Consider the following 56540-nt stretch of genomic DNA (forward strand, 5'->3'; position numbering starts at 1 on the left):
GCCGAGGTGATCGAATTGCACACGGGCGCCTATTGCGATTTCCACGCCGAGGGCAAACTGGACGCTGCCGCTCGTGAACTGGAAGCCCTGCGCGAAATGTCCACCTATGCCCACTCTTTGGGCCTTGAGGTGCACGCGGGCCACGGTCTGAACTACGACACGGTGCAACCTGTCGCAGCCTTCCCGGAGGTGCGTGAACTCAATATCGGTCACTTCCTGATCGGCGAAGCCATCTTCCGCGGCCTCACCCCGGCGGTCCACGAAATGCGCCGCCTGATGGAGGAAGCGCGGGGAGAGGGTGGATGAACTTCGGCGACCGGTCTGAGGGTCAGCTGTTGTTCAATCGGGGTTGGTTCGTGCTTTGCTTTATAGTTGGCGTTTTTGTTTGGTCCAACTTTGCGACAGCAGACTATCTAAGCATATTGGGCTCTGAATACTTGTTCCCGGTAAAGATACTGCTGCTACCGATTCTTACGACCATCGTGCCCCTTTGCTATCCTGTTTCCCAAGATGCCGCTCGCGACGCTTCAGGGGCGACGCTTTGGTACAACGCTTTCTATATGGTTGGACTGGCAGTTGCCACGTTGTGGTTGGCGGTAGGTGCTACACTTTTGTACGGCGTCGTCCACGGAGCACAGATCGATTTTGCCCGGTTGGTGGAGCGAAACCTTGTTTTATTAGCATGGGGTGGCGTTGCAGTGGGCGCGTGCCGTTTTTTCCTATCGCGGATGTGTTCTATTGCCCTTCGAGAGAGTGCAAATAGTTGAACGCAAGAGGATGTTCTGGGGGCAGATGGCTTTGGCGGGCGGATCAGCAAAACAGGTTTGTACCCGATAGGAGTGTACGAATGTCGCACGAGATGAACGAGGGGCCTTTATGAAAGCCATAACATATCGCGGCTTTGGTCCCGCGTCGGACGTTATTGAAATCATCGACATGCCCACGCCCGACCCGGCTCCGGGTGAGGTGTTGGTGCGTGTTCATGCCAGCGGCATCAACCCGTCGGATGTCAAGCTGCGCGGTGGCGCCCGTCCGGGTGCGGTGATGCAGTACCCGATCATCATTCCCCACTCGGATGGGGCTGGTGTGATTGAGGCCGTCGGCGACGGTGTCGACCCGGCCCGCATTGGCGAACGGGTCTGGATCTGGAACGGCCAGTGGCAACGCGCCTTTGGAACGGGGGCGGAATACATCGCGCTACCCTCTGATCAGGCCGTTCGCTTACCGGGCACCACCAGCTTCGCCGCGGGTGCCTGTTTCGGCATCCCGGCCATGACTGCATGGTATGCTTTGTATTGCGACGGTCCGATCGCTGACCAGACTGTGCTTGTGACCGGTGGCGCAGGTACGGTGGGACGCTACGCCTGCCAGATGGCTGCGCTGGGTGGCGCGCGGGTGATCACCACCGTCAGTTCCGATGAAAAAGCCGCACATTCGGGCGCGGCCGAATGCATAAACTACCGCTCGCAGAACGTGACCGAAGCCGTGATGGATCTGACCAACGGCGAGGGCGTCGACCGTATTGTAGAGGTCGATTTTGCGGCCAATCAGTCTGACTCGCTGGCAATGATCCGCCCCTGCGGCACAATCGCCAGTTACGCCTCGGCCTCGCAAATGACGCCCACGCTGGACTTCTACGGTTTCATGTTCAAAAACATCCGCCTGCATATGTTGATCGTCTATCAGCTTGACGCCGCCGCGCGCCGCCGTGGTGAGGCGCAACTGGGCGCGTGGCTGGAGCAGGGCGCACTCACCCACGCCGTCGTCCCCGGCGGAGCGATGAAAGACGCGGTTTCCGCCCACGAAATGGTCGAGGCGGGGCAGAAGCTGGGCACCGTGGTGCTGGAGGTATGACATGATACTCGGCATCGGCACGGACCTTGCCAATATTGACCGCATTCAGGGCACGCTCGACCGGTTTGGCGATCGGTTCCGCAACCGCGTTTTTACCGATACCGAACAGGCAAAGGCTGAACGCAGGGCCGACACCGCGGGCACCTACGCCAAGCGATGGGCCGCGAAAGAGGCGTGTTCGAAAGCGCTGGGCACAGGTCTGCGCATGGGGATCGCGTGGAAGGATATGGCCGTCACAAATCTGCGCACGGGCCAACCCGTCATGCATGTCACCGGTTGGGCTGCCGAACGCTTGAAAGAGATGACACCCGAGGGACACGAGGCGATCATTCACGTTACCCTGACCGATGATCACCCCTGGGCACAGGCCTTTGTCTTGATCGAGGCGCGCCCGCTGCAAGAAGCGCCTGCGCAGCCTTGACTTGCCGCGACCTGACCCGCATGTAGCACCCCAACCACGCAGAGACTGGAGAGAGCAGTATGGCCGAGGAAGCCAAATCCGGAAACGCCATTTGGGAGACGATCAAAACCATCGTCTACGCCCTGCTGATCGCGGGCGTTTTCCGCACCCTGTTCTTTCAACCATTCTGGATTCCCTCGGGCTCGATGAAGCAGACGTTGCTGATCGGGGATTTCCTGTTCGTCAACAAAATGACCTATGGCTATTCCTACGCCTCTTGCCCCAGCCTGATCATCCCAAGTGTCGGCCTGAACATCGATGCCGAGGATATTTGCGGCTGGATGAAAGGCGACAACACCCGCCTGCTGGGCGGTGAGCCCGAACGCGGAGATGTCATCGTCTTCCGCCATCCGGTGACGGGTCGTGACTTCATCAAGCGCCTGATCGGGATGCCGGGCGACCGCGTACAGGTGCGTCAGGGCCAGATCATCCTGAACGGCACGCCGGTACCGCAGCAACCCGATGGCGTCTTCACCGAAAAGGCCGAGCCACAGGGCCCACAAGGCCTGCGTCCGCGTTGTTCCAACGGCCCTGTCGGGTTCGGCGGAGAATGTGAAAAGAACCGCCTGATCGAAACCCTGCCCAACGGCGTCTCCTATGATGTGCTGAATATCGGCAATCAAGGCTCGGACAATACCGGCATCTATACCGTACCCGAAGGCCACTATTTCTTTATGGGCGACAACCGCGACAACTCGGCCGACAGCCGACTGCCGCAATCCGCCGGAGGCGTGGGATTTGTGCCTTATGAGAACCTGATCGGGCGCGCAGACCGTATCATGTTCTCGTCGGCGGGGCGCTCGATGCTGTTCTTCTGGACGTGGCGTGGTGACCGTTTCTTCAAGGCGGTCAATTGAAGCTATCGGCTGAAATAAAAGCCTTTCAGCAGCGGTTGGGGTACACATTCTCCGACCAGGAACTGCTGTTGCGCGCATTGACCCACGGCTCGGTCTCCTCGCCCACGCGCCCCGACAACCAGCGGCTTGAGTTTCTTGGCGATCGTGTCCTCGGGCTTGTTATGGCCACCGCCCTTCTCGAGGCGGACAAACAGGCTTCCGAAGGTCAACTCGCCCCTCGGTTCAACGCGCTTGTCCGTAAAGAGGCCTGCGCCGATGTCGCGCGTCAGATCGACCTTGGCGCGGTGCTGAAACTGGGCCGATCCGAGATGCTCTCGGGCGGGCGCCGCAAACAGGCCCTGCTGGGCGACGCAATGGAAGCCGTGATCGCCGCCATCTACCGCGACGCTGGGTTCGAGGCCGCCCGCGACGTCATCCTCGCCCTATGGGGGGATCGCATTCATACGGTCGAGGCTGACGCCCGCGACGCCAAGACTGCGCTGCAGGAATGGGCCCAGGCCCGTGGCCAGAAACCACCGGCCTATGTCGAGGTCAAACGCACAGGTCCCGATCACGCGCCCGCATTTACAATTGCCGCCCGCTTGCAAGACGGTACCGAGGCGCAGGCCACCGCAGGCTCCAAACGGCAGGCCGAACAAATGGCTGCCAAGTCGTTGTTATCGTCGCTTCCCAAGTAAAGCCCGCGCGTGTCCTGTGTTCAGGATCCCCTGCTTCATCTGGCGATAAATATCCCGGGGGTCTGGGGGGCTGGCCCCCCATTTTGAAACGCCAGGCACGATCGACAAATCCCTCTGGCCCGCGCGTCCTTTCTGCTATAGGGGTGCGCACCTGCAACCAGGATCGCAACACACATGACCACACGCGCCGGATTCATCGCCCTGATCGGAGAGCCCAATGCAGGCAAATCCACCCTTCTGAACCGCATGGTCGGGGCCAAGGTCTCGATCGTGACCCATAAGGTGCAAACCACCCGTGCTCGCGTCCGTGGGGTAGCGATGGAGGGGGACGCGCAGCTGGTCTTTGTCGATACCCCGGGCCTCTTCAAACCACGCCGCCGGCTGGATCGCGCCATGGTCGCTGCGGCTTGGGGCGGCGCGGCTGATGCGGATGTGGTCGTTCTGATGGTCGAAGCGCATCGTGGTATCACCGAAGGGGTCGAACGCATCCTCGAAGGTCTGGAAGAGATCGGACAGGGGCGCACTATCGCACTGGCGATCAACAAGATCGATAAGGTCCCGTCCGAGAAGCTGCTTGCGCTCACCAGCGATCTGAACGCGCGCTATCCTTTCGCTGAAACCTTTATGATTTCCGCCGAAAAAGGCCACGGCGTCGACGACCTGCGTAAATGGCTGGCCGCTGAACTGCCCGAAGGTCCGTGGCTCTACCCCGAGGACCAGATCGCCGATTTGCCCCTGCGCATGATCGCGGCGGAAATGACTCGCGAGAAGCTGACCCTGCGTCTGCATCAGGAACTGCCCTATCAACTGACCGTCGAGACCGAGAACTGGGAAGAACGCAAGGACGGTTCTGCCAAGATCGATCAGGTGATCTATGTTATGCGTGACGGTCACAAGGGCATCGTTCTGGGCAAACGCGGCGAGACGATCAAGGCCGTCAGTCAGGCCGCGCGTGCCGAGTTGGAGGAATTCCTCGACCGTAAGGTTCACTTGTTTCTGCAGGTAAAAGTACGGCCGAACTGGTTGGAGGAATCCGAGCGCTATTCAGAAATGGGACTGGATTTCAAAGACGGTAACGCATGACACTGACCAAGAATTTTCGTCGAAAATTCTCATGTCGAACGTTGGGGCTTGCGCGATGGCGCGATTGACCGCCGAGTTCTGGGTGCACGCCTACCTTGCGCGGCTTCGGTTGCACGAGATTCCAGGTTTTGTTGTGGCACATGGGGATGACACCGCGGGTGCGGTGCTGATCAAACTCAATACGCTTGACGGCCAGGCGGTGGTATTCCAACGCAGCTTTGACCTGATGAGTGGCGAACGAAAATGGATCGAACTGTCCAGCGGACCTGAGGCGGATATTGACGCGGTCATCAGCAGACAGCGCGGCTTTGATCCCGACCTCTGGGTGATCGAGGTCGAGGACCGGCAAGGGCGGCACCTTCTGGGCGACGAGGGGCTTGAATAACTGCTGCTTCTTGGGCCTTTGACGCGCGGATCAAAGCTACTATTTTGGTGTTTGACCTGAATGGTCAGATCCGACCTGATTTTTTGAATGATTCAAGACGATGAGGTATTCGCGTGGCTGAGACGATTGCTGAAAAACTGGAAAAATCGGAACTTGGCCACTGGATGCAGCGGTTCGAGGGTTTCATGGTGTTTATCGGCGTTGTCGGTCCATTCGCCACGCTTCCGCAACTGGTCAAGCTCTACTTCACCCATTCTGAACATGCCACAGGCCAGTCATTGCTGTCGTGGTCGCTTTATGCGGCATTATCGTTTCTATGGTTTGCCTACGGGTTGGTGGTGGGCAAGTTGCCCATCTATGTGGGCAACGGGATATCGATGGTGCTGAACCTGCTGATGGTTGCAGGCATTTTGATCCATGCGGGCATAACGTTCTGAGCGGACGATCAACTCGCGTCGCCCAAATACACAAAACTCATCTTGTTGCCCTCTGGGTCACGCGCATAAGCGCCATAGAAGTTGGGCCCATATTGAGGCCGATCACCCGGATCGCCTTCATTCGACCCTCCGTTGGCAAGCGCCGCGGCATGTGCCTCGCGCACTTCCGCTTCGCTTGTGCACAATAGCCCGACCATATTGCCGTTTCCGACGGTCGCGGCTTGTTTGTCAAACGGCGTCGCAACCCAGATCGTGCCGCCACCGCGCAGTTCATAACAGACCGCGTGCGGCATGTATTCGGCGACAAGCTTCCCGCCAATCTTTGAAACCACAGCATCGTAGTAAGGGCGTGCTTTGGCGACGTCGTTTGAGCCAATCATGACGTAGTTAAGTGACATTCTCCAAATCCTGCACAATAAAGAACATAAAGCGAACATTAACGCTTGTACGGCTTTTTCGCAATACGTTTCCAGACACTCCGTACAACGCGACCGATCTGTTTGTACCTTGATCCTGTAATGGGCATAAGATTTCCTGCGGGCATATCGGGTGCATAACGGAGCCAAGATTGGACTGGCGTGATCACGGCATACTTCTGACCTCGCGTCGCCATGGTGAGACGGCGGCGATTATCGAAGTGTTCACCGAAGCCCACGGCTGTCATGCAGGTGTCGTGCGTGGCGGGACCAGCCGCAAGATTGCACCGATCCTGCAGCCCGGCGCGCAATTGGATGTGCTCTGGCGTGCGAGGCTTGAAGAGCATCTTGGTACTTTTCAGGTCGAGCCTCTGCGGTCGCGGGCTGCGGCGGCATTTTCGGGGCGGCTGGCGCTGTCAGGGTTGAATGCGGTGGTGGCTCTGTTGTCCTTCTGCTTGCCCGAACGCGAGCCGCATCCGGCGGTCTACAAACAGACCGAACAGCTATTGGACCTTTTGGGGCAAGATGAAATCTGGCCGCTTGCCTATCTGCGTTGGGAGCTGGCGCTGCTGGAAGAGCTGGGCTTTGGCCTTGACCTTTCCGTCTGTGCGGTGACCGGCGCGCGCGATGGGCTGGTCTATGTCTCGCCCAAAACCGGTCGAGCGGTGAGCGCGGACGGGGCAGGGGAATGGGCCGACAAGCTATTGCCTCTGCCACCTTGCCTGCGCGGTGACGGTCCTGCGCCAGATTCCGAGATCGTCGACGCCTTGCGAACGACCGGGTATTTTCTGGAAAACCATCTGGTCCCTTCGCTGGGTCATACTCCGTTGCCCGAGGCGCGCGCGCGCTTTGTCGCGCAGTTCAGTCGACGGCTTTGAAAATCATCTCGTGCCCGTCTTCGTTACGCAGGATCAGGACATCGCCCGAGACCTCGGACTGCGTCATGGCCATCAGCGCGGCGAAGTAAAGCCCCTCGGCCTCAAGTCCGGCACAGGCCGCGCGCGTGGCCGCCAGATCGGCGATCTCGAACCATGGGTAGGGCGCGTTCAGCTTGCCCGAATAGGTGTTGCAGGGGGCGTTGCCTTCGACCCGCCCGTCCTCGGGGAAGCGTAGAAGGGCGCTGGCGGCGAATGGTTGCCCGTCGATCTCTTGCAACGCCCATGTCTGATCCGCTGCCCCATAGGCGGCGACGGTTTCATCCTTGTCGCATTGAAACAGCGCCGCAAGAGGCAGGATCAGGGCAAGGCGTATCATCGTTCTATCCTGTCAGTAGGGGTTTGCGCCGCTGATGAGCTCTTCCCGGACTTCAAGGCGCGGCCGCCAGTTGTATCTGGTATCCTCGCGCACCTGATCCCAGTACAGCGCGCCGCTGTTCCGCCATGGGTCAAGTATGATGCCGTCGTACATCGAATCCCCTTTGGCGCTGATCAGGGCCGAATGATGAATGATCCGGAACGCAGTTGGCGGTGAGGTGGCCCAATGCAGGTCCAGCGTCTGAAAATTCTCTTGCTTCAAACGTGTGGTCATGGCCTGAGCCCAGTCATTGCACAGGCCTTTTTCGCGGAACCCGTTGATCACCTTGGCGTTGTGGATGATCGCGGGATCGGTGACATTCCACTGCTGTTTCAGTTGGCTGGAGTACGCGTACGAAATCTCGGCCGCGCGCCGCGCCTCGGCCGCGTCAACCTCGGGGCCAAGCTGCTGAATCGCCTGTGCCAGCTGCTCGACATTGTTGTCGGGCGCGGTGCTTGGGGCCATGGCGCATCCGGCAAGGGCGATGCAGGCTGCCAGAACGATGATGATGGATTTCACGCGCAAGACTCCTTTGGCCGATATGCCGGACGGTTCCGTTCGCTGTCACTTAGCCGATTTCCGCGCCCGATCCGAGGGGGAAGTTTCGCGTGTGCGCAAGCAAACCGCTGTGGTGCAGCAATGACGCTTTAAGACGGCAAGGCTGCCTGCCGCCACGGCAAAAGAAAACCCGGCGCAAAGCCGGGTTCAGTTGGGGAAACCGCATCGGGCCGGGTATCAGCCCAGCAACCGACGCGCGATCACTTGTGCCTGAATTTCTGCGGCACCTTCAAAGATGTTCAGGATGCGTGCGTCACACAGCACGCGGCTGATCTTGTACTCCAAGGCGAATCCGTTGCCGCCATGGATTTGCAATCCATTATCCGCCGCAGCCCAAGCCACACGTGCGCCCAGCAGCTTGGCCATCCCGGCTTCAAGGTCGCAGCGCTGGCCGTGATCTTTCTCCCAAGCCGAAAAATAGGTCAGTTGACGTGCGATCATGATCTCGACCGCCATCATGGCCAGCTTGCCGGATACCCGCGGGAAGTCGATCAGAGATTTGCCGAACTGTTTGCGGTCTTGTGCATATTGCATGGCGATGTCCAAAGCGCTTTGCGCCACGCCGATGGCGCGGGCGGCAGTCTGGATGCGCGCGCTCTCGAAGGTTTCCATCAACTGCTTGAAACCTTTGCCTTCTTCGCCGCCCAGAAGGTTCTCGCCCTTAACCTCGAAGCCGTCAAAGCCCAGCTCGTATTCTTTCATGCCACGATAGCCGAGCACCTCAATTTCACCCCCGGTCATGCCGGGCGTGGGGAAGGGGTTTTCATCGGTTCCGGGTGTCTTTTCTGCAAGGAACATGGACAAGCCCCGATGATCCGTGCTGTCGGGGTTGGTGCGCGCCAACAGGGTCATGACATGGGTCCGCGCAGCGTGCGTGATCCATGTTTTGTTCCCTGTGATCTTATAGTTTCCATCCTCGCCCTTGATCGCCCGCGTCCGCAGGCTGCCCAAATCGGATCCGGTGTTTGGCTCGGTGAAGACGGCGGTCGGCAGGATTTCCGCGCTGGCCAATCTGGGCAGCCAGTTGGCCTTTTGCTCATCCGTGCCGCCAGCGATGATCAGCTCTGCTGCGATTTCGGACCGCGTTCCCAGAGATCCTACGCCGATATAGCCACGCGACAATTCCTCGGACACGACACACATCGAGGCTTTGGACAACCCGAACCCGCCGAACTCTTCGGGGATCGTAAGGCCAAAAACGCCCATTTCGGCCAGTTCTTCGATGATCTCGATCGGGATCAACTCGTCCTTGAGGTGCCACTCATGGGCGTTGGGCTCGACCTTTTCCTGCGCATAGCGGCGGAACTGATCGCGGATCATCTCCAGCTCTTCGTCCAGGCCGGAGGCACCGAACATGGTCGCGCCGGACTGATCTTGCATCAGCGCGACCAGACGGGTCCGAGCCGCCTGCGAATTGGCCTGCGCCATCAGAGTCTGTACTTCGGGACATTGGAAACCCGACAGAGCGTCCCAACCAAGGCCAAGGTCCTGCAGGCGCACGACCTCACCCTGGTTCATCGGGATGCCGCCCGCGATCTGATGCAGGTATTCACCAAAGGCGATCTGATGCAGCAGTTGTTCCATCTCACCGAATTTGCCGTCGGCCTCAAGCGCTTCGGCCCAGCGCTGCATCTGCTGCAGCGACTGGTGATAGGTGGCCAGCCACGCCAAACCATGCGCTGCGGTCTGATGCGCCTCAATCAGCGCACCCGAGACGCGGTCTCCGCTTGTTACCATCGTACGCACTGATGCGCGCGCCTTGTCGAACACAGCCTCGACGGCGGGCAAAGCGGCTGCACTGAGTGTCAGGAGATCCGGCAAAACCGCGGGTTGCGTCATGTTCGTCATATCCTGTCCGTCATGGGCCATGAATCACGTCCTTTACTGGGTTGTCTGGTCATATCATGCTGCACGTGCAGCGCAACAAAAATACGCCAGATGACCAAGAAAAGTTCAAAAATTGCTTGGTCGATTTTGCGCTGCAGAATTTATCCGGGGTGATATGTAGGGCCAATGGACCTGTTTTCATTGATGTCACCGCAAGAGTTTTACCTGTCACTGATCGTTGCTTTCGTCGCAGGCTGGGTCAAAGGTATGGTTGGTTTTGCGATGCCAATGGTGCTGGTATCGGGCCTGAGCATGATGCTTCCGCCGAACCTGGCGCTGGCGGGTCTGATTCTGCCCACGTTGGTTACCAATGGCGTGCAGGCGCTGCGCGAGGGGGCGCCGGCGGCTGTTGCCTCGATCCGACAGTTCCGGGTGTTTTTGGGGGTCGGGCTGTTATGCTTGCTGGCCAGTGCGCAGTTGATCAACCTGCTGTCACCAAAGACCTTTCTTCTGATGCTGGGTGTGCCTGTTTCATTCTTCGCGCTGGTTCAGCTATTGGGGCTTAAGCTGGTGATGCGCGCACCCTCACTGAGGGTTGAGGCGATGGTGGGTGCCGTAGCCGGTGCCGTTGGCGGTATCTCGGGCGTATGGGGGCCGCCGACTGTGGCTTACCTGACGGCGCTGAATACTCCGAAGAAAGATCAGATGCGCGTGCAGGGCGTGATCTATGGTCTGGGGGCCGGGGCGCTGGTTGTGGCACATCTGGGTTCGGGCATATTGCGTGCCGAGACGGCGGTGTTTTCTGCGTTGCTGATCCTGCCTGCGCTGGCCGGAATGAGAGGCGGCCAGTTCTTGCAGGACCGCATCGATCAGGCGCAGTTCCGCAAGCTTACCTTGTTTGTGCTGCTGATTGCCGGGCTGAACCTTCTCAGGCGCGGCCTGACTGGCTAGCTGCGCCGCTCGGCTAAGCGGAACGCAAAGTGCAGGCCGAGCATCAGGAAGAACAGGCCTGAGATATCTCCGATCAGATAGGCGATGTATTCGGCCGTCGCGCTGCCGAATGCCATGTTGGTCAGGCCCGACACAAGGAACGAGGTGACGATGCCAACGCCCATGATGCACAGCCAGCAGGGGCTGCGGTCGGGCCGGGGAAACAGATCCCAACCCAATGCCTTGCAGGCGTAAAACACGGCCGGAACGGTGGTGACCGCAATTGCGATGGCCAGCAACCGACTTGGCAGGAACACATCCCACCCGCCGATCATGGCAAATACGATGAAGACGCCTGGCAAAAGCGCAAATATCGCGCGCCAGCCCAGCAACCACGCTGTCAGAACGCGCACGCCATGGGGCAGAAACAGCAGGCTGGCCCGGCTGGGGTATTCAGGGAAAAACACGTTCTGCAGCGGCATCAGAACCTCGAACGTGAGAAGCGATGCCGCCACATAGGCCAAAGAGGCAAAGAATGTATCAGAGACCCATCTGCGCACCGGCGTCAGCCCATGCGCATCGAGGGACGCGGATCACCTGGGGGCATGAACGACATACCGCCCGCGGTTTGCGCTGCCGCTTTGCGAAAGATAGCCCTTTTGCACCAGCGATTTCAGCGCTCGAAAGAATGTCGGGCGCGAGACGCTTTGAACCAGCGTGTGTTCGATCAGGCCGAACGTGCGCACTTCGCGATCGGCTTTCGACAACTCTTCGGCGGCATAGTAGATGTCACGCTCGACCGGGCTCAGTTCTTCGAGGCCCAGAGTGCGTTCCATGCTTTGCATCAGTTTGCGCAATTCGGCGAGTTTTGAAATTTCAGTCATGGTCTACCTGTTCTTATTCGCGTCCGACCGAGCCGCGTCGAAAGGCAAAATCCCTTGCAACACATCAATCCGACACCCATCCCCATGTGGAATCAATCATTACTTCAGGCAGGCGTTCCGAAGCGCGGGTGTGAGTAGATCGCCCGGATCGCCCAGTTTCTTTCGGTATGCTGAATTAGCTTAATTCTGATGTTTTCGCAACGCGCCTGACAGCGTGGGCAAGGTTTCCGCAACGTAAGCCTGCAGGGGATGGGGGCTGTTTCAGCCCCCATTTTTCGGTCAGCTTATCGCGACCGCTTTGATGTCTTCGTCGATGAAGGGCAGATACTGTTCGAAGTTTTCCGCGAACATCTTCACCAGTTTTTCGGCCTGTTTGTCGAACGCTGTCTGGTCATCCCAGGTGCGGCGCGGGTCAAGCAGGACTTCGGGTACTCCGGGCACCGAGACGGGCACGTCAAATCCGAAATTCGCGTCCTTGCGGTATTCCGCATCGGCCAGCGACCCTTCCAGCGCGGCGGTCAGCAGCGCGCGGGTGGCCTTGATCGGCATACGGCTGCCCACCCCATAAGCGCCGCCTGTCCAGCCGGTGTTAACCAGCCAGCAGGTCGCGCCATGCTGGGCGATCTTGTCGCGCAGAAGGTTGCCATAGGCCTCGGGGCGGCGCGGCATGAAGGGCGCCCCAAAGCAGGTCGAGAAGGTCGGCTGAGGCTCGGTCACGCCGCGCTCGGTCCCGGCCACTTTGGACGTAAAGCCCGACAGGAAGTGATACATCGCCTGCGCCGGTGTCAGCCGCGCAATCGGAGGGAGCACGCCAAAAGCATCGCAGGTCAGCATGATGATGTTCTTCGGGTGCCCGCCCAAGGCCGACTTCGACGCGTTCGAGATGTATTCCAGCGGATAGGCGCAACGCATGTTGGCCGTCAGCGAGTCATCCTTGAAATCCAGCTCTTTCGTTTCTGGGTCAAAGACCATGTTTTCGATGACGGTCCCGAACTTCGAGGTGGTCGCATAGATTTCCGGCTCGGCCTCGGCGTTCAGGTTGATGGTCTTCGCGTAGCAACCGCCTTCAAAGTTGAAGGTGCCACGTTTGGACCAGCCATGTTCGTCATCTCCGATCAGAATACGCGCGGGATCGGCGGACAGCGTTGTCTTGCCGGTGCCCGACAGGCCGAAGAACACGGCGGTGTCGACAGGGTTGCCGACGGCATGGTTGGCCGAGCAATGCATCGGCATAACGCCTTTTTCCGGCAGCATGTAGTTCAGAAGCGTGAACACAGATTTCTTGTTCTCGCCCGCATATTCGGTGCCACCGATCAGGATCAGCTTGCGGTCGAAGTTCAGCGCAATCACCGTCTCGCTGCGGCAGCCATGTTTGGCCGGGTCGGCCAGAAAGCTGGGGCAGTTTATGATGGTGAAATCTGCGGTGAAATCGTCCAGATCCTCGCGATCCGGGCGGCGCAGAAGGTGGCGAATGAACAGGTTATGCCACGCCAGCTCGGTCACCATGCGTACATTGATCGAATAGCTGGGATCGGCCCCGCCCACGAGGTCCTGCACGAAATAGTCGCGGCCTTTCATATGGGCTAGCATATCCTCGTACAGCGCGTCAAAGCCCTCGGGGCTCATGGCGGCGTTGTTCTCCCACCAGATGCTGTCGGCGACGCTGTCGGTTTTGACGACATGCTTGTCCTTGGGCGACCGGCCCGTGAACTTGCCGGTGGTCACCAGAAAGGCCCCGCCGTTGCCAAGGGTGCCTTCGCCGCGCTTCAGCGCCTCTTCGATCAGCGCCGGTTCCATGAAGTTGTAATAGACATTGCCCAGACCCTCGATGCCCTGATCCTCGAGGCGGAATTGCGGGTTAACCCGTCCAGATGTCATGTGTGTCTTCTCCTGTGGTGGCGCGCGGGCGATTTTGCCGGGCGGCCTAAGATTGGGGCAGATGCCGGAAACAGCCAGCGGTTGGTCGCGTCTTAACATGCAGCTTTAGGGCATGAACAGGCGGGTGCAGAAGGTTTAGCGCAACCAGCCATCAGTTTAGCGCAACCAATTTGGGGTCGCCGAAAAAGCAGGCCCCGTTCGCGCGACGATAGGGCTTTTTTGCCGCAACTGTGTGGCAACATTCTCACGGATTTCAGATACAGTTTGATTCGCGGCCTTAAAAAAGACAAAAATACCCTACTAATAAGCGGAATACCGCGTATGTGAGCAGGAATGAGGGGCCAACCCGATGTCAAAGATTGCACTGGTGGATGATGACAGAAATATTCTGACGTCCGTATCCATGACTCTCGAAGCCGAGGGCTTTGAGGTTGAGACTTATAACGATGGTCAGGCTGCGCTGGACGCTTTCAACAAAAAGCTTCCCGATATGGCCGTTCTGGATATCAAGATGCCGCGCATGGATGGCATGGACCTGCTGCAGCGTCTGCGGCAGAAGACCCAGATGCCGGTGATTTTCCTGACTTCCAAGGATGACGAGATCGACGAGGTTCTGGGCCTGCGCATGGGTGCGGATGACTATGTCAAAAAGCCGTTCTCGCAGCGTCTGCTGGTTGAACGCATCCGCGCGCTGTTGCGCCGCCAAGAGGCGGTCGACGGTGATGCAGGCAGCGTCGCGACCGGTGATACCAAAGTGATGGAGCGCGGCGATCTGCGGATGGACCCGCTGCGCCATGCGGTCAGCTGGAAGGGCAACGATGTGTCGCTGACCGTGACGGAATTTTTGTTGCTGCAGGCACTGGCGCAGCGCCCCGGCTTTGTAAAAAGCCGTGATCAACTGATGGATGTGGCTTATGATGATCAGGTCTATGTGGATGACCGGACCATCGACAGCCATATCAAGCGTTTGCGCAAAAAGATGCGCGCCGCTGATCCCGAGTTCTCGGCCATCGAAACGCTTTATGGCATCGGGTACCGGTATAACGAAGAATAGGCGCGGCCGTTTTTAAGGGGTAAAAGGGTCTCGTGCGCGATACTGAACACGCCAATCAAGTGCGCGACGCCGATGTCGTGCTTGGGGATGACTGGGTTATCCCCCAAGACCCCGAGGCTGCGGAGCTGAGTGCCAAACGCTCGCGCCGCAACCTTTTTACTTTGCGCCATTCGCCCTTGGCGCGTCGGATCATCACGTTCAATCTGATCGCTTTGGTCATTCTGGTTGCGGGACTTCTGTATCTGGACGATTCCCGCAAACAAAGGGTGCAGCAGACGGCCCTCAATCTGGTCGGTGACGCGCAGCTTGTCAGCAACGTTTTCGAAACCCAGTTGCGCCAGCCCGTGCCGGGCGGTGCCGCGGTGCTGGATGTACGCGATACGCTGGCTGGCCTGAGCCTTCCCGAAGGCGGCGAGGTATTTGTCTATGACGGATCAGGTACGCTGATCGGCTGGACACGCGGCGCATCGGCCAGCGCGGAACTTCCCAATCTCCTGCGCCAAAACGCAGACAGTTCGACCGGTAGCACGCTGATCAGCGACGCGCTGAATGCGGTCTGGACCGGTATTTCTTCAGTGTTCAGCGGCACAGCCGAGGTCGATCCGCCCACCCTGGCGCAGCGGGTTCAAGAGATGATCCCGCAAGCGCTTGATGGCGGGATGCAGGTTCAGGCGGTTAAGGACGCTATGGGGCAGACCGTGATCGTCGCTGTGGCTCCGATCTTGCTCGACAATGCGCCGGTGGGTGCTGTCGCGATGGCCGGTCCGGCGGGTGAAGTCGATGCGTTGGCTCGCAAAGAGCAGGAGCGCATTCTGCAGATGTTCGTCGTTGCCCTTCTGGTTTCCATCGGTCTGAGCCTTGTTCTGGCGTCGACCATCGCCAACCCTCTGGCCGATCTGGCCTCAGCGGCCGAAATGGGCAAGGACCGCGGCGCCGGGGTCAATCCGGGCCGCATTCGCATCCCCGACCTCAGTGCTCGACCGGACGAGATCGGCCGCCTCAGCCAGGCTTTGCGAGGAATGGTGAGCGCTCTCTATAACCGCATCGACGCCAATGAACAGTTCGCCGCAGATGTGGCGCATGAGATCAAGAACCCTCTGGCCAGCCTGCAATCTGCTGTCGGTACCATGCGCATGGTAAAGCGCGACGATCAGCGGGAAAAGCTGCTTGGTGTGATCGAACATGACGTCCGGCGGCTTGATCGGCTGGTCAGCGATATCTCGAATGCCTCACGTCTGGATGCGGAGCTTGTCAAAGAGGAAGAGCAACCCTTCGATCTGCTGAATCTGCTGAACAATATTGGTCAGTACCTGGGGGAAGAGGCCCGATCCAAAGGCGTTGATTACATCACCGATCTGCCTTCCGACCCAATCGTGGTCAACGGGCTTGAGGCGCGTCTGGCGCAAGTGTTTGTCAATCTGATCACCAACGCGATCTCTTTCTGCGAAGACAAGGATGCGATCCGCGTCTGGGTGCGCCGCCGCGACAATCGTGTGCTTATTGTGGTCGAAGATACAGGCCCAGGTATCCCGGATCAGGCGCTGACCAAGATCTTCAAACGCTTCTATTCGGAACGCCCCGAGGAGCATTTCGGCAATAACTCGGGTCTTGGTCTGGCGATCTCGAAACAAATCGTCGAGGCCCACGGCGGTGTGATCTGGGCCGAGAACATCCGCCCGACCGAAGCGGACATCACCTCGGAGCCGTTGGGCGCGCGGTTTGTGGTCGGGTTGCCAGTCTAGGTTATGGGCGGGGCGCTTTTTTCGGACATTGCAGAAAAGGACAAGGCGACTGTCCACGCATCCTGCGTGGCAGTCTGTGATGCGGGCCTGCTGATCGCCGGGGCCTCCGGAGCCGGAAAATCTGCGCTGGCGCTTCAGATGATGGCGCTGGGTGCGCAGCTGGTGGCAGACGACAGGGTCGAGCTTGCCACCCATGACGCACAGGTCTTCGCGACACCGGCCCTACATCTGCAGGGTCTGATCGAAGCACGGGGTATCGGCCTCTTGCAAGCCGAGGCGGCCGGGGCCGTGAGACTGTCCTATGTGGTGGATCTGGATCATGCCGAACCCTCCCGCCTGCCGGAACCCGTGAATGTGAGAATGCTGGGGCAAACTGTTCCCTTGCTTCGCGCCGCCAACGTGCCCAACTTACCCGCAGCACTGCTGCAACTTCTGAAACTGGGACGCGTGAGCCCCGAATGGCCGAACACATGACTGCGCAACGTCGCACCGTATTGGTAACCGGGCCTTCGGGCGCGGGCCGGTCCACCGCGATCCACGTTCTCGAAGATCTTGGGTTCGAGGCCATCGACAACCTGCCAATGGGTCTGCTGTCGCGGCTTATGGACAGCTCTGCACCGGGCAGCCCGATGGCATTGGGAATCGATGCGCGCAACCGCGATTTCTCGACCATCGGGTTCATCGAATTGGCGGCGAAACTGGGACGGATGGAGCAGGTTGATCTGACAGTCCTTTATCTGGACTGCAGTGATGAAGTCTTGCTGCGCCGGTTCTCTGAAACCCGCCGCCGCCATCCGGTTGCCGCCGACGCAAGCCCGGAAACAGGCGTCACGCAGGAAAAAGAGCTGTTGGCACCGATCCGGGAAATCGCTGACACGCTGATCGACACCACCGCGCTGAACGTTCACCAGTTGCGCGAAGAGGTAGAGCGCTGGTTCGCCCCCGAAGGTGGGCGGCATTTGGCCGTGTCTATCGAGTCGTTCTCGTACAAACGCGGCCTGCCGCGAGGTTTGGACATGGTGTTTGACTGCCGGTTTCTGGCCAACCCCTACTGGCGGCCCGAATTGCGCGCCGCGGACGGTCGAAACGCTGACGTTGCGGCCTATGTACAGTCAGATATGAACTATCGCGCCTTCTTTGATCGGGTCGTGGACCTGCTGGTTGAACTGCTTCCGGCCTTTCAGGCCGAAGGCAAGGCGCATCTGTCCGTCGCCTTCGGCTGCACCGGAGGCCAGCATCGGTCGGTCGCTGTGTCCGAAGCGGTTGCGAAGGCCCTTGCGGAGGCGGGCCAGCAGGTGTCAATTAGGCACCGCGAAATGGAACGTCGTTCGTTGAATGTGAGGCCGGGTTGATCGGGATCGTAATTGTTGCACATGGCGGGTTGGCACAGGAATATCTGGCCGCCACGCAGCATGTGGTTGGAACGCAGCCCGGGCTGATCGCCATCCCGATTGAGGCCGATCACGACCGTGAAGCAAAGCAGAATGAAATCTGCAGCGCCGCAGACGAGGTTGATCAGGGTGATGGCGTGGTCGTCGTGACCGACCTGTTTGGCGGGAGCCCGTCGAATCTCAGTCTGCGGGCCTGCGCGCCGCAGGATCGGCGAATCCTTTATGGGGCCAACCTGCCTATGCTGATCAAACTGGCCAAAAGTCGCCACCTGCCACTGGCCGAGGCCGTTCGTTTGGCGCTGGAAGCTGGACGAAAATACATCAATGCGCAAAATGTGACGCTGGATTGATACCGGATAGATTCATATGACTACCAAGAGTTTGAAAATCATAAATGAAAAGGGCCTGCACGCCCGCGCCTCGGCCAAGCTGGTCGAGGTGGTCGAAGGCTTCGACGCCCGGGCCGAAGTATCGCGCGACGGACTTTCTGCCTCGGGTGATAGCATCATGGGTCTTTTGATGTTGGCAGCGTCGCGCGGAACCACTATTGACGTCGAGACGTCCGGCCCGGATGCTGAGGCGTTGGCAGAAGCGTTGGAGACTTTGGTGAACGACAAGTTCGGTGAAGGGTTCTGACGACCGCGACACCAAGGACAGAAAGACCAGGCAATTGGCGGAAACCACGCACGATACCAAGACCGGTCCGGTGGTGGATCACGACACCGATCACGGCGAGATCTATGATCGCAGGACACTGACCTACGCCAACTCGTTCGACGATGCCTGGACCTCGACCGCGATCCGCGCCATCGAATGGTGCACCGGCAAGCTGACCATCCTGCGCATGGTCAACAAGTTCGAGAAGCAGAACGAACATTATCGCGGCCAGAAATTCTGGGGCGGTGCGCTCAAGACCATGGGCATCGACCTGACAACCCCGGCCGAGCAGATCGCGCGTATTCCAAAAGACGGCCCGGTGGTCGTGGTTGCCAACCATCCACATGGCATGGTCGATGGCATGATCTTCGCCGAGCTTATCGGCCGGGTCCGCAGCGACTATCGCATTCTGACCCGCTCGGTCCTGACCGGCCTGGATGAGGCCGCGACCTCGTTCATGATCCCCGTGCCCTTCCCGCATGACCCAGAAGCGCAAGCCAAAATGCTGGAAATGCGCAGCAAAGCGATGAAACATCTCGCCGATGGCGGCGTCGTGGCCCTGTTCCCTTCGGGCGTGGTGATGTCCTCGGACAGTTGGTTCGGCCCGGCAATCGAGCGGGAATGGAACGTCTTCACGGCCAAGATGATCCGTCGCTCGGGTGCCAAAGTCGTGCCGATCTTCTTCCCGGGCCGCAATTCGCGCTGGTACCAGATCGCCAATCAGATTTCGCCAATCCTGCGTCAGGGTCTGCTGCTGCACGAAATCGTTCGCTCCTGCAACAAACCACAATCTCCGGTAATCGGAGACCCGATATCGGACGAGGATATGGCGCTGCTGGAACGCGACCCCCGCGGGTTCATGGCCTGGCTCCGCGACCACACCATGGCCCTGGGCAAAACCTGATCCAGATCTTCATCTGGCCATAAATATCCCGGGAGTGAATTGAGCCAAAGGCTCAAGAGAGGGCTGGCCCTCTCAATTTACTACCGTGTCGGCACCGGAACCTCGCCCCGATAATCGTAAAACCCGCGCTCGGTCTTACGCCCCAGCCATCCGGCCTCGACATATTTCGTCAACAGGGGGCAGGGGCGGTACTTGGTGTCTGCCAAACCGTCATGCAGCACGTTCATGATCGCCAGACACGTATCCAGGCCGATGAAGTCCGCCAGTTCCAGCGGCCCCATGGGATGATTAGCCCCCAGCTTCATCGACTGGTCGATCGATTGCACATTCCCGACGCCTTCATACAGCGTATAAACCGCCTCATTGATCATCGGCATCAGTATGCGGTTGACGATAAAGGCCGGGAAATCTTCCGCACTGGCCGCCGTCTTGCCCAAGCGATCCACAACCGCCTTGCAGGCGTTGAACGTCGGTTCGTCGGTGGCGATGCCACGGATCAGTTCTACCAGTTGCATCACCGGCACCGGGTTCATGAAGTGGAACCCCATGAACCGCTCGGGCCGGTCGGTGCGGCTGGCCAGACGGGTGATCGAAATCGACGAGGTGTTCGAGGTCAGAATCGTGTGTGGCTGCAGGTGCGGTAGAAGGTCTTCGAAAATCGCCTGCTTGACAGTTTCCCGCTCGGTCGCGGCCTCGATCACCAGATCTGTCTGACCAATGTCCGGCAGGTTCAGTGTCGTCGTGATCCGCCCCAGCGCGGCCTGCAATGCCGCATCGGAAATCTTCCCGCGCGAAGCCTGCCGGGCAAGATTGGCCTCAATCGTTGCCATCGCGCCATCCAGAGCCTCCTGGCTGACGTCATTGAGCAGGACATCATAGTCCGCCAAGGCCATGACATGAGCGATCCCGTTGCCCATCTGTCCGGCGCCGATCACTCCGACTGATTTTACATCCATGTTCTGGTGCCTTTGCTCGCAGGTTATGGGCGACATTATCGGCAGTTGCGGGTGGGCGGCAAGGGGATCGGACCGGTCAAATTCGCTTCAAATGCGCGCATTAGGGTTTTCTCAAGACCTGCGGCACCAAGATGGCAGCGGGTGAAAATTTGGGTGAGTGTGATGAGCTATCAATCGAGCAGCGGGGGTGATGCCGCTGAATTGACGTGCAGCTATGGTGCGTCGAAACTGCGTTTCCGGGGGCCAGAGCGGGCGTTGACCCGGCCTTACATTGCCTGCGTCGGGGGCGCTGAGACCTTTGGCCGATTCGTCGAACGTCCTTTTCCCGCGATCCTGCAGGGGCGGATTGGCCGTCGATGCATCAACTTTGGCGACCTCTTTTGTGGGGCAGAGGCGTTGGTGCAGGACGAAGGCCTGATCGACCTTGTCAACAGGGCTGCGCTCTGCGTTTTGCAATTGCCGGATCTGGGTGGGCAGTCCAACCGCTTCTATCGCGTCCACCCCCGCCGCAATGACCGTTTCGTGGCCCCGACGCCCGAGCTGACAGCGCTCTATGACGACGAGGACTTCACTGATATCCACTTCGTCGGCCATCTTCTGGCGCGTCTGCAGGCGCATTCGGATGGTCGTTTTGATGAAATCCGGCGCGCGTTGCAGCAAAGCTGGATCGAGCATCTTCAGACAGTTCTATCGCGGATAACATGCCCCGTGGTGGTTCTGGCGCTTGATCTGGACGCCCGATTGACCATTGAGCCATTCATGCTCAGCGCGCTGAAACCCTTTTGCGCTAAGATTGTCCCCCTGCAGGCGCACGTTTCGGGCATGTCTGATGATCTGGAGGATGTGCTGTTTGGGACGCTGCAACAGCCCATGGCCGAGCATATGATTGGTCCCGCCACACACCGCCGGATTGCGGAAGTTTTGTCCGGCACAATTCAGGATCTTGACCTGTAATGGATAAGGCCCGCCAATGGCGGGCCTTGCAAGATTTTTCGACGAAAAATCTCGGCCTCGGATCAGCCGAGTTTCTCGGTCAGTTCCGGCACGGCCTGGAACAGGTCGGCGACCAGACCGAAATCGGCAACCTGGAAGATCGGCGCTTCTTCGTCTTTGTTGATTGCCACGATGACCTTCGAGTCTTTCATACCCGCGAGGTGCTGGATCGCGCCCGAGATGCCTACAGCGACATACAGGTCCGGCGCAACAACCTTACCGGTCTGACCCACCTGCCAGTCGTTCGGGGCGTAGCCCGAGTCAACGGCGGCACGCGACGCGCCAACGGCAGCGCCCAGCTTGTCGGCGAGGGTTTCGATCAGCTTGAAGTCTTCTTCCGAACCGACACCACGGCCGCCCGAAACAACAACGCCAGCCGAGGTCAGCTCGGGACGATCGCTTTCGGCCACCTTGTCCTCGACCCATTCCGACAGGCCTTCGGACCCCGGAACTGAGATGGTTTCGACCGGGGCCGAGCCGCCTTCGCCCGCTGCATCGAAGCTGGCGGTCCGCAGGGTGACAACCTTCTTGGCGTCATTCGATTTCACGGTCTGGATCGCGTTGCCCGCATAGATCGGACGCTCGAAGGTCGAACCGTCAACCACGCCGGACGCATCCGAGATCACCATGACGTCCAGCAGCGCGGCCACGCGCGGCATGACGTTCTTGGCGTCGGTGGTGGCGGGGGCAACGATATGCTCGTACCCGTCAGCCAGCGACACGATCAGGGCCGCTGTCGATTCCGCCAGACGATGACCCAGCGAGGCATCCTCAGCCACCAGAACCTTGGACACACCGTCGATCTTGGCGGCGGCCTCACCGGCAGCAGCGGCCGAACCACCTGCGGCCAGAACGGTCACGTCGCCCAGAGCTTTTGCAGCGTTGACAGCCTTGGCGGTGGCGTCCAGCGACAGCTCGCCATTGTTGACTTCAGCCAGAAGAAGAACAGCCATTACACAGCCCCCGCTTCTTTGAGTTTCCCGACCAGCTCGTCGACCGAGCCTACGATGATACCGGCAGCGCGTGCGGGCGGTTCGTCGGTTTTGACGATTTCCAGACGCGGGGTGACGTCGACGCCATAATCGGCGGCGGTTTTCTCATCCAGCGGCTTTTTCTTCGCCTTCATGATGTTGGGCAGCGACGCATAGCGCGGCTCGTTCAGGCGCAGGTCAACGGTCACGATGGTTGGCATCTTGACGTTGATGGTCTGCAGACCGCCGTCAACCTCACGGGTGATCTTGGCGGTGTCGCCTTCAATGTCCAGCTCGGACGCGAAGGTGCCTTGCGACCAGCCCAGCAGGGCCGACAGCATCTGGCCGGTGGCGTTCATGTCGTTGTCGATCGCCTGCTTGCCCGCCAGAACGATGCCCGGCTGCTCTTCCTCGACCACTTTGGCGAGGATTTTGGCAACGGCCAGAGGCTCGATATCAGTGTGGACGTCATCGGCGGCGACGACCAGAATGGCGCGATCTGCACCCATGGCCAGCGCGGTGCGCAGCGTTTCCTGCGACTGCTTCACGCCGATGGAAACGGCAACGACTTCGTCAGCTTTGCCTGCTTCTTTCAGGCGGATCGCCTCTTCAACCGCAATCTCGTCGAACGGGTTCATCGACATCTTTACATTGGCGAGATCAACACCGCTGCCGTCCGCTTTGACGCGAACTTTCACGTTGTAGTCGATCACGCGCTTGACAGGCACAAGTACCTTCATTTTTGCGTAAGCTCCTTACAAAAACGGCAAGCCGCGAGGCGACTCCACCAATGCTCTCGCTGGCCTAGATAGCGAGTCGTGATGCCCGGCAACAGAGCAAAATCGTCACGTCATGGTTTCGGGACGTCGCGTTTTGTCATTTTTTCGACAGGAAACGAAATTTTATTTCCGCCGGGCGCGCAGATCAGCGGTTCGCGCCCGGAATCCACAGGACATCGTCACGCCCGTCGTTGTTGGCGCAGCGCGCGGCGACAAAGAACCAGTCGCTGAGACGATTGAGGTATTTCACCGCAACATCGTTCACCGGCTCCATGTTGGTCAACTCGACCGCCAGCCGCTCGGCCCGGCGCGAGACGGTACGGCACACGTGCAAATGCGCCGCCAGTCGAGAGCCCCCGGGCAGGATGAAACTGCGCAGCGGTTCCAGTGTTTCGTTCATGGCGTCGATCTCGGCCTCAAGTCGGTCAATCTGGGCAGGCACGATGCGCAAAGGGGTGTATTCCGCTTCGGCATCCTTATCCATGTCGGGGCGGCAGAAATCTGCGCCCAGATCGAACAGGTCATTCTGGATGCGCGAGAGGGCGGCTTCGACCTCACCCTCGGCCTCGGTACGCGCAACGCCGACGAACGAGTTCAGCTCGTCCACGGTGCCATAGGCTGCTACGCGACCCGAGTATTTGGCGACGCGTTCACCATTGCCGAGCGCGGTTTTGCCATCATCGCCGGTGCGCGTGTAAATCTTGTTGAGAACGACCATCTGTTAAACTCCCTGTCCGCGCAGATAGACGTAGAGCACGATCAGCAGTACGGCAATAAACTGAAACAGGATGCGCAGGCGCATCATCTTGTTGCTTCTCATCGCGGCGTCTTTGCCGGGTTTTCCGAAATTGGCAATGCCCATTACCAGCACAGCGACGACCGCCGCCATGGCCAGAAGCAATACGACCATCAACAGGTCCATAACGTCACCGTCCGTCTTTTGTTTCGTTGCGCCTGATGTAGCCCTAAACCAAGCAAAAGCGAACGGGTAATTTCGCCTCAGATATCCGAGAGGATGCGGTCGATGGCGCGGGTCGGAAGAATGCGGCGCAGATAACCGGCGATATAGGTCGGGGTCGTGACATAGTACCGGGCGCGGGGCCGGCGGGATTCGACCGCATGGGCCAGCTTTGCGGTTACAGCCGAGGCGGGGAGTTCGTACTTGTCGGGGCCAGAGGATTCGTACAAGCGCTTCAGCAGCGCGCTTTCATACCGCTGACGCAGGGCCGAGTTTTGCCAATCCACAAAGCGTTCGAAAACAGGGATGGAGTTTTCGCGGATTTTCGAGGTGATCGGGCCGGGTTCGATCAGAATGACCTTGATATTGGTTTCTCGCAGTTCCAGCCGTAGCGTATCAGACAGCCCCTCGATTGCGTATTTGGTGGCCACATAGGCACCGCGCCATGGAAACGCGACCAGCCCCAGAACCGAAGAATTCTGCACGATCCGCCCGTGCCCTTGTGCCCGCATCACCGGAATCACCTGACGGGTCAGTTCGTGCCAGCCAAAGACATTGGTTTCAAAGATAAGCCGCAAGCCGTCTGTGGGAACATCCTCGACCGCGCCGGGCAGGCCGTGGGCACCGTTGTTGAATAGGGCGTCCAGTGTGCCGCCTGTCGCTTCAAGCACCTGTTGCAGGCCTGACGTGATGCTGTCTGCATCGGTGTAGTCGATCAGCGGGCTGTCAAACCCCTGTGCGCGCAATCGATCACAGTCGCGCTGCTGACGGCAGGACGCAAAGACACGCCAACCGCGCGCCCGCATTCCATGCGCCGCGTCCAGACCGATGCCGGATGAGCAGCCTGTGATCAGAATCGATTTCTGCATATCGTCCCCACCTGTGTGCCTCGCCCATAGCTATGGCGTGGTTCTGGTCAGGACAATGACACAGTTGCGTCAGTTTGTTGGCTTTCGAACCAGGGATGAGGCGATCCAGCCCACTCTCTGTTCAGGGAAAAGGCGAAGGCGCAGCCAGCCTGTGCCGGACTCGCCCAGAACCTCGACCCGCTGGCCGATCACCGCCTTGGCAATGATGGGATAGATCGTGCCGGGACCATCGCGCATGTTCACGCGGGTGCCGGCAATCTCGCGGACGTCCTTTTCCGGCTCGATCACCTGCTGCACGGGCGTGGCGTCATCCTGAACATCGGGCGCCACCTGGCTGAGCCCGGCAAGTCCTTCCTCGAGTGAGGCCAGCGTAAAACTTGCGCCTTGATCGTCGAAGGCGGTCGGCTGCGACAGCGTATCAGCCGCGGCCTGAGTCAAGACAACCACTGCCTCACTCTCTTCGGTTTGGGCTTCCGGCTGAACGCGCGCCTGCACCGGGCGCGCGGCGACGTTGGTCACAAGCTCTTGGGCCTGCGAGGTCTGAATCGGATCAGGTGTTGCGGCAACGCGCATGGGTTGCTCTGCGCGGGTGCCGCGTGGTTCGAAATCCGGCCCCCGCTCATGACATAAAAGCTCCAACCGAGCATGGCAAAAGTGATGATAATAACGCGCGTCATGGCGCACCCCCTGGCAATCGTAACAACAATAAAAGGCAGCAGACTTAATGATTGAGAGCTTACCATAATTCCGGGCCCGAGTCGAAAACATGGGGGAAAACCGGTACTTGCCTCCCCCTGTTGCAAAAAGCCCGACTTGTCCCCAGCAAAATATGCGCCGATTGCTTTACCCGCGCGCGGTTGCGTTGTACCACATCATGTATGAACGACACGATCGACGACCCCAACATGGAGGCCCCCGAGAACGGGGGCGAGGTAGCCGAACCGCTGCGCCGCGCGATTGGTGAGCGCTATCTGACCTATGCGCTGTCTACCATCATGCACCGCGCTTTGCCCGATGCGCGCGACGGGCTGAAGCCGGTTCACCGGCGAATCCTCTATGCGATGCGTGAGCTGCGACTCAGTGCGACGGGGGGATTCCGTAAGTCGGCGAAAATCTCGGGTGACGTGATGGGCAACTATCACCCGCATGGTGATGCCGCGATTTACGACGCGATGGCGCGTCTGGCGCAGGACTTCAACGTGCGCTACCCGCTGGTCGACGGGCAGGGGAATTTCGGCAATATCGACGGCGATAACCCGGCGGCCTCGCGCTACACCGAGGCGCGGATGACCATCGTGGCCGAGGCGCTGCTGGAAGGTCTGAACGAAGACGCCGTCGATTTCCGCGACAACTATGATGGCACTCTGACCGAACCGGTCGTGTTGCCTGCGCAGTTTCCAAACCTTTTGGCGAATGGGGCCAGCGGTATTGCGGTGGGCATGGCGACGAATATCCCGCCGCACAACATCTCGGAACTATGTGATGCCTGTCTGCATCTGATCAAAACGCCGGATGCGCGCGACGACACGCTGTTGAACTATGTGCCCGGCCCGGATTTCCCGACCGGCGGCGTGATCGTCGAGCCGCCCGAGAATATCGCGCAGGCCTATCGCACCGGGCGTGGCTCGTTCCGTCTGCGCTGCAAGTTCGAGGTCGAAGACCTCGGTCGCGGCCAGTGGCAGATCGTGGTCACCGAGATCCCCTATCAGGTTCAGAAATCCAAGCTGATCGAAAAGATCGCGGAACTGATCCAGACCAAGAAAATCCCGATCCTAGCGGATGTGCGCGACGAATCCGCTGACGACATCCGCCTGATCCTCGAACCGCGCTCCAAGAATGTGGACCCCGAGGTGCTGATGGGCATGCTCTATCGCAACTCGGACCTTGAGGTGCGGTTCAGCCTGAACATGAACGTGCTGATCGATGGTGTAACGCCGAAAGTGTGTTCGATGAAGGAAGTGCTGCGCGCCTTTCTCGATCACCGGCAAGAGGTTCTGATCCGCCGCTCGCGTCACCGTCTGGGCAAGATCGACCACCGGCTTGAGGTGTTGGAGGGATTTATTGTCGCCTTCCTCAACCTCGACCGCGTGATCGACATCATCCGCTATGACGACGACCCCAAAGCCGCGCTGATGCGCGAGGATTGGGGCATCGATCACGTCCGCGCGACCAGCGAGGCCGACTACGTCTCGCCCAAGCCGGGTGAGGGCGAACTGTCCGAGGTTCAGGTCGATGCTATCCTCAACATGCGCCTGCGCAGTTTGCGCCGTCTGGAAGAGATGGAGCTGGTACGCGAGCGCGACGCGTTGATGGAGGAGCGCGCCAACCTCGAAGACCTGCTGGCTGACCCGGCCTTGCAATGGGCCAAGATTGCCGAGCAGTTGAGAGAGACCAAAAAGACCTTCGGCAAAGATTATGAAGGCGGCGCGCGCCGGACGCGGTTTGCTGAGGCCGGGCAGGTCGAGGAAGTCCCGCTTGAGGCGATGATCGACAAGGAACCGATCACGGTGGTCTGTTCTAAGATGGGCTGGATTCGCGCCATGACGGGCCATATCGACCTGAAGCGTGAGCTGAAGTTCAAGGACGGCGACGGCCCGCGTTTCATCTTCCACGCTGAAACCACGGATCGGTTGCTGGTCTTTGCCTCAAACGGCCGCTTCTACACCGTCAGCGCCGCCAACCTGCCCGGTGGGCGTGGGATGGGTGAACCGCTGCGTCTGATGGTCGACCTGCCGAATGAGGCGCAGATCGTCGACATCCTGATCCACAAGCCGGGGCGCAAGCTGCTGGTGGCCTCGGATGCCGGCAACGGTTTCATGGTGCCCGAGGATGAGGTGCTGGCCCAAACCCGTAACGGCAAGCAGGTGCTGAACGTCAAGGGCGACGAAACAGCGATGATCTGTAAGCCGGTCGAGGGCGACCACGTGGCCGTTGTCTCGCAGAACGGCAAGTTCCTTGTCTTCCCGACCAAGGAACTGCCCGAGATGACCCGCGGTAAAGGCGTCCGCCTACAGAAATACAATATGGCTAGGGGCCGTCAGGGCACGTTGGAACTGGATGGCGGCCTGTCCGACATCACCACCTTCAACTGGGAAGAGGGTCTGAAATGGTCCATGGGTGGCGATAAAACCCGGCACGAGGCGGATATGTCCCAATGGCTGGCCAAGCGCGCAGGCGTTGGCAAAAAGGCCCCCTATGGCTTCCCGCGCGACTATAAGTTTTCGTGATCAAGCGGCCCGTTTGGTGAAAATCTGCCGATACCGCTTGGCACACCCCATATCGGTGCGCTACATCCAAAGAAAACAGGCCTATCGAGAACAAGAGACATGCTGCGCATTCTGACATTGATCACCGGGTTGGCCCTTTTGGGCGCATGTAGCCAGACGCAAGTATACGAAGAACCCGAGTCGCTGGGTGAATTCAAGCTGCGCGTGAATTATGCCTTCGCCGATAAGGCGGTACAGGGGCCGGTCTCGCGGGATGCTACTCCGGACGAATGGACCGAAGCGATCCAGAACGCGGTGGATATCCGGCTTGGTCGCTACGAAGGTACGCAGGAATATGACATCGGCATCAGTCTGGAAGGCTATATGCTGGCCCCTCCGGGTATTCCGGTGATTTACAATCCCAAAAGCACTGCGATTGTTCTGGTCAATGTCTATGACGTCGAAAAGAAAGAGTTCCTGGCCAAGGGCAAGCAGTTCCAGGTGCTGGAAGACACCACCGGAGAAAGTGCGCTGGCCGGATCGGGAAATGCACGGACCAAAGAAGAGCAGATGAGCGGTTTGGCCCTGAAGGTTGCCGACCGGGTCGAGGAATGGCTTGCCGAAGAACATCAGGATGATGGCTGGTTCGACAAGCGTCCCAGCCTGATCCAGCCGCTTGAGACCAACGAGGTCACGCAAAATCCGACCTAAGGTCGTATTTCCCGCAGGATGTGCTTGATTTTCCCCTTTGAACCAAATATCTCGCGCGCGCAGATGTAACCACGGGACCAAGGGTCCCCCAAATCGCAAAAGGGCGCCTGAGGAATGGCAAAGGAAAAGTTTGAGCGTACAAAACCGCACGTCAACATCGGCACGATTGGCCACGTTGACCACGGCAAGACCACGCTGACCGCAGCAATCACCAAGTATTTCGGTGACTTCAAAGCGTATGACCAGATTGACGGTGCGCCGGAAGAGAAAGCGCGCGGCATCACCATCTCGACCGCCCACGTGGAATACGAGACCGAGAACCGCCACTACGCGCACGTTGACTGCCCCGGCCACGCCGACTACGTCAAGAACATGATCACCGGTGCCGCTCAGATGGACGGCGCGATCCTGGTTGTGAACGCCGCTGACGGCCCGATGCCGCAGACGCGTGAGCACATCCTGCTGGGCCGCCAGGTTGGCATCCCGAAGATGGTCGTGTTCATGAACAAAGTGGATCAGGTTGACGACGAAGAGCTGCTGGAACTGGTTGAGATGGAAGTGCGCGAACTGCTGTCCAGCTACGACTACCCCGGCGACGATATTCCGATCATCGCAGGTTCGGCTCTGGCCGCGATGGAAGGCAACAACCCGGAAATCGGCGAAGAGAAAATCAAGGAACTTATGGCGGCTGTTGATGACTACATCGACACCCCTGAGCGCGCTGTTGACCAGCCGTTCCTGATGCCGATCGAAGACGTGTTCTCGATCTCGGGCCGTGGTACTGTTGTGACCGGCCGTGTTGAGCGTGGCGTGATCAACGTTGGCGACGAGATTGAAATCGTCGGCATCCGCGACACTTCGAAAACCACCTGCACCGGCGTTGAAATGTTCCGCAAGCTGCTGGACCGCGGTGAAGCAGGCGACAACATCGGCGCCCTGCTGCGTGGTGTTGACCGTGACGGCGTTGAGCGTGGCCAGGTTCTGTGTAAGCCGGGTTCGGTTACACCGCACACCAAGTTCGAAGCCGAAGCCTACATCCTGACCAAGGAAGAAGGCGGTCGTCACACTCCGTTCTTCGCGAACTACCGTCCTCAGTTCTACTTCCGTACAACTGACGTGACCGGCACTGTGACCCTGGCGGAAGGCACCGAGATGGTCATGCCCGGCGACAACGTGTCGTTCGGCGTTGAGCTGATCGCACCGATCGCGATGGAAAACGGCCTGCGCTTCGCCATCCGCGAAGGCGGCCGCACCGTCGGTGCTGGCGTTGTGTCGAAGATTATTGAATAATTCGCGCAAGCGAATGATCAGACGGAAAGGGCGTCCCTCGGGACGCCCTTTTTGTTTGAATTCAATAATCCCGAGACGCACCAGAAAAGCGTGTCGAAGATCATCGAGTAAGTCGGCTCTGCCGACTGGTGGGCGGCAGTTGCTCTGAAAGAGCAATGAGAGCCCACACCACCGAACCAAAGAAGGCCGTCCCAAACGGGGGCGGCCTTTTTCTTTAGCGATACTGGCGATTGCACTTCGCTTTCTGACTGCCGATTGAGCAATCTTAATCTTGCCTCCATCCTATCCAAAAGCCGACCCCCCACCTGTGATCCGTAACAGCAAACGCGGAGCGCGCGAGGCGACCGCCGAGATCAAGGGGAGAAAGTTATGTTTGGTTATGAATTCCTGAACTACGGAGCACAAATTCTGCATAGCAAGGATCTGGACGACATGCGCGCCGCTGTTCTGAGCGACGGCGAGCAGGAAGTCGATTGCACGGTCAGCGACTTTCGACGCGAACGGTTGCGCGCCGCTTCAGCGCAGACCGAGTCAGCCTGTCGCGTCGCAGAGTGATCCAAGGGCGGGCGTGATCACGCCTTTGGCTGCCAGGGGGCACGCCCGACCATCCGATCAGCCTCGGCTGTGATGTCGTTCATATGCTGCTCGAGGCTTTGCCTCAGCGCTTCGATCTGATCCTCACTTGCCTTGCGGGGCACCGGATCAGTCCATTCGCGGCACAGGAACACACCTTCGTTGCGCCAGGGGCGGGGCATCAGCAGCCGATCCCACGTGCCAGCCTCGCGCCCGTGCCGCGCAGAGTAGGTGATGCCGAACACCCGTTTGCCCGATGTGCGTGCCCAGACCAGCGGCACGGTTGAAGACACCCGCTCGGGCCCGCGCGGACCATCGGCGGCGATGCCGATCGAGATGCCCTGTTTCATCTTACCCAGCACTTCGCGAGACAGCGCAACATGGCGTTTTCGACTGGACATCGCGATTGTGTCCATCCCGAACAGCTTCTGAACCCGCCCAACCATACTGCCTGCCCGGGCGGCAGAGGTGATCGAACAGATGCGCGCTTTGTCCAGCGGGAAAAAATACGGCGACTGGGCCAATCGCTGGTGCCATAGAACCACGATCACCGGTTCGCCCTGCTCGGCCAGTTGGTCCAGTTCCTCGTAACCGATGCGTTGCCAGCGCGTGGTGCGGTGGACCAGCCGGATGTAACTGGCGATCCGACGCGCGACCCAGTTCAGCACAGCTTCGCTGTCAGCGATTTTCTTGCGGAGGCTCAAGGCTGCGGTCCTTCTGGCTGGTCGAGCCTTGTCTTAAAGAACTGCGCGCCGGGCGCAACTTTTTTGTCGGCGGGCAAACTGACAGCAAAAGTAAAAAGCCTCTTGAGTCCTCTGCTGCACTGGAATATCTGAAGGCCCAGCCTAGGGGTATAGCTCAGTTGGTAGAGCGACGGTCTCCAAAACCGTAGGTCGCGGGTTCGAACCCTGCTGCCCCTGCCATTTCCTTCGAAATCGTCAAAAAATTGCCATAACCGCACGAGATACCATCGCGCGAGGTCGGCAATGCACTTGACGTATCGGGAAAGAAAGAAAAAGCTTGAACAAGGCTGCCGGACACGCCATCAGAGCAGTCCAGATAACGTGCTAGAGTTGCTGGTTTTTTTGAAGGCGCAGGAGCCTGACCGGGTTGGGGGACTCGGGATGAAGCGGGGACTCGGGGGATAATGACTGACATCGATGCATATCTTGAAGAACTCGGGCTGTCGAAATATGCGCCCGTTTTTGCGTCGAACGAAGTTACGCGCGCCGATCTGGCGCATTTGTCGGAACATGACCTGATTGATCTTGGCCTGCCGTTGGGGCCGCGCCGCAGGCTGATGGCGGCGCTGGGGCAAGCGCGCGATGCGGCCCCGGCACCGGTGCAGGGTGGGGGCAAGATCGTGGCCGAACGGCGGCAGTTGACGGTGATGTTCGTCGATCTGGTGGGCTCGACCGCGCTGTCCGAACGTCTGGATCCAGAAGATCTGGGCGAGCTGCTGCGTCGTTTCAAAGAAATCTGTTCGACGTCAGTGGCGCGCTTTGGCGGGCATATCGCCAGCTTCATGGGCGATGGGGCCATGATCTATTTCGGCTATCCGCACGCGCTTGAGGATGCGGCGGCGCGTTCGGTGCATGCCGGGTTGGACATACTAGACGAGTTGCGCCGTATTGACGGGGAAGAACAGCTTAAGGCGCGGATCGGGGTGTCGACCGGCCTTGTCGTGGTGGGCGAAATTCACGGAGAGGGGCTGAAGGAACATGATGTGGTCATGGGCCGCACGCCCAATCTGGCCGCGCGACTGCAGGGGTTGGCCGAGCCCAATACGCTGATCATCAGCCCATCGACCCGGCGTCTGATCGGGAATGCCTTTGAGTTACGGGATCAGGGCGCGTTCGCCCTGAAGGGGTTTTCCGAGAAGGTTCAGGCCTGGACTGTCACAGGGCAGGCACGGATAGAAAGACGCTTTGACATCATGCCGGATGCCGGTGCCGGGCGACTGGTCGGACGTCAGTCTGAGTTCCGCAAGCTCAGTGAGAAATGGCATGAGGCATGTACAGGCGCTGGCCAATCTGTGCTGATCACGGGTGAGGCAGGTATTGGCAAGTCGCGTCTGATCGAGGGTCTCAGTCAACTCGTGCAAGAGCAAGAGGCGCTGCGCCTGAACTTCCAGTGCTCGCCTTTCCATGCCAACTCGGCGCTGTACCCGGTGATTCAGCATCTGGAGCGTGCGGCAGGGTTCGCAACGACAGACGACGATAGCGAGAAGCTCAGGAAGCTATCACATCTGCTGCGCCATCATCCGCCCGAGCATCAGCGCCTGATTGCGGATTTGCTGAGCATCGACGCGGACGAAGAACTTGGCCCTCTGGATTTACCGCCGCAAGTCAAACTGGAACGCACGCTTGATGCGGTGATCGAGCAGCTTGTTGCTTTAGCCCAAGAAAAACCTGTTCTGGTGTTGTTTGAAGATGCGCATTGGGTGGATCCGACAACAGTATCGCTGACCGAGCGTGTGATTGAACGGATCAGCGAACTACCGGTTCTTATGGTTGTCACCGCCCGTCCCGGATTTGATCCCGGTTGGGGGCATCATCAAAACACTTTGCATTTGCCGCTCAAGCGTCTGGCCAATCGCGATGTGGCCGAGATTGTGACTGAAGTGGCTGGCGGGCATACGGTGCCTGCCGAAGTTTGTGACCTGATCGCGGCCAAGACGGATGGAATTCCGCTTTATGTGCAAGAGGTTACGAGGGGTCTTCTGGAATCGGGCCAGCTGCGGCTGACGGAGCAGGGTTATGCACTGCGTGGTCCGCTGCCATCGCTTTCTGTGCCCAGTACGCTGAAGGACTCGCTGATGGAGCGTCTGGACCGGCTGGGCATGGCCAAAGAGGTGGCGCAGACCGGTGCTGTGTTTGGGCGGCAGTTCTCGATCGCGCTGCTGGCCTCGGTCTCGATCCTGTCGCCGGCGGTGTTACAGGCTGGTCTGGATCAGTTGTCTTCGGCGGGCATCATATTGCAAGCACCCGACGCGACCGAAGACGAGTTCATCTTCCGCCACGCCCTGATCCGCGACATGGCTTATGACAGCCTGCTGCGGACCGAGCGGCAGGTCTTGCATGACCGCGCAGCCGGTGCACTTCTGGAAAGCCAGCCTCAGTTGGCGCAAACCCAGCCCGAGGTTCTGGCGCAGCACTATACGCTGGCTCATCGAACCGGCGAGGCCGTGATGCATTGGCAAAGCGCCGGGCGTCGCGCCATCGAACGTTCGGCCCTGACCGAAGCGCTTACTCATCTGTCCACGGCACTGGAACAGCTTGCCGATCTGCCCAAAAGCCGCGAACGCGATGTGCAGGAGATCGACATTCAGATCTTGCGCGCGGGCGTACTGCGCTCGACCAGCGGCATTTCCGGGGATGCGACAGGCGAGGCCTATGGCCGTCTGCGCGACCTTTGCCATCGCGCCGAGCAAACCGAGCGCCTGTTCCCGGTGCTCAACGGTCTTTATGCTTTTCATCTGGTGCGCGCCGAATACCGGATGGCACAGGATGTGGCGGCACAGATTCTGGACCTTGCTGCCGAAAGCGGCAAGACCGAGCACCGTATGGTCGGCCACCGCGCCATGGGTGCGGTGCAATTGCATCTGGGACATTTGCCCGACGCGCAAAGCCATCTAGAGCAGGCCTGGTCGCTTTACGATTTCGAACAGCACGGCCAACTGGCATATGTTTATGGCACCGACCATGCTGCGATCACTTCGGCGTTTCTGGGGACCTGCTATTGCCTGATGGGGCGTCGTCAAGAGGCTCTGAATGTGCAACGTAAGGCTTTGGCGTGGGCCAAGGACCTCAAGCATGCCCACAGTGTGGCGCAGATTCTGGTCTATATGTGCAAGGTGCACCTGTTGGCGCGCGATTTGCCTGCTTTGCGACAGGATGTTGAGGCCCTGTCCGAGATTGCCGAACAGCACTCGCTGCCGTTCATGGCGACAATTGCGCGGTTATGGGGCAGTTGGGCCGAGGCGACCGAAACCGGTGACCTTGAGCAGATCGAGAACCTGCGTCAGGCCTCCAAGGACTGGTGGGCGATTGGGGCTGGCAACTACAAGAGCTTCTTCCCTTCGTTGATTGCGGAACTTGAAATTGCCGCAGGCGATTATGAAGGCGCGCAAGACACCCTGAGGCAATCCGCGCAGGTGCGGCGCGAGTCAGAAGAGAAATGGGCCGAGGCCGAGCAAATCCGGATCGAGGCTGAACTGATTGCAAGAACCGGCGGCGATCCCGAACCAGTTTTTTTACGCGCGATCGAGACGGCGCAAAAGCAGGGTGCATGGCTTTACGAACTGCGCGCGGCGGTTGCGCTGGCCGAATGGCGGCAACGTCGCGGGGAACCCTCGGGCGAGGTGTTGCACACCGCCCTGTCGCATTTTCAACAGGATGCCGAACTACCGGACCTCAAGGACGCGCAGGCGTTAATGGAAACGACCACTTGACCGAAGGGGCCTGTTGCTGCCAGCTTGGGCACGGGCACATAGGGGTTGATACCTAAAATTCGACACTTAGGCGCTGAGACATCGGTCCGGCGCCCCCGCTTGTGTGGTGTGAGGAGACCCGATGAAAAAGATCAGCAAAACCCTTCTGGCCAAGGATATCGTGGCGCAAAGCCGCACCGATCTGGCATTGCAGCAATATCACTCGATCCCGGGCGAGGAGATACGCGCGTTTGTGAAGAAGCTGATTGGCACGGTCACACTGCCCGCAGACCTTGAATACAACCGGGACCGGCAGGTCTGGAACCCGGCGTTTCAGGATTATCCCGAGATCATTGTCTATTGCGAAACCATTCAGGACGTGCGCAACAGCCTCGCCTTCGCGCGTGAACATGACCTGTGGGTCGTGGCGCGATCCGGTCGGCACAGCACGGCAGGGTATTCGGTCAACAACCAGATGGTGCTGGACACCAGCAAGATGCGCTACGTGACCGTCGACCCCGATGTGCCGATGGCCTATGTGGGGCCCGGCACACCGTTCAAGATGCTGAATGCTGAGCTGAACGCGTATCACCTGCATGTGCCGGGCGGGGCCTGTCAGGATGTCTGCGTGGCCGGTTTCATGATGGGTGGCGGCTATGGCTTTACCTCGCGCCGCTACGGCATGGCCTGTGACAATGTGCTGGGCGTCACGGTGATGCTGTGGGATGGCAGTATCGTGATTGCCGACAAGGATACCAACCCCGATCTGTTCTGGGCGATCCGGGGCGGGACCGGCAACAATTTCGGTATCCTGTTGGAAATCCGCTTTCAGCTGCACCCGCTGTACAAGGTCTGGGGCTGTCACATCACCTGGCCGCTGGAAAAGGCCGCCAAGGCGCTGGAGTTTCTTCAGGCCAACTACATGAGCACCTGCGAAGATGACCGTTTCGGAGCCTATATCTTTTTGGCCTATCAAGGGGACAGGAAGGTGCTGCTGCTGTCTGCGCTTTATGATGGGACGCCCGACGAGGGGAAGGCCTGCGTCCAACCACTGCTGAGCGATGAAATCGGCGGCGAGATGGGTGAGGATGACGCAAACTACGGCACCTATCAGGAAATCAACTCCTGGCTTTATGACGACAAGTACGACATCCCTGTCGTGCCTGATCAGGCCCGCGAGGATAAACAGGCGGGATATATCAAACGCCAGCTCTCCGAGGCTGAATGGCAGCGCGTTGTGGATTACCTGGACAGCACGCCCAATGCCTATGGTGCGGTTGCGATCGAACCCTATGGCGGAACGATCAACCGGGTGCCGCTGGGCAAAGAGGGCAATGCCTTTATCCATCGCGACGTATCGCTGAATTTCTATGTCGATGTGTTCTGGCTGTCGGAAGAGGAAAAAGAAACCGTGGTGCCGTGGCTCGACGGGTTCATGGAGCTGATGACCGAAGAAGGCTATTTCATCGATCGCGTCTATCAGAATTACCCGCGCCGGACCCAGAAGAACTATCGCTGGCAATACTGGGGCGAATACTTCAACTCGCTGCTGTTCGTGAAGCAGAAATTCGATCCGCATGATTTCTTCCACTATCAGCAGAGCATTTCGCCGGTGCCGGATGACGCGCCGCCCGAGATTATCCGGGACCCGTCCGAGTCGATCTTTGACGACCCGACCATCACCTATGAGGACTATTCGAACCCCTGAAAGCGGGGGCAGCCACGGCCAAACGGGGGAGAGCCCAGCATGGACACGATCCAAGAGATTTTCTTTCTACCGCCTATCGCGGTTGCCCGCTTGGGGCCGGGCGAAACACCGCTTGAAAGCTATGAATGGCAGCAGGATATGGATGCCCATGGCAACAACAAGACGGTCATCCGGTCGAACATAACCCTGCGCGAGGTTGAGGATGGCAGCGTCACCGCATATCTGCCCGACCCCGACACGATCCGCTTTCGTGATGAAGGCGGCGCGCTGCGCCCGGTTGCCCCGTTTTTTGAGCTTTGGGCGCGTATGCACGATGCCGAGACCGGCAAGGAGTACGAAGTGCCGGTCACGCTGGACCTTTTGGACGAACAGGGTCTGTCGCTGGAAAATGTGCGCTATACGGTCACCGTGGGAAACACCAAGGCTGAACGGCGAACCGGCGATGCGGCCTGCGGTTTCCGCGCACGGGTCGAGATTGCGGGGCAGGATTTCACGCCGAAACCTCTGCTGGCCTTCAGCCCTTATACCTCTGAACAGCAGCCGATGGTTTATGAGCATAACCCGATCCCGCTGGGCTCGGTCCGCGCGATCCATCCGGTGCAGGGTCATGATGAACCGGTCGAGGGCGAATTCGTTGACCGCAGCATCCTGCGCCTGCGTTTTATGCCGCCCAAGGGCGAGGTCTATGGCCCGCCTGACGCGGCCTATGGTCCGGCGACGCTGGCCGTGCCCGGATATCAGAACGACCCGGCGAAATCGGAATATGGCCGCATCCACGAAATTGTGCCCGAACAGAACCGCATTCTGAACCCCGACACCCCGTGGTCGAAATGGATCATGATGTCCGGCACTTCGGACGACCCCGAGCCGCATGACAGCTACGACGGTGCCCGCGTCGGCAATGACCAGTCCTGGGGTGTGGCCGATGACACCAGCGATGGCGTGATCGAGGCGACTTTGGCGGTGCGTGGCGAGCGTCTGACCGCGCGTGCGCAAATCATGACCGGCCCGCCCGATTTCGCGCCGGACGCAAGACCGTTCTACAGTCTCGAAGATGATCTGGCTGATCGTGATCTGTCGCTGATCTCGGTGACCGAAGACAATTTTCAGCAGGCCAAGGCCGAGGTGGTCGACATCTTCCGCCGCGCGTTCGAGACCAACAGCCTGATCAATCTCGACGATATCCGCGCGCAGGGTCTGAAAGACAATGCCAAGTTGCAGGCCAAGACCGGGATTTCCCCGACGCCGGGCCTGCCCTCGACCAACGCGAAATCCATGACGGCAGAAGACGCAAGGCCGCCGGACAAGATTGATGAACTGATCCGTCCGCAGCCCGCCTCGGTCTTTTCGAACTCGGTGCCCAACGACCGTCTGCCCTATACGGTCGCCACGAAATTCGTGCATGAGCAGTTGATTGACGAGGCCAACCTGCTGGATTTCCTGCGCCGCCGTCCGGATTTCGTGAAGACCTTGCTGCGCCCGCCCTATGGCATCCTGCAAGAGCTTGAAACCGACCCCAACCCGGATCAGGCCCCGAACCCCGAATTCCGGGACCCGCGCAACATCCGCGATTCAATGCATGACGCGCGGATGCCGCCTTATATGCGCGATTCCAACTACTATCCGCTGTCCCTGTCGCGCAGGCAGTACCATCTGGTGATCTCGTTTATCGACTATCTGGTCGCCATGGGCGATGAACCCGCAAAGCCGGTACAGACCGAGATCACGCCCCGGAACCTGACCGCGCGCGCGGCCTTCAAGGTGCCGGGAAACCCTGACAATACGCGACTGGACGGATCGGTGGGCAATTGTTTCCCCGGTCTGGAAATGGACGTACGCAACCTCGACCGGCGTTTCTTCCCCGGTCTGGTGTTCAATGCCGTGCGCGTGCCGCTGAGCCCCGTGCCCGAGGCACCCAAGAACACGCAGGGCTTCCATCTGGTCTTTGTCGACTACTTCTACGATCCGATGTTGCCCGACAACAGCCCCGAGGAATGGGTGCAGACCCTGCTTGAGGGCTATAGCGGCGATGTGGGCACGAAGCTCAGCCAAGGGCGCTGGTTCCTGTCCTGGGTCGAACAGAGCGGCAAGCGTATCACGTTCCAAGAGAAAGACGGCACGCCCTACGACGGATTGATGGTCTGGCGCTTTATCCGCAGTCTGGAATGCGGCGATGATAAACCGATCAGCATCGCGCTGGAGCGGCGCAACCACGAAGGCATCGTGGACACCAAACAGGTTGTTCTGCACGGCTATCGCCGCCAATACCGTACTGAGGCCGGCGCATTCAGCGAGGCTTATGATCCCGGCGAGCTGACGCAAAGCCTGTGCAACCCGTGGTCCCATGATTTCCGCGATTGCGGCTGCCATTACTGGCCTTCGAACCACCCCGACGTGGTGATGGCCGAGGTTGCGCATGACGATCAGCTGCCCTCGGGGCAGTCGAAGAACCCCATTGAGGCCGAGACGTATCTGGACTGGCTGCGCTCGGACAAGTCGCCATCCGGCAATGTGGCGGCGCTGAATACGGTGGAACAAAACCGCCCCTATCAGATCGACCACTATCAGGTGAACCAGATGTGGAGCGAGCTGCCAATCGTGGTCGAAGGCCGCGAAACCGGCGAGGTTTATGAGGTCGATCCGGAATTGCCCGGTGTCGAACCCTATGACTCGCCCGAGGATATGGTCAAAGACCTCAGGACCCGTCTGGCCCCGATGGAGATGACGCTGAGCCTGCAGTATCTCTATGCCTATTTCTCGCTGACGGACCCTGAGACGGTGGATACCAATAAGTGGCCGACACTGAAGGATGACCTGATCTTTGCCCGCCGCTCGGTGTTGGAGGTCGCGATAGGCGAGATGACCCATATCCGCTGGGCGAACCAGTTGCTGTGGGAGTTGGAGCCCGAGGGATATGAACCCGTACTGACGCCCTCGGAAACCCTGCCATCGGGCGAAGGCAAGGGTAAGACGCAACCCCGCGAACTGCGGCCGTTGACCGCTGAGGCACTGACCGATTTCATCGAGATCGAGCGCCCCGGCGGCTATATCGACCGGGCCTACGCGCAATGCGTGGCGACGCTGAAGCAAGAAGAGCTGTTCCCCGAACGTCGCCTCTATGCGCTGGCGGTGCGGATCGACACCGACGGGGACGAGCATTTCCTGCGCTTTAGCCAGATGAAGGACGTTTTGGCCAAGTACGACACCGGCGAGGGCACGCCCGCCTATCTGCGCAAGATTGACGTGGGAACCGAAGCAGAAGCCAAGACCGCGCTGGACCTGTATGCCAAGGTCAAGGACGGGCTTGCCAAGGCCTATGCGCTTGAGGCCGAAGGAAAGCTTGAAGAGTCTCAGACCTATATTCAGCAGGTCCGCGACGACATGAAGCTGTTCCGGATCGAGGGCGAGGCGCTGGCTGCAAAAGGGATCGGCATTCCCTTCTGGAAAGGGGGCAAGGCGTGATCCCACCCGCCGCGCAGGTACATTTCTTTGAGACCGAGCATGGGGGTCATATGCTGGCTGTCGACGGCTCGCGCGTGTTCGATGTGCCGGAGGGCACGGCGGGCCGGTTTGAGGCGATGGACACCAAGGGCCAGGATGATTTTCTCAGCTCGATGGGGTTGGATGGAACGCCGTTCATCGATGACACGCCGCCGCAGGACATGCCGGTGCGGTCGCTGTCGCTGGCTGTGGCGCAGAAATGCAATCTGGCCTGCACCTATTGCTATGCGGCGGGCGGCGAGTTTGGTGGCCCGGCGCGGAATATGGAATGGGGGGTTGCCAAAGCCTCGGTCGACCGGCTGGTGACCGAGGCAGAGCCCGGCGTGCGCATAAACCTCGCTTTTCTGGGCGGTGAGCCTCTGATCAACCGCGATCTGGTGCAGCGAACCACCGACTATGCGGTGGAGCAAGCGCAGGCCAACGGGTTGAGCGTTGGATTCTCGATTACCACCAATGGCACCTTGCTGCGCCCCGAGGATGCAGCGTTTTTCGAGGCCCATGGTTTTGCGGTCACCATCAGTCTTGACGGGGTGGGCGAGGTCCATGACAAACTGCGCCCCAATCGCGGTGGCCGGGGTAGTTTCGACACGATCCTGAAACGGGTCGAGCCTTTGCTGGCTGCGCAACATCGCATGCAGGTTGGCGCGCGCGTGACTGTGACGCCGCAGAACATGAACCTGCCCGAAACGCTGGACCAGTTCGTGGGGATGGGCTTCCATTCGATAGGGTTCTCGCCAATGCTGGCCTCGCCCAACGGTCAGCATGAGCTGGACCAAAACGATCTACACGAGATGCTGACCCAGATGATCCGCTGCGGTGAGGTGTTCGAGGCGGCGGTGATCGATGGTCAGCGCTATCCGTTTTCGAACATGGCGGCGGCGATGCAGGAAATCCATCGTGGTACGCACCGCCCCTATGCCTGCGGGGCAGGGGGCGGCTATTTCGGCGTGTCCGCCGATGGCGGCCTGTTCGCCTGCCACCGGTTTGTTGAAGACGACGCGGGGGCCATGGGAAATGTCTATGATGGCCCCGACCTGCGGCGCGAGAGCTGGCTGGCGGATCGTCACGTCCACACCCAATCCCCCTGCACCACCTGCTGGGCGCGTTACCTGTGCGGCGGCGGATGTCATCACGAGGTGATCCATCGTGGACGCCCCGCCTGCGACTATATTCGCGGTTGGCTGCATTACTGCCTGCAGGCCTATGTCCGCCTGTCCGAAGCGCGCCCGGATTATTTCGGTGCGCCGGTACAGGCGGCCTCTGCCTGAGCGTATGACGATCGAAACCGAAATCTGCGTGATCGGTGGCGGCCCGGCAGGCAGCGCTGCAGCGCTGAGGCTGGTGCAACTCGGTCGCCGTGTCTGCCTGATCGAACGCCAATCTTTCCCGCGTCCGCATGTCGGTGAGTCTCTGCCCCCGTCAATCTGGCCGATCCTGAACCTGCTGGGGTTGGGTGATGCCGTCGCGCAGGCCGGGTTTCTGCGTGCAAACGGCTCGATCCTGCATTGGGCCGGGGCGTTCGAGCGGCGCGGGACGGATGGTGATCAGCCGGGTCTTCTGGTGGACCGTGGCCAATTCGATGCGGCGCTGCTGCATGCTGCGCAGGCCGCAGGCGTTCACGTCATCCAGCCCGCGCGGGTCTACCGCCCGGCGCGGGTGCGGGCCGGATGGAACATACCCATCCGCACCGAGACCGACACCTATAAGGTTCGGGCGCAGATTCTTCTGGACGCAGCAGGGCGGCAGGCGGGGCTAGGCCGTCGGTTCCGCCCGGCCTCGCAGCCCCTGATAGCGCTTTATGCCTATTGGCGGGTGCCACCGGGCTTTGGCCCCCAGGCCCGGGTCGAGGCAGGTGCCTCGCATTGGTACTGGGGCGCGGTGTTGCCCGGCGGCGTGATCAATGCGATGGTCTTTGTCGATCCCGACACGTGCACCGGGCTCTCGCCTGCAGGGCGGCGTGATCTCTATCTGAACCTGCTGGCGCAATCGACCCTGCTGTCACCTTGTCTGGAACAGCGCCGCATCGGGCCGGTGCGGCGTGTCGATGCGACCAGCCGGGTCGAGACGACGCCCCCATCGCGCGATCTGTTGCGGGTGGGCGAGGCCAGCTTTTCTGTCGATGCGCTGTCCTCGCAAGGGGTTCAACTGGCGATGGCGCAAGCCGTGCAGGCGGCGGCTGTGGTCAACACCCTGCTAGAGGCACCCGAGCATCACGATTTGGCCCTGTCCTTCTACGCAGACAGGCGGGCCGAGCGTGTGCAGGCCCATGCTGCCCTGTCCGCAGATTTCTACGCGCGACAGCAGGCGGTGACGCCCTCCGCCTTCTGGGCGGCGCGGGCGCAACCCGTCGATTGGCTCAAACTCTTGGAATCGGACGCTAACCCGGACCCGATGCACCCCGAGCAGGCGTTGAAACTGTCGCCTGAGGCAAATCTGATCACCTCTGGCGTGCAGGGCGCGCGCGTGATTGAACCCGGCCTGGTCCTGAGCCACCCCAATCTGCCGCGCCCGGTGGCCAATCTGGAGGGTGTCGCACTGGGGCCGCTGTTGCAACGATTGCAGGGCGCTGCGACCGCTGCAGAAATCACAGCGCTATGGGCGGGCGTTCTGGATCCGGCCCGGGCCGCGCGCATTCAACGCTGGCTGTGGCATCATCGTATCCTGATCGCCGACACGGACCGGGCGTAATCGCGGTTTCCTCGGCCCGCCGAATGGCTTAAGGTCCGCCCACGATGCCAACTGCCAACAAAGAGGTCGCATGTCGCGTTTTGATGGGTATTTCCTGCGGCAGTTGCTGGTGCTGTTTGGGTTTTTCACCCTCGTACTTGTCGGGGTCTTCTGGATCACGCGCTCGGTCAGCCTGTTTGATCGGGTGATCAGCGGCGGCCAATCGGCGTTGGTTTTTCTGGAATTCACCGCTTTGACGCTGCCCACCTTGATCCGGACGGTGATGCCGATGGCGGTATTTGCCGCAGCGGTCTATGCGACCAACCGGTTAAGCCGCGAAAGTGAGATGATGGTGATGCTGGCGACGGGCTCCAGCCCTTGGCGGTTGGCGCGCGCTGTCCTGATGTTTGGTCTGTGCGCGGGCTTGATGATGGCTGTCATCAGCGTGTTCTTGCGCCCTGCCTCGGTCGAGCAGCTTGAGCAGCGGCAGGCCGAGGTGGCGGGTGACGTGACAGCGCAGTTGCTTAACGAGGGGGAATTTCTACATCCGGCCAAAGGTGTGACCGTTTACATCGGCGATATCGATCTGGATGGCACCCTGCACGAGGTCTTTGTCTCGGATCGGCGGGATGAGATCAATCCTGTGAGTTATTCGAGCACCACGGCGTATCTGGTCAACCAAACCTCGGGCATTCATCTGGTGATGTTGGACGGAGTGGCGCTCAGGTACGATCAGCAGGGAAACACGTTGTCTTCGACCCTGTTCGAGGATGCCTCATACGACATTTCGGAGTTGACCCGCGATACGGATATCGGCCTGCGCAGCCGCGAAGCCATTCCGACCATCGAGTTGTTGCAGGATATCGAGGCGGTCGCCGAGTCGGATGAGCATTCCGTTGGGCAGTTGGTTGAGGAGTTGCACCAGCGCTTCTCATGGGTCGCGATTTGTATCGCCGTTGCACTGGTGGGCTATTCGGCGCTGATGCTGGGCAGCTTCTCGCGCTTTGGACTCTGGCCGCAGATATTTGGAGCATTCACCATTCTGGTGCTTCTGGAGGGCGTCCGGGGGTTTGTGGCCCCCGTTGTGATTGATGCTCCACGGCTATGGTTTCTGCTGTATATGCCGGCGGCGATCGGGGTTGCGTTATCTGTTGTGTTTCTGTCTCTCGCCGGGCGCCCGCTGTTCCGACGCAGGCCACGCGGCGACGCGATCGGGCTGACGGCTGCCGAGTCTTAGCAAGCGGCCATCAGCCGATAGACGATTTGTGCCGCCGTGAAATCCCAGGCTGCGTTGCCGTCGGGCGCCAGTTCAACCACATCGAAACCCACGCATGTCCTGCCTTTAAGCGCGTGTTCGACAAGTCTTAGGGCCTGATAGTAACCCAACCCCCCGGGCACGGGCGTTCCGGTGGCGGGCATTTGTGACGGATCCAGACCGTCAACATCGAAACTGACATAGACCAGTTCGGGGAAATCCTCTGGCAGATCGACGGCGTGGATATTGCCGGTGACCAGTTCTTCGGCGTCGATGTGGAAGACATGGTTCTTGAGGCGACTTTGGGCCTCTTCCACCGAGAAGGCGCGGACGCCGAACTGAGCAAGCCGGACACCTTCTTCGGCCAACAGATGCATCACAGAGGCATGCGAGTGCTTCTCGCCCTGATACGCGTTGCGCAAATCGGCGTGCGCATCGATTTGCACGATCCCAACGGGCTGGTTGAGCGCGCGCGCCACGCCCATCACCGCGCCATAGCTGAGTGAGTGTTCTCCGCCCAAAGTTACGGGCACTTTGCCCGCGCGAATGGCGGCCTCGGTCCGTTGGGCGAGGCGTTCCATGACCTCGGGCAAAGGGCCTTCGCAGTCCAACGGGTCTTCGGTGAAAATGCCTTCGACACAGGGCTCGGCATGACCGGTGATGCGCTCCAGCTCATTGCTGGCTTCGATGATGGCCTCAGGGCCTTTGGCTGTACCAGAACCATAAGACACCGTGCGTTCCAGCGGCACCGGGATCACGCGAAAGCGCGCGTCTTCCGAGCGCTCAGCTTCGGTCAGTTCACTGTCGAGGAAAATGCTCATGAAAGGCGGTCCTTAAAGTCGTCATAACCGAACTGTTTGATGATCTTCAACTCGTCCGTTTCGCTGTTCCATAGGGCGATGGTCGGTAGGGGAACACCGTTGAACGTGTTGGTTTTGACCATCGAGTAATGTGCCTGATCGAGGAAGGCAAAGCGTTGCCCGATCTCCAGCGGTTTGTCCCATGTATAATCACCGATCACGTCGCCCGCTAGACAGGATGGGCCGCCGAGGCGATAGGTGTGGCCCGCCTCGGCCTCGTCCATCAGGGCGGGGCGATAAGGGGCCTCGATCACGTCGGGCATGTGGCAGGTGGCCGAGATATCGGTGATGGCAAGGGTCATGCCGTTGGTGGGCAAGTCGAGGATTTCTCCGACCAGAATGCCCGCGTCCAGCGCAACGGCCTCGCCGGGTTCGAGGTAGATGGCGACATCGTATTTCGCGCGGATGGATTTGATGAATCCGACCAGCCCGTCGCGGTCGTAGTCGTCGCGGGTGATATGGTGACCGCCGCCGAAGTTCAGCCATTTAAGTTGGCCGAGGAAGGGTTTGAGTTTTGGCTCAACGGCAGCCCAGGTGCGCTGCAATGGCTCAAACCCTTGTTCGCAGAGGGTGTGCATGTGCAGGCCGTCGACTCCGATCAGAGTGTCTTCGGACAGTTGGCTGACGGGTGTCCCGAGGCGTGAACAGGGTGCGCAGGGATCGTATTTGGGAATCTCGCCTTCGGAATGCTCGGGGTTGATGCGCAAGCCGACTTGCACATTCGCGGCTTGGGCTTTGGCAAGGAACCGGTCCTTTTGCACCGGAGAGTTGAAGATGATGTGATCGGAGAGCGAAAGGATTTCGTCGATGTCGGCATCCTTGTAGCCGGCGCAGAAGGTTGCAACCTCGCCGCCGTATTCCTCGCGGCCCAGACGGGCCTCGTAGATGCCGCTGGCGCAGGTGCCGCCGAGGTGTTGGCGCACCAGCGGGGCCAGTGAGAACATGGAAAACGCTTTGAGCGCGCTGAGGACATGCGCGCCGGAGCGGGTGCCGATCTCGGAGAGGATGGTCAGGTTCCGTTCGACTGCTTTTTCGTCGACCACAAAGCAGGGGGTGGGCACGCGGGCAAGGTCGAACTTGCGGAAAGCTTTGGCGTCGCCCGCTTGGGTGGTCATCATGTCGGACATTGCCGGCGTCTCCGATTGTGGAGAGGCCGGGGGCTCTGCCCCCGGACCCCCGGGATATTTTTGGCCAGATGAAGTTCTGGATCTAGAATTCTACCGGGCCGTCGAGTTCGTGGACCTGCCACGGGAGGCCCTGGGTGTTCAGCATGTCCATGAAATCGTCCGGGTCCAGCTGTTCCATGTTCCACACGCCCGGCTCGCGCCAGTTGCCTTTCAGGACCTGTGCGGCTCCGATCATGGCGGGGACGCCGGTGGTATAGCTGACGGCCTGAGAGCCGACCTCGGCATAGCATTCCTCGTGGTCGCAGATGTTGTAGATGTAGTAGGTTTTCTCGCCCGAGCCGTCTTTGGCTTGCCCTGTGGCGATGTCGCCGATGCAGGCCTTGCCCTTGGTTTCTGCGCCCAGATCGCCGGGGTCGGGCAGCAGGGTTTTCAGGAACTGGATCGGGATGATTTCCTTGCCGTCATGCATCACCGGATCGATGCGGGTCATGCCCACGTTTTCCAGCACTTTAGCGTGGGTGATGTAGGCGTCGCCGAAGGTCATCCAGAAGCGGGCGCGCTCGATCTCGGGGAAGTGGGTCGAGAGCGATTCCAGTTCCTCGTGATACATCAGGTACATGTTCTTGGGGCCGATGGCGGGGAAGTCGAATTCGACCTTGTGGGTCATGGCCGGGCTGTGTTGCCATGCACCGTTTTCCCAGTGGCGGACCTCAGCCAGCACTTCGCGCAAGTTGATTTCCGGGTTGAAGTTGGTCGCGAATTCCTGATCGTTGCTGCCGCCATTGGCGTCCAGCACGTCGATCTGGCGGATCGTGTCCAGCTTGTGCTTCTTCAGCCATTTGGCAAACACGCTGGTTACGCCCGGATCGAAGCCCGAACCGAGGATGGCGGTCAGGCCGGCCTCTTTGAAGCGTTCCTGATAGGCCCATTGCCAGTGGTATTCGAACTTGGCTTCATCCTCGGGCTCATAATTCGCGGTGTCGAGGTAGTGGATGCCCGCCTCAAGGCACGCGTCCATCAATACCAGATCCTGATAGGGCAGGGCGAGGTTCACGAGGATCTCGGCGCCGGTTTCCTTGATCAGTTTGACCGTGTCTTCGACCTTGTAGGCGTCCAGCTCGGCGGTCTTGATCTCAACGCCAACGCGTTCTTTCACGGCTGCGGCGATGGCATCGCATTTCGATTTCGTGCGGCTGGCCAAAGTGATCTCGGTGAAGATGTCCGAGTTCATCGCCATCTTATGCACGGCTGCGTGGGATACGCCGCCCGCGCCGACAACCAGTGTTTTGCCCATGGTCTGTCTCCTTCTTATTCGTAATAGGTGTAGCCGTTGATCGAGTCGCGATAAGCGCCCATCAGGGTTTTGCGGTCCTTGGCTTGCAGAGTACCGGTCGAAATCGCCTCGTCCACCATTTTGCGGAAAGCCGCGACGCAATCCTGCGGGTCGAATTCCACATAGGACAAAACCTGGCTGATCGTGTCGCCCTCTTGCTCGTGCAAAAGGTCGAACCCGCCATCGGCGCGCAGGTCGATGGTGACAACGTTGGTGTCGCCGAACAGGTTGTGCAGATCGCCCAGCGTTTCCTGATAGGCCCCGACAAAGAAGACGCCCATGAAGTATTCGTCATCCTCGGGCAGAGAATGCACCGGCAGGCTGGGCGAGACGCCGTCGGCCAGAATGAAACGGTCGATCTTACCGTCGCTGTCGCAGGTGATGTCGGACAGGACGGCGCGGCGGTCAGGTACGGTGTTCAGCCCTTGCAGCGGCACAATCGGGTGCAACTGGTCAATGGCCCAGACATCGGGCAGGGATTGGAACAGCGAGAAGTTGCAGTGGTAGATATCAGCCACTTTCTCAAGCTGGTCGTCGACATCCGTTTCCAGATCGTCGCTGGCGGCCAGAGCCTTGAGGCGGGCCATCAGCGACAGATAGATACGCTCGGCCCGGGCCATCTGGCGCAGATCCACGTATCCACGACGGAACAGGGCGCGCAGCTCGTTTCGGTAGAAGGTGGCGTCGTTCCAGCATTCCTGCAGGCGGTCGCTGCTGAGGTATCCGTGTACGGCAGCAAGGTCCGAGACCAGATGGTTGTCGTCGGGTTCTACATCTGGTGCGGTAGGCGCATCGTAAAGCGTGGTTTCCAGCACGTTGAAGACCAGCATCGATGAGGTCGCCACCACGGCGCGGCCGCTTTCGGTGACCAGCGTGGGGTGGGCGATCTCGGCCTCATCCATTGCATAGGCGACGGTTTCAACAACGTTGGCGCAGTATTCTTCGACCGTGTAGTTGATCGAGTTCTCGGCGGCTTTCTTCTCGCCTGTATAGTCTACGCCCATGCCACCGCCGAGGTCCAGATGGGTCAGCGGAACGCCCTCGCGCGTGAGTTCGGTGTAGTAGCGGCAGGCTTCACCCACGGCGCGGCGCACATCGTTGACGTCCTGCACCTGGCTGCCCAGATGCGAGTGTTGCAGCTTGAGACAGTGTAGCAGGCCCGCCGCTTTCAGCTTGTCCACCGTGGCGACCAGCTGGTCGGTGTTCATGCCGAAGGCAGACCGGTCGCCCGAGCTTTCCTCCCACTTGCCGCTGATCTGGTTGGTCAGTTTGACCCGCACGCCGATCAGGGGTTCGATGCCGAGCTCCTTGTAGACTTCGATCACCGTGTCAGCCTCTTTCGGGCTTTCCAGAACAATGACCGTATTGAAGCCGATCTTGCGGGACAGGATGGCCAGTTGGATGAACTCGGCATCTTTGACGCCGTTACAGACGATCAGTGCCTCGGAGGCCAGACGGTGGGCCAGCGCCACGACCAGTTCAGGTTTGGAGCCTGCTTCCAGCCCGTAATTGTATTTCTTGCCGAACTCGACGATCCGGTCCACGACCTGCGCTTGTTGGTTCACCTTGATCGGGAAAACACCCCGGTAAGAGCCTTTGTAGTTCACCCGCGCGATGGCATCGCGGAAGCTTTCGTTCAGATGCGCGATCTCATGTTCCAGATAAGAGGTCACGCGCAGCACCATCGGGGCTTTGATCCCCCGGTCATCCAGATCGGACAGGATGCCCGGCAGGCTGATCGCGGCGGCTTCGGGGTGCATGGGGTTCCGCAGACCGATCTCGCCCTGCTCTGTCACCTCGATGAGGCCTTTGCCCCATTTCTCAACCCCGTAGATGGAATGCGGTGCGTCGGGCGTGTGTTTCAATCACTCAGGTCCTTGACTAGTAGGTGCCGGTTTCGCGCCCGCCAATAAGCCAGCAGTTTGATTCGTCCAAGTGTAAACTATGTGACAGAGAATGCCGAGTTTCACACGAAACTTCGGATAGGGATCAGGTGGTTGTCCCATTGGCAGTCAGGCCGCGCGGTGACCTGGGGATGGCGGTTCAAATTCCCGAACAGACCGGTGCCAGTCGAGAACACAAGCCCATCGGGGCCAGCGCCCAGACCACAGACATCCTGCAACGCGTACGCACCGGTCAGGCGCCCACTGGAGACGTCGAACAGATGCAGCGCATTGCCCCGCGGGCAGGTGATTGCGACCGTCCGACCATTGGCAGCAAAGGCGATGCTACCAGCATAGCCCTGCAGGGTGCTCTGATGGATTTCAGGGGCTGATAGCAGGCGCGGAGTGTTACCCCGGCGGTGCAAACCCAGCAGCGGCGGGTGTTCGGTCAAGCTGCCCTGCCATTGCATGGCAAAGCCCACCAGCCCGTCAGCGCGCACGGACAGATGACGGATTGAGTTCTTGTGCAGACTGCGCGGCAGTTCCACCTGCTCGTGTATCATGCCCGACAGATCGGTATAGGTCAGGTTGGGCTGCATCACGGGCAGGTTCAGCTTGGTGCGACCCGTGCCGGGATGAGTTTCGATGCCTCCATTGGCGATGACCAGCGTTCGGCCATCCGGCATCAGGCGCATGTCATGGGGGCCAATCCCGCCCGAGGGGAACTCGCCCAGCCGGTCAAAGCTGGCGGCGTCCCAGATGCCGATGGCACCCTCGGCGGCGTCATAGTTGTTCTCGGTGGTATAGAACCGGCTGCCGTCAGCTGAAAACGTGCCGTGGCCGTAGAAATGGCGTCCAATCGGGGCCTCCAGCCGTTCGATCAGCGCGCCCGAGGCGCAATCGATCACAAGCGCGAAGGTGCCCGGACGGCGGGCAAAGGCGACGGCTTGCGCTTTCAACGGATGCGCCGCGGCGGCATGTCCCCGTGCGGGCAGGGGCAGAGTGAACAGGATCGCGCCTTTCCCATCCAGACCGGCAAGCCTGTAAGACCCATCCGGGAACAGGCCTGCGGCCAGAAACGCGGGCGCACCGACTGCGGCCCAGCCTTTGACTGGCGCAAGGCTGGTCGCGGCAAGCCCGGCAAGGAAGTGGCGGCGCGAGGTCACGGGGCTCAGTCTCCGTCCAGTGAGTTGAAACCGGCGTTGATGCCGAGGGTCGGGCCCAGTCTCGTCGCGGTAATGGCGCGGATGTTGTCAATTGATTGCTGCAGGGCCTCGATGCGGATGCGGCCTTGCGGGTCAGCGACCCCGGCGAAGGCCGGATCGTCCAGCGTCTGTGCCCGGTCGATGGGTTTGGCAAAGGCTGCGGCCAGGTCCGAGGCAATCTCGGGGTGATCATTGGCCAACCGTATCGCTAGATCACGGAGCGAGATCAGCGACAGCTCAACATGGCGCAGAGACCTGTCCGACCGGCGTGCCTCGGCGCGGTTGGGTCGGGGGCGATCAAACGTGCCCAGCGGACGACCCAGTCGGGTTTCCGACGTAAATTGCAGGCCGGTGGTCAGCGCCTTGAACAGCTCCTGCATTGCTTCGTCGCCGGATCTATAGGGGCTGTCGCCACCCGGCTGTGTCAGGGCAGGGGCGTAGTCCTGCCAGTCTGCGGCAATCGCATCGGCATTGCGGTCGATATCGGTTGCAATGGCGCGGATCAGGGCGCAGCGATAAGCGGCTTTGCCCTGCTCCACCATCGTTGGATCATACAGCATCCGTTCCAGCGCAAAGAACCCCCGACCCGCGATAGAGGTTTCTGCAAAGGCTTGGACGTCTTCGACCGCTGCATCCTCGGCGGCGATCAGCCCGGCCAGCGCTTTGGGCGTAAAGCCCTTGGTGTCGGGCCAGAAGGCAAGGGCAAAAGCACGATCATCCACCTCACTGGGGCCAAAGCGCAGATGACTGACCGTGATCCAATCGTCAAAGGCCGCGCCATAAGCGGTACGCAGCGCGGTCGAGTCGGGCGCGCAATCCGCCTGAGCCGCAGCCGACAGGGCAGCCGTTGCCTCGGTCAGGTTGGACAAGCGCGGCAGGATGTGGCTTTCGGCTACATCCATCAGGATCGGCACGCGATCCTGCGCGGCAGCGGCCAATGGCAGTAGCAGAGCGGCGACAACGGGAAGAAGGCGCATGTCAGAGGCTTTCCAGAAAGCGGATCAGGGCGTCGCGGTCGGTTTTTGGCATCGACACGACGGCATCGCGTGCGGGCTGCGCCTCGCCACCGTGCCACAGGATCGCTTCCAGTAATGACCGCGCCCGCCCGTCATGCAGGAACTGGGTGTGGCCCGAAACGCGTTCGGTCAGACCGATGCCCCACAGTGGCGGCGTGCGCCATTCGCGTCCCGTGGCGCGGGCCTCGGGGCGGTGATCGGCCAGACCCTCGCCCATGTCGTGCAAAAGCAGGTCGGTATAGGGCCAGATCAGCTGAAAACTGTGCTCGGGCCGGTCGGGCATCCGGTGGGTGACATAGGCAGGGGTATGGCACGACGCGCAGCCGGTTGTGTGAAACACCTCTTTTCCGCGCAGCACCTGCGGGTCATCCGTATCACGTCGCGCGGGCACACCCAGATTGCGGCTGTAGAAGGCCACAAGGTCCATGCCGACCTGATCGATCTCAAACCCGCGTGAATCATTATCGCCATGCGGCGCGCCAAGGCACCTGACCTGCGCGTCCGTGCAATCGCCGTGGGGGGCCGGGAACAAGGGGCTGGAGATGCCGATATCCCCGGCAAAGGCTGCCGCCGATTGCTCCATCACCGTGGGCATCCCGCCCTTATGTCCGAACCGGCCCATCATGGGCGCATCGAATTCGGTCGACCAGACGATGTTGGGCCGCCCTGAGATACCGTCGCCATCCGTATCCTCAGGGTCGGCATTGGCCAAAAGGTCCTCAACCGGGATTGCTTCGAGCAGCCCCAACCCGATCATCTGCGGCGCAACCCTCGGGCTGAGCATCGCCTCCGGGTGCAGCGGGCCATAGCCCAGATCGGCGGCTGTGTAGGTCGGTTTGCGCAGTGAGGCCGTCTCGCCATCGGACAAATCAACGGGGATTTCTGTGTAATGGATGTCGAGGCGATATTCAGCGGGGTGCCCGGCCAGCGCAAAGTCCTGCATCTGTCCGCCATAGGTCGGATCGGGCAGTGTAGCGATGTAATCCGCGATTTCGGCTGGCGCGTCCTGTGGCGCGCCGGGGATCGAGATCCGCAGAAACATTGATACCGCGTTGTCATCCGGCCCGTTCGGCGTGTGTCCGCGCCCGTCCTTGATATGGCAGCGCTGACAGGAGCGCGCATTGTACAGCGGCCCCAGCCCATCCGACGCCAGCGTCGAGGACGGAGACGAGACCCAGATTTTCTTGAAAAGGCCATTGCCAACCTTAAAGTCCAACTCCTGCTCGAAGCTGATATTGGCCGAGGGTTGCGAGAATGCATCCGCATCGGTGCGCACCCGAACGGTGGCCGCGCCAGCCGACAAGTCTTCGAACCGCTGCGGCACGCTGAAATCCGACGGCGCGGCGGTGGCTGCGTCGATCCGGGCGCGCTCGGCCTGGGTTCTGGGCTGGGTTTTCAGGTGGAGGTCTTGCAGCTCGGGGGGTGCGATATCTGCGGCAAGGGAAGAGGTGGCCACTGATAGGGCCACCGATATGAGCGCGAGATTACTCGCCCTCGTCCATCTTGGATGCGTTAAGTTGCGCATAATTGGCTTCGCCGATCCTTTCGTGCAGGTCGAGCTGCGTTTCCAGAAAGTCGATGTGCCCTTCTTCGTCGGTCATCAACTCTTCGAACAGCGCCATCGAGACATAGTCTCCGACGCTTTGACAGTATTCGCGCGCTTCCTTGTACAACGCCCGCGCGTCAATCTCGGCGGCCAGGTCGCATTCCAGCGTTTCCTTTGGGGTCTGCCCGATCCGCAGGGGGTCCAGCTTTTGCAGGTTCGGGTGCCCTTCAAGGAACAAAATCCGCTGAATCAACTTGTCTGCGTGCTGCATCTCTTCGATGCTTTCTTCGCGGCTTTTTTCGGCCATGCCGCTGAGGCCCCAGTCGTCCTGCAGGCGGTAGTGCAGCCAATACTGGCTGACCGCCGTCAGCTCATGCCGCAGGGATTTGTTGAGGTATTCGATGACCTTGGGGTCGCCCTTCATGTGCTTTCTCCTGTGATACTGCGGTCCGTAATTTCCGCAGTTGCATGGGGACTTCCAGACTATCGCTGGATCGCATCGTGTCTAGGAAAAGCGGCATGCATCCGCCGCAATCCGCTGATTTTCCAAGCGCATGGTAAATCTTGCCCGGCGTGATGATGGCCTGCGGATCAGCCGAGCGCATCCAGTCGATCGCGGCGCGGATGTCGTGGTCCGAGATGTTGGTGCAGTGGCATATAATCATGGTGACTCAGCCTGCTTGATGATATCCTAGTTAAATAGTCAGTTAATTTGTGCGCGTCCAGTGTCAGAAAGCAATACCACGTGACTCGATGCCGGGCGCGTCTGCGAAACGCGCCCGGCCTGAGCGTTTAGTGGAATACCGCATCCGGGTTATCGAGGCTGTCGGAGCCTTCGAAATCGATCTGGTCCAGTTCCAGCCGGGTCACGATGCGTTCGATCGTTTTGGTCTGATCGATCAGGCTGTTGACACCTCCCATGATCAGCGCCTCGCCACCCGCATTGCCGCGTTCCAGCATCTGGTCATAGGCGAAACCTGCCTCGGCAGTTGATTTGATACGACCCAGCGCCCGCATGGTGTTGGCCAGCTTGGCCTTCATCTCGATATCCAGCGCCGGGTCAGTGGCGGTCACCAGATCCGACAGCGACGCGCCCGAGACCGGCGTGCCATCGATGCGGGTGTAGCTGCCCAGATAGACGTTCTGGATACCCAGTCCATCATAGTAGTGGCTGTTGTGGGTATTGTCGGCAAAGCAATCATGCTCTTCCTCGGGGTCGTTCAGCATCAGGCCAAGGCGCATACGCTCACCAGCCTGTTCGCCATAGGACAAAGAGCCCATACCGGTGAGGATGGCGCTGACACCGGCGGTCTCGTCGGCCGACAGGGCCGCGCGGGCGGCGCCCCCTGTGGCCCATTGGGCTGTCATCCATTCCAGATCCTGGATCAGCAGATCGGTGACGGCACTCAGATACTGTGCACGGCGGTCACAGTTCCCATTCGAGCACGCGTCGCCCTGAACATAGTCGGTATACGGGCGATTGCCTGCGCCGGGGCCGTGGCCATTGAGGTCCTGACCCCACAGAAGGAATTCGATGGCGTGATAACCGGTGGCTACGTTTGCTTCGATCCCGTCCGCCTCGTGCAGCGTCTCGGACAGCAGTTCGGGTGTGATCGCAGAGGCGTCGATGGTTTCGCCCGACAACTCGAAGCTGGGGTTGGCGATGACGTTCAGCACGGCAAGCTCGTTCTCGTCGCTCGGGCCGCCGTAGGATGCGTCCACATAATCGATTAGGCCTTCATCCAGCGGCCAAGCGTTTACCTTGCCTTCCCAGTCATCCACGATGGCGTTGCCAAAGCGATAAACCTCGGTCTGCTGATAGGGCACGCGGGCGGCGACCCAGGCAGCGCGGGCGGCGTTCAGCGTGGCATCTGACGGAGCGGCGATCAAAGCGTTCACTGCAGTTTGCAGGGTTCTGGCGGCGATCAGGCTGTCTTCGTATTTGGCTTCGGCGATGTTTGCATAGGTGCTTAGCACATCGGTCTTAGAGGGCGCTTCGGCGACGGCGGTGCTGGCAAGGCACAAGGTCAGTGCGCTGGTCGCGGCGAGGAATTTGGTCATGGGGTTTGGTCTTTCTCAAAAATCGGCTTTTCGCCTCGCAGGGTGGCGAAACGTGTAGGAAGATTCTTGATAGAATTAGTCAACAAAGTCAACCTGAGTTTTTTTGTCGGAAAACAGCACCGAAACTGCCCCGCCATAAATGGTGGGTTCAGATAATCGTCTCACAGTTGCACGGTGCCGCAAATTTACTAGAATACACTGTGTTCTGAGTGGTGATTGGTATGACTCGCGCGGCTGTCGTCTTGTTTTTTTCTTGTATCGCGCTGATGTCTCAGGCGGCTCATTCATCCAGTGCCAACCGGAATGATGGTGGACGTCTGGACCTGACGTTTTCAGAAACCGGGATCACACTGGCGCTGGACGTGCCGGGCAGCGATATCGTGGGATTTGAGGAACCGGCCGATAGCGACAAGGATCGGGCGCGTGTCGCGGATGCGATTTCGGATCTTGCAGATCCTTTGACCTTGTTTGAGTTCCCGCCAGAGGCAGGATGCATGACTGCTTCGGCCAATGTTGCATTGGTGGGCGATGCGTTTGGTCAGGAGGAAAGCGCGGGTCAGGCTGCATCGAATAACAATGCGTTCAATGCCGATTACGTTTTGCAATGCGAAGACATCGCGGCGGTTGAGACGATTCGGTTTGCCTATTTCGAACGTTTCGCCGACGCAAGGCTGCTGGCGGTTCGACTATCCTCGAGCCGCGGTAGTCAGGATGTGTTGGTGCGCCGCGAAACGCCGGTGCTTGTGTTGCCATAGGCGATCGTGGCTGAATACGGGTGAGGGGACACGAAACCTCACGAATCCGACAACATGGCAAAAGACGATTGCCTGTCGCGCGCCGGGCGGGCAGGCTTCGAGGGCACACCTGACGGCAGGTGCCGTTGCCCTTTCGCATGGCGCGCTATGGTGCTCGCATGTGCAGAAAGCTGATTTGAGCCTCGAGACATGAACCTTCGCGATCTACACTATGTCATTGCCGTGGCAGAGCATCAGAACTTCACACGAGCATCGCAGGCGGTGGCGGTCAGTCAGCCGGCGCTGTCGAACCAGATCAAAAAGCTTGAGGCAGAGCTTGGGGTTGCGATCTTTGATCGGGGCAAGGACGGTGTTCAGCTGACGCCCTTCGGTCAGGAGCTTGTGACCCAAGCCAAACAGGTGATCGAGATTGTCGATGGGATCGGCGATCTTGCACGTCGCCATCAGACGTCCGAACTGCCACCGATACGCCTTGGCATGACACCAACACTGGCAGCCTACCTGTCCCACTACTTTCGGGCGCTGTTTGCGCAGGCGGTTCCCGATCGCAAGATCATCATCGTCGAGGAATATCCCGTCGCGCTGGCCAAGATGGTCG

At 59.9% G+C, this 56540-nt stretch carries 56 protein-coding genes and 1 tRNA gene (2 of these 57 running past the window's edge); 32 read left to right on the plus strand and 25 right to left on the minus strand.

Features of this window, described 5'->3' with window-relative positions; all coding sequences use genetic code 11:
• From ACR3EN_RS08855 to ACR3EN_RS08895, 9 genes are all read left to right on the plus strand, one after another.
• Positions 1–306: the final stretch of a pyridoxine 5'-phosphate synthase gene (locus ACR3EN_RS08855; RefSeq protein WP_480824661.1), read on the plus strand. The gene continues 450 nt to the left of window position 1, outside the view; 306 of the gene's 756 nt are visible here — the last part of the coding sequence; the start codon falls outside the window, past its left edge; its stop codon occupies positions 304–306.
• Positions 303–767, plus strand: coding sequence for a hypothetical protein (locus ACR3EN_RS08860; RefSeq protein ID WP_480824659.1), 465 nt, complete (start codon positions 303–305; stop codon positions 765–767). Before ACR3EN_RS08855 ends, ACR3EN_RS08860 begins: the two co-directional genes overlap by 4 nt.
• 109 nt (positions 768–876) lie before the next feature.
• Positions 877–1854: an NADPH:quinone reductase gene (locus ACR3EN_RS08865; RefSeq protein ID WP_480824657.1), complete on the plus strand. Its 978-nt coding sequence runs from the start codon at positions 877–879 to the stop codon at positions 1852–1854.
• A 1-nt stretch (position 1855) separates the two neighbouring features.
• Positions 1856–2275 (plus strand): holo-ACP synthase, encoded by a 420-nt coding sequence (acpS, locus tag ACR3EN_RS08870; protein WP_480824655.1) that lies wholly within the window; start codon positions 1856–1858, stop codon positions 2273–2275.
• Positions 2276–2334: 59 nt separating this feature from the next.
• Positions 2335–3171, plus strand: a complete 837-nt coding sequence (gene lepB / locus ACR3EN_RS08875; protein ID WP_480824653.1) for a signal peptidase I — start codon at positions 2335–2337, stop codon at positions 3169–3171.
• A complete protein-coding gene (rnc, locus tag ACR3EN_RS08880) occupies positions 3168–3848 on the plus strand; it encodes a ribonuclease III (protein ID WP_480824651.1) in 681 nt (226 codons plus the stop codon). The genes lepB and rnc overlap by 4 nt, the downstream gene beginning before the upstream one ends.
• A 174-nt stretch (positions 3849–4022) precedes the next feature.
• Positions 4023–4931: a GTPase Era gene (era, locus tag ACR3EN_RS08885; protein WP_480824649.1), complete on the plus strand. Its 909-nt coding sequence runs from the start codon at positions 4023–4025 to the stop codon at positions 4929–4931.
• Positions 4932–4986: 55 nt separating this feature from the next.
• Positions 4987–5316 carry a DUF1491 family protein gene (locus tag ACR3EN_RS08890; RefSeq protein ID WP_480824647.1) on the plus strand — a complete coding sequence of 110 codons (330 nt, stop codon included), beginning with the start codon at positions 4987–4989 and terminating at the stop codon, positions 5314–5316.
• Between the two features lie 113 nt (positions 5317–5429).
• Positions 5430–5753 carry a SemiSWEET transporter gene (locus tag ACR3EN_RS08895; protein ID WP_480824645.1) on the plus strand — a complete coding sequence of 108 codons (324 nt, stop codon included), beginning with the start codon at positions 5430–5432 and terminating at the stop codon, positions 5751–5753.
• Between the two features lie 8 nt (positions 5754–5761).
• On the opposite strand, the gene ACR3EN_RS08900 is transcribed toward ACR3EN_RS08895, so the two are convergent.
• Positions 5762–6151, minus strand: a complete 390-nt coding sequence (locus tag ACR3EN_RS08900) for a VOC family protein (protein ID WP_480824643.1) — start codon at positions 6149–6151, stop codon at positions 5762–5764.
• 170 nt (positions 6152–6321) lie between these two features.
• On the opposite strand from ACR3EN_RS08900, the gene recO reads away from it, so the two are divergent.
• Positions 6322–7047 carry a DNA repair protein RecO gene (gene recO, locus ACR3EN_RS08905; RefSeq protein ID WP_480824641.1) on the plus strand — a complete coding sequence of 242 codons (726 nt, stop codon included), beginning with the start codon at positions 6322–6324 and terminating at the stop codon, positions 7045–7047.
• Here recO and ACR3EN_RS08910 read toward each other — a convergent pair.
• The 3 genes from ACR3EN_RS08910 to ACR3EN_RS08920 form a co-directional block, all read right to left on the minus strand.
• Positions 7031–7423 carry an META domain-containing protein gene (locus ACR3EN_RS08910; RefSeq protein ID WP_480824639.1) on the minus strand — a complete coding sequence of 131 codons (393 nt, stop codon included), beginning with the start codon at positions 7421–7423 and terminating at the stop codon, positions 7031–7033. The two genes, recO and ACR3EN_RS08910, sit on opposite strands and share 17 nt — an antisense overlap.
• A 12-nt stretch (positions 7424–7435) precedes the next feature.
• Positions 7436–7981, minus strand: a complete 546-nt coding sequence (locus ACR3EN_RS08915; RefSeq protein WP_480824637.1) for a hypothetical protein — start codon at positions 7979–7981, stop codon at positions 7436–7438.
• A 216-nt stretch (positions 7982–8197) separates the two neighbouring features.
• Positions 8198–9889 carry an acyl-CoA dehydrogenase family protein gene (locus tag ACR3EN_RS08920; RefSeq protein WP_480824635.1) on the minus strand — a complete coding sequence of 564 codons (1692 nt, stop codon included), beginning with the start codon at positions 9887–9889 and terminating at the stop codon, positions 8198–8200.
• 144 nt (positions 9890–10033) lie between these two features.
• On the opposite strand from ACR3EN_RS08920, the gene ACR3EN_RS08925 reads away from it, so the two are divergent.
• On the plus strand, positions 10034–10798 hold the full coding sequence (locus tag ACR3EN_RS08925) for a sulfite exporter TauE/SafE family protein (protein ID WP_480824633.1): 765 nt from the start codon (positions 10034–10036) through the stop codon (positions 10796–10798).
• Here ACR3EN_RS08925 and ACR3EN_RS08930 read toward each other — a convergent pair.
• The 3 genes from ACR3EN_RS08930 to ACR3EN_RS08940 all read right to left on the minus strand — a co-directional run bounded on the left by ACR3EN_RS08930 (position 10795) and on the right by ACR3EN_RS08940 (position 13539).
• Positions 10795–11337, minus strand: coding sequence for a hypothetical protein (locus ACR3EN_RS08930; RefSeq protein WP_480824631.1), 543 nt, complete (start codon positions 11335–11337; stop codon positions 10795–10797). The two genes, ACR3EN_RS08925 and ACR3EN_RS08930, sit on opposite strands and share 4 nt — an antisense overlap.
• A 33-nt stretch (positions 11338–11370) precedes the next feature.
• Positions 11371–11661, minus strand: a complete 291-nt coding sequence (locus ACR3EN_RS08935) for a hypothetical protein (protein ID WP_480824629.1) — start codon at positions 11659–11661, stop codon at positions 11371–11373.
• Positions 11662–11940: 279 nt separating this feature from the next.
• Entirely contained in the window at positions 11941–13539 is a 1599-nt protein-coding gene (locus ACR3EN_RS08940; protein WP_480824627.1) for a phosphoenolpyruvate carboxykinase, read from the minus strand.
• 349 nt (positions 13540–13888) lie between these two features.
• On the opposite strand from ACR3EN_RS08940, the gene ACR3EN_RS08945 reads away from it, so the two are divergent.
• Genes ACR3EN_RS08945 through ACR3EN_RS08975 form a run of 7 tightly spaced genes read left to right on the plus strand, consistent with a single transcriptional unit; the run spans position 13889 to position 19287 of the window.
• Entirely contained in the window at positions 13889–14593 is a 705-nt protein-coding gene (locus ACR3EN_RS08945) for a response regulator transcription factor (protein ID WP_480824625.1), read from the plus strand.
• Positions 14594–14625: 32 nt separating this feature from the next.
• Positions 14626–16335 carry a sensor histidine kinase gene (locus ACR3EN_RS08950; protein WP_480824623.1) on the plus strand — a complete coding sequence of 570 codons (1710 nt, stop codon included), beginning with the start codon at positions 14626–14628 and terminating at the stop codon, positions 16333–16335.
• A gap of 3 nt (positions 16336–16338) precedes the next feature.
• Positions 16339–16809, plus strand: coding sequence for an HPr kinase/phosphorylase (locus tag ACR3EN_RS08955; RefSeq protein ID WP_480824621.1), 471 nt, complete (start codon positions 16339–16341; stop codon positions 16807–16809).
• Positions 16806–17687 carry an RNase adapter RapZ gene (rapZ, locus tag ACR3EN_RS08960; protein ID WP_480824619.1) on the plus strand — a complete coding sequence of 294 codons (882 nt, stop codon included), beginning with the start codon at positions 16806–16808 and terminating at the stop codon, positions 17685–17687. Before ACR3EN_RS08955 ends, rapZ begins: the two co-directional genes overlap by 4 nt.
• Positions 17684–18076, plus strand: a complete 393-nt coding sequence (locus ACR3EN_RS08965) for a PTS sugar transporter subunit IIA (protein ID WP_480824617.1) — start codon at positions 17684–17686, stop codon at positions 18074–18076. The genes rapZ and ACR3EN_RS08965 overlap by 4 nt, the downstream gene beginning before the upstream one ends.
• Before the next feature lie 16 nt (positions 18077–18092).
• On the plus strand, positions 18093–18362 hold the full coding sequence (locus ACR3EN_RS08970; protein ID WP_010437721.1) for an HPr family phosphocarrier protein: 270 nt from the start codon (positions 18093–18095) through the stop codon (positions 18360–18362).
• A gap of 34 nt (positions 18363–18396) precedes the next feature.
• Positions 18397–19287: a lysophospholipid acyltransferase family protein gene (locus ACR3EN_RS08975; protein ID WP_480824908.1), complete on the plus strand. Its 891-nt coding sequence runs from the start codon at positions 18397–18399 to the stop codon at positions 19285–19287.
• Between the two features lie 80 nt (positions 19288–19367).
• Here ACR3EN_RS08975 and ACR3EN_RS08980 read toward each other — a convergent pair whose 3' ends face one another.
• Positions 19368–20243, minus strand: a complete 876-nt coding sequence (locus tag ACR3EN_RS08980) for a 3-hydroxybutyryl-CoA dehydrogenase (protein WP_480824615.1) — start codon at positions 20241–20243, stop codon at positions 19368–19370.
• Positions 20244–20405: 162 nt separating this feature from the next.
• Here ACR3EN_RS08980 and ACR3EN_RS08985 point away from each other — a divergent pair, with 162 nt between their 5' ends.
• Positions 20406–21197 (plus strand): DUF6473 family protein, encoded by a 792-nt coding sequence (locus ACR3EN_RS08985; protein WP_480824613.1) that lies wholly within the window; start codon positions 20406–20408, stop codon positions 21195–21197.
• 62 nt (positions 21198–21259) lie between these two features.
• Here the strand turns inward: ACR3EN_RS08985 and ACR3EN_RS08990 are convergent, their stop codons facing one another.
• The 6 genes from ACR3EN_RS08990 to ACR3EN_RS09015 all read right to left on the minus strand — a co-directional run bounded on the left by ACR3EN_RS08990 (position 21260) and on the right by ACR3EN_RS09015 (position 25386).
• The gene (locus ACR3EN_RS08990) at positions 21260–22189 is read right to left on the minus strand and encodes an electron transfer flavoprotein subunit alpha/FixB family protein (RefSeq protein WP_480824611.1); all 930 of its coding nucleotides are present in this window, start codon (positions 22187–22189) and stop codon (positions 21260–21262) included.
• The gene (locus ACR3EN_RS08995; protein WP_480824607.1) at positions 22189–22947 is read right to left on the minus strand and encodes an electron transfer flavoprotein subunit beta/FixA family protein; all 759 of its coding nucleotides are present in this window, start codon (positions 22945–22947) and stop codon (positions 22189–22191) included. Before ACR3EN_RS08995 ends, ACR3EN_RS08990 begins: the two co-directional genes overlap by 1 nt.
• 184 nt (positions 22948–23131) lie before the next feature.
• Positions 23132–23704: a cob(I)yrinic acid a,c-diamide adenosyltransferase gene (locus tag ACR3EN_RS09000; RefSeq protein WP_480824605.1), complete on the minus strand. Its 573-nt coding sequence runs from the start codon at positions 23702–23704 to the stop codon at positions 23132–23134.
• Between the two features lie 3 nt (positions 23705–23707).
• Complete coding sequence (locus tag ACR3EN_RS09005; protein WP_480824603.1) at positions 23708–23908, minus strand: twin transmembrane helix small protein; 201 nt, start codon at positions 23906–23908, stop codon at positions 23708–23710.
• A gap of 77 nt (positions 23909–23985) precedes the next feature.
• The gene (locus ACR3EN_RS09010; protein WP_480824601.1) at positions 23986–24813 is read right to left on the minus strand and encodes an SDR family NAD(P)-dependent oxidoreductase; all 828 of its coding nucleotides are present in this window, start codon (positions 24811–24813) and stop codon (positions 23986–23988) included.
• A 69-nt stretch (positions 24814–24882) separates the two neighbouring features.
• A complete protein-coding gene (locus ACR3EN_RS09015; RefSeq protein WP_480918411.1) occupies positions 24883–25386 on the minus strand; it encodes an SH3 domain-containing protein in 504 nt (167 codons plus the stop codon).
• A 305-nt stretch (positions 25387–25691) separates the two neighbouring features.
• On the opposite strand from ACR3EN_RS09015, the gene ACR3EN_RS09020 reads away from it, so the two are divergent.
• The 4 genes from ACR3EN_RS09020 (at position 25692) to ACR3EN_RS09035 (ending at position 30575) form a co-directional block, all read left to right on the plus strand.
• Positions 25692–28040, plus strand: a complete 2349-nt coding sequence (locus ACR3EN_RS09020; RefSeq protein ID WP_480824597.1) for a DNA topoisomerase IV subunit A — start codon at positions 25692–25694, stop codon at positions 28038–28040.
• 99 nt (positions 28041–28139) lie between these two features.
• Positions 28140–28730, plus strand: coding sequence for a hypothetical protein (locus ACR3EN_RS09025; protein ID WP_480824595.1), 591 nt, complete (start codon positions 28140–28142; stop codon positions 28728–28730).
• 114 nt (positions 28731–28844) lie between these two features.
• Positions 28845–30020: an elongation factor Tu gene (gene tuf / locus ACR3EN_RS09030; protein ID WP_480871569.1), complete on the plus strand. Its 1176-nt coding sequence runs from the start codon at positions 28845–28847 to the stop codon at positions 30018–30020.
• Positions 30021–30389: 369 nt separating this feature from the next.
• Positions 30390–30575, plus strand: coding sequence for a hypothetical protein (locus tag ACR3EN_RS09035; RefSeq protein WP_480825282.1), 186 nt, complete (start codon positions 30390–30392; stop codon positions 30573–30575).
• A 17-nt stretch (positions 30576–30592) separates the two neighbouring features.
• On the opposite strand, the gene ACR3EN_RS09040 is transcribed toward ACR3EN_RS09035, so the two are convergent.
• Positions 30593–31297, minus strand: a complete 705-nt coding sequence (locus ACR3EN_RS09040; RefSeq protein ID WP_480825280.1) for a lysophospholipid acyltransferase family protein — start codon at positions 31295–31297, stop codon at positions 30593–30595.
• A 143-nt stretch (positions 31298–31440) separates the two neighbouring features.
• Between ACR3EN_RS09040 and ACR3EN_RS09045 the strand changes: the two genes are divergently transcribed.
• From ACR3EN_RS09045 to lptF, 7 genes are all read left to right on the plus strand, one after another.
• Positions 31441–31516, plus strand: a tRNA-Trp gene (locus ACR3EN_RS09045).
• A gap of 224 nt (positions 31517–31740) precedes the next feature.
• Complete coding sequence (locus ACR3EN_RS09050; RefSeq protein WP_480825278.1) at positions 31741–35046, plus strand: adenylate/guanylate cyclase domain-containing protein; 3306 nt, start codon at positions 31741–31743, stop codon at positions 35044–35046.
• Between the two features lie 121 nt (positions 35047–35167).
• Complete coding sequence (locus ACR3EN_RS09055) at positions 35168–36733, plus strand: FAD-binding oxidoreductase (RefSeq protein WP_480825276.1); 1566 nt, start codon at positions 35168–35170, stop codon at positions 36731–36733.
• Between the two features lie 39 nt (positions 36734–36772).
• Positions 36773–40195, plus strand: coding sequence for a ferritin-like domain-containing protein (locus tag ACR3EN_RS09060; RefSeq protein ID WP_480871180.1), 3423 nt, complete (start codon positions 36773–36775; stop codon positions 40193–40195).
• On the plus strand, positions 40192–41502 hold the full coding sequence (locus tag ACR3EN_RS09065; protein ID WP_480825272.1) for a radical SAM protein: 1311 nt from the start codon (positions 40192–40194) through the stop codon (positions 41500–41502). Before ACR3EN_RS09060 ends, ACR3EN_RS09065 begins: the two co-directional genes overlap by 4 nt.
• 4 nt (positions 41503–41506) lie before the next feature.
• On the plus strand, positions 41507–42922 hold the full coding sequence (qhpG, locus tag ACR3EN_RS09070) for a flavin-dependent monooxygenase QhpG (protein WP_480869647.1): 1416 nt from the start codon (positions 41507–41509) through the stop codon (positions 42920–42922).
• A 70-nt stretch (positions 42923–42992) separates the two neighbouring features.
• Complete coding sequence (lptF, locus tag ACR3EN_RS09075; protein WP_480825268.1) at positions 42993–44138, plus strand: LPS export ABC transporter permease LptF; 1146 nt, start codon at positions 42993–42995, stop codon at positions 44136–44138.
• On the opposite strand, the gene speB is transcribed toward lptF, so the two are convergent.
• The 10 genes from speB to ACR3EN_RS09125 all read right to left on the minus strand — a co-directional run bounded on the left by speB (position 44135) and on the right by ACR3EN_RS09125 (position 55187).
• Positions 44135–44977 (minus strand): agmatinase, encoded by an 843-nt coding sequence (gene speB / locus ACR3EN_RS09080; RefSeq protein WP_480825266.1) that lies wholly within the window; start codon positions 44975–44977, stop codon positions 44135–44137. The genes lptF and speB overlap by 4 nt on opposite strands.
• Complete coding sequence (gene nspC, locus ACR3EN_RS09085; protein WP_480825264.1) at positions 44974–46143, minus strand: carboxynorspermidine decarboxylase; 1170 nt, start codon at positions 46141–46143, stop codon at positions 44974–44976. The genes speB and nspC overlap by 4 nt, the downstream gene beginning before the upstream one ends.
• An 82-nt stretch (positions 46144–46225) precedes the next feature.
• Positions 46226–47437: a saccharopine dehydrogenase family protein gene (locus tag ACR3EN_RS09090; RefSeq protein WP_480825262.1), complete on the minus strand. Its 1212-nt coding sequence runs from the start codon at positions 47435–47437 to the stop codon at positions 46226–46228.
• 14 nt (positions 47438–47451) lie between these two features.
• Positions 47452–49341, minus strand: coding sequence for a biosynthetic arginine decarboxylase (speA, locus tag ACR3EN_RS09095; RefSeq protein ID WP_480825260.1), 1890 nt, complete (start codon positions 49339–49341; stop codon positions 47452–47454).
• Positions 49342–49442: 101 nt separating this feature from the next.
• Entirely contained in the window at positions 49443–50525 is a 1083-nt protein-coding gene (locus tag ACR3EN_RS09100; protein WP_480825258.1) for a DUF1513 domain-containing protein, read from the minus strand.
• 5 nt (positions 50526–50530) lie between these two features.
• Positions 50531–51541 carry an imelysin family protein gene (locus tag ACR3EN_RS09105; protein WP_480825256.1) on the minus strand — a complete coding sequence of 337 codons (1011 nt, stop codon included), beginning with the start codon at positions 51539–51541 and terminating at the stop codon, positions 50531–50533.
• 1 nt (position 51542) lies between these two features.
• Positions 51543–53105 (minus strand): di-heme oxidoreductase family protein, encoded by a 1563-nt coding sequence (locus tag ACR3EN_RS09110; RefSeq protein WP_480825254.1) that lies wholly within the window; start codon positions 53103–53105, stop codon positions 51543–51545.
• Positions 53065–53550, minus strand: a complete 486-nt coding sequence (gene bfr / locus ACR3EN_RS09115) for a bacterioferritin (RefSeq protein WP_480825252.1) — start codon at positions 53548–53550, stop codon at positions 53065–53067. The genes ACR3EN_RS09110 and bfr overlap by 41 nt, the downstream gene beginning before the upstream one ends.
• Entirely contained in the window at positions 53498–53791 is a 294-nt protein-coding gene (locus ACR3EN_RS09120) for a (2Fe-2S)-binding protein (protein WP_480825250.1), read from the minus strand. The genes bfr and ACR3EN_RS09120 overlap by 53 nt, the downstream gene beginning before the upstream one ends.
• A gap of 127 nt (positions 53792–53918) precedes the next feature.
• Positions 53919–55187 carry an imelysin family protein gene (locus tag ACR3EN_RS09125; protein ID WP_480825248.1) on the minus strand — a complete coding sequence of 423 codons (1269 nt, stop codon included), beginning with the start codon at positions 55185–55187 and terminating at the stop codon, positions 53919–53921.
• 221 nt (positions 55188–55408) lie between these two features.
• Between ACR3EN_RS09125 and ACR3EN_RS09130 the strand changes: the two genes are divergently transcribed.
• Both ACR3EN_RS09130 and ACR3EN_RS09135 read left to right on the plus strand, forming a co-directional pair.
• Complete coding sequence (locus ACR3EN_RS09130; RefSeq protein ID WP_480825246.1) at positions 55409–55942, plus strand: ZrgA family zinc uptake protein; 534 nt, start codon at positions 55409–55411, stop codon at positions 55940–55942.
• A 189-nt stretch (positions 55943–56131) separates the two neighbouring features.
• On the plus strand, positions 56132–56540 hold the 5' end (the start) of the coding sequence (locus tag ACR3EN_RS09135; RefSeq protein WP_480825243.1) for a LysR family transcriptional regulator. 566 nt of this gene lie beyond the right edge of the window; only the first 409 of its 975 coding nucleotides appear in the window; it begins with the start codon at positions 56132–56134; its stop codon lies off the right edge, out of view.

The sequence above is a fragment of the Ruegeria sp. G7 genome (genome assembly GCF_056535465.1).

What these genes read in the sequence shown, in the direction of transcription:
- ACR3EN_RS08860 (WP_480824659.1), top strand. Translation starts at nt 303, where the DNA reads ATGAACTTCGGCGACCGGTCTGAGGGTCAGCTGTTGTTCAATCGGGGT.
- ACR3EN_RS08865 (WP_480824657.1), top strand. Translation starts at nt 877, where the DNA reads ATGAAAGCCATAACATATCGCGGCTTTGGTCCCGCGTCGGACGTTATT.
- acpS (WP_480824655.1), top strand. Translation starts at nt 1,856, where the DNA reads ATGATACTCGGCATCGGCACGGACCTTGCCAATATTGACCGCATTCAG.
- lepB (WP_480824653.1), top strand. Translation starts at nt 2,335, where the DNA reads ATGGCCGAGGAAGCCAAATCCGGAAACGCCATTTGGGAGACGATCAAA.
- era (WP_480824649.1), top strand. Translation starts at nt 4,023, where the DNA reads ATGACCACACGCGCCGGATTCATCGCCCTGATCGGAGAGCCCAATGCA.
- ACR3EN_RS08890 (WP_480824647.1), top strand. Translation starts at nt 4,987, where the DNA reads ATGGCGCGATTGACCGCCGAGTTCTGGGTGCACGCCTACCTTGCGCGG.
- ACR3EN_RS08900 (WP_480824643.1), bottom strand. Translation starts at nt 6,151, where the DNA reads ATGTCACTTAACTACGTCATGATTGGCTCAAACGACGTCGCCAAAGCA.
- ACR3EN_RS08910 (WP_480824639.1), bottom strand. Translation starts at nt 7,423, where the DNA reads ATGATACGCCTTGCCCTGATCCTGCCTCTTGCGGCGCTGTTTCAATGC.
- ACR3EN_RS08920 (WP_480824635.1), bottom strand. Translation starts at nt 9,889, where the DNA reads ATGGCCCATGACGGACAGGATATGACGAACATGACGCAACCCGCGGTT.
- ACR3EN_RS08925 (WP_480824633.1), top strand. Translation starts at nt 10,034, where the DNA reads ATGGACCTGTTTTCATTGATGTCACCGCAAGAGTTTTACCTGTCACTG.
- ACR3EN_RS08935 (WP_480824629.1), bottom strand. Translation starts at nt 11,661, where the DNA reads ATGACTGAAATTTCAAAACTCGCCGAATTGCGCAAACTGATGCAAAGC.
- ACR3EN_RS08940 (WP_480824627.1), bottom strand. Translation starts at nt 13,539, where the DNA reads ATGACATCTGGACGGGTTAACCCGCAATTCCGCCTCGAGGATCAGGGC.
- ACR3EN_RS08945 (WP_480824625.1), top strand. Translation starts at nt 13,889, where the DNA reads ATGTCAAAGATTGCACTGGTGGATGATGACAGAAATATTCTGACGTCC.
- ACR3EN_RS08955 (WP_480824621.1), top strand. Translation starts at nt 16,339, where the DNA reads ATGGGCGGGGCGCTTTTTTCGGACATTGCAGAAAAGGACAAGGCGACT.
- rapZ (WP_480824619.1), top strand. Translation starts at nt 16,806, where the DNA reads ATGACTGCGCAACGTCGCACCGTATTGGTAACCGGGCCTTCGGGCGCG.
- ACR3EN_RS08970 (WP_010437721.1), top strand. Translation starts at nt 18,093, where the DNA reads ATGACTACCAAGAGTTTGAAAATCATAAATGAAAAGGGCCTGCACGCC.
- ACR3EN_RS08980 (WP_480824615.1), bottom strand. Translation starts at nt 20,243, where the DNA reads ATGGATGTAAAATCAGTCGGAGTGATCGGCGCCGGACAGATGGGCAAC.
- ACR3EN_RS08985 (WP_480824613.1), top strand. Translation starts at nt 20,406, where the DNA reads ATGAGCTATCAATCGAGCAGCGGGGGTGATGCCGCTGAATTGACGTGC.
- ACR3EN_RS08990 (WP_480824611.1), bottom strand. Translation starts at nt 22,189, where the DNA reads ATGGCTGTTCTTCTTCTGGCTGAAGTCAACAATGGCGAGCTGTCGCTG.
- ACR3EN_RS08995 (WP_480824607.1), bottom strand. Translation starts at nt 22,947, where the DNA reads ATGAAGGTACTTGTGCCTGTCAAGCGCGTGATCGACTACAACGTGAAA.
- ACR3EN_RS09000 (WP_480824605.1), bottom strand. Translation starts at nt 23,704, where the DNA reads ATGGTCGTTCTCAACAAGATTTACACGCGCACCGGCGATGATGGCAAA.
- ACR3EN_RS09005 (WP_480824603.1), bottom strand. Translation starts at nt 23,908, where the DNA reads ATGGACCTGTTGATGGTCGTATTGCTTCTGGCCATGGCGGCGGTCGTC.
- ACR3EN_RS09010 (WP_480824601.1), bottom strand. Translation starts at nt 24,813, where the DNA reads ATGCAGAAATCGATTCTGATCACAGGCTGCTCATCCGGCATCGGTCTG.
- ACR3EN_RS09015 (WP_480918411.1), bottom strand. Translation starts at nt 25,386, where the DNA reads ATGCGCGTTGCCGCAACACCTGATCCGATTCAGACCTCGCAGGCCCAA.
- ACR3EN_RS09020 (WP_480824597.1), top strand. Translation starts at nt 25,692, where the DNA reads ATGAACGACACGATCGACGACCCCAACATGGAGGCCCCCGAGAACGGG.
- ACR3EN_RS09025 (WP_480824595.1), top strand. Translation starts at nt 28,140, where the DNA reads ATGCTGCGCATTCTGACATTGATCACCGGGTTGGCCCTTTTGGGCGCA.
- tuf (WP_480871569.1), top strand. Translation starts at nt 28,845, where the DNA reads ATGGCAAAGGAAAAGTTTGAGCGTACAAAACCGCACGTCAACATCGGC.
- ACR3EN_RS09035 (WP_480825282.1), top strand. Translation starts at nt 30,390, where the DNA reads ATGTTTGGTTATGAATTCCTGAACTACGGAGCACAAATTCTGCATAGC.
- ACR3EN_RS09050 (WP_480825278.1), top strand. Translation starts at nt 31,741, where the DNA reads ATGACTGACATCGATGCATATCTTGAAGAACTCGGGCTGTCGAAATAT.
- ACR3EN_RS09055 (WP_480825276.1), top strand. Translation starts at nt 35,168, where the DNA reads ATGAAAAAGATCAGCAAAACCCTTCTGGCCAAGGATATCGTGGCGCAA.
- ACR3EN_RS09060 (WP_480871180.1), top strand. Translation starts at nt 36,773, where the DNA reads ATGGACACGATCCAAGAGATTTTCTTTCTACCGCCTATCGCGGTTGCC.
- qhpG (WP_480869647.1), top strand. Translation starts at nt 41,507, where the DNA reads ATGACGATCGAAACCGAAATCTGCGTGATCGGTGGCGGCCCGGCAGGC.
- lptF (WP_480825268.1), top strand. Translation starts at nt 42,993, where the DNA reads ATGTCGCGTTTTGATGGGTATTTCCTGCGGCAGTTGCTGGTGCTGTTT.
- speB (WP_480825266.1), bottom strand. Translation starts at nt 44,977, where the DNA reads ATGAGCATTTTCCTCGACAGTGAACTGACCGAAGCTGAGCGCTCGGAA.
- nspC (WP_480825264.1), bottom strand. Translation starts at nt 46,143, where the DNA reads ATGTCCGACATGATGACCACCCAAGCGGGCGACGCCAAAGCTTTCCGC.
- ACR3EN_RS09090 (WP_480825262.1), bottom strand. Translation starts at nt 47,437, where the DNA reads ATGGGCAAAACACTGGTTGTCGGCGCGGGCGGCGTATCCCACGCAGCC.
- ACR3EN_RS09105 (WP_480825256.1), bottom strand. Translation starts at nt 51,541, where the DNA reads ATGCGCCTTCTTCCCGTTGTCGCCGCTCTGCTACTGCCATTGGCCGCT.
- ACR3EN_RS09110 (WP_480825254.1), bottom strand. Translation starts at nt 53,105, where the DNA reads ATGCGCAACTTAACGCATCCAAGATGGACGAGGGCGAGTAATCTCGCG.
- bfr (WP_480825252.1), bottom strand. Translation starts at nt 53,550, where the DNA reads ATGAAGGGCGACCCCAAGGTCATCGAATACCTCAACAAATCCCTGCGG.
- ACR3EN_RS09120 (WP_480825250.1), bottom strand. Translation starts at nt 53,791, where the DNA reads ATGATTATATGCCACTGCACCAACATCTCGGACCACGACATCCGCGCC.
- ACR3EN_RS09125 (WP_480825248.1), bottom strand. Translation starts at nt 55,187, where the DNA reads ATGACCAAATTCCTCGCCGCGACCAGCGCACTGACCTTGTGCCTTGCC.
- ACR3EN_RS09130 (WP_480825246.1), top strand. Translation starts at nt 55,409, where the DNA reads ATGACTCGCGCGGCTGTCGTCTTGTTTTTTTCTTGTATCGCGCTGATG.